Origin of the sequence: Winogradskyella sp., assembly GCF_025210595.1 — a bacterium.
Lineage (GTDB): Bacteria > Bacteroidota > Bacteroidia > Flavobacteriales > Flavobacteriaceae > Winogradskyella.
In genome coordinates this window covers 1-43,256 of sequence record NZ_JAOARH010000099.1, presented here as the reverse complement: position 1 = coordinate 43,256, position 43,256 = coordinate 1, and the positions used below count along the sequence as shown (strand labels likewise).

General features: G+C 31.0%; 41 protein-coding genes. 34 read left to right on the top strand and 7 right to left on the bottom strand.

Going from position 1 to position 43,256, the window contains the following annotated elements:
* From N4A42_RS10895 to N4A42_RS10885, 3 genes are all read right to left on the bottom strand, one after another.
* Positions 1-655: hypothetical protein (locus N4A42_RS10895; protein ID WP_294073861.1), on the bottom strand; the 655-nt coding region annotated here is incomplete at its 3' end.
* Between the two features lie 112 nt (positions 656-767).
* Positions 768-1,913 carry a glycosyltransferase gene (locus N4A42_RS10890; RefSeq protein ID WP_294073859.1) on the bottom strand — a complete coding sequence of 382 codons (1,146 nt, stop codon included), beginning with the start codon at positions 1,911-1,913 and terminating at the stop codon, positions 768-770.
* A complete protein-coding gene (locus N4A42_RS10885; RefSeq protein ID WP_294073857.1) occupies positions 1,910-2,878 on the bottom strand; it encodes a hypothetical protein in 969 nt (322 codons plus the stop codon). The genes N4A42_RS10890 and N4A42_RS10885 overlap by 4 nt, the downstream gene beginning before the upstream one ends.
* Positions 2,879-2,905: 27 nt before the next feature.
* On the opposite strand from N4A42_RS10885, the gene N4A42_RS10880 reads away from it, so the two are divergent.
* From N4A42_RS10880 to N4A42_RS10725, 32 genes are all read left to right on the top strand, one after another.
* A complete protein-coding gene (locus N4A42_RS10880) occupies positions 2,906-3,544 on the top strand; it encodes a cell envelope biogenesis protein OmpA (protein ID WP_294073855.1) in 639 nt (212 codons plus the stop codon).
* Positions 3,545-3,647: 103 nt separating this feature from the next.
* On the top strand, positions 3,648-4,190 hold the full coding sequence (locus tag N4A42_RS10875; protein ID WP_294073853.1) for an energy transducer TonB: 543 nt from the start codon (positions 3,648-3,650) through the stop codon (positions 4,188-4,190).
* Between the two features lie 14 nt (positions 4,191-4,204).
* Positions 4,205-4,759 carry a crossover junction endodeoxyribonuclease RuvC gene (gene ruvC, locus N4A42_RS10870; protein ID WP_294073851.1) on the top strand — a complete coding sequence of 185 codons (555 nt, stop codon included), beginning with the start codon at positions 4,205-4,207 and terminating at the stop codon, positions 4,757-4,759.
* A gap of 115 nt (positions 4,760-4,874) precedes the next feature.
* Complete coding sequence (gene hemW, locus N4A42_RS10865) at positions 4,875-6,044, top strand: radical SAM family heme chaperone HemW (RefSeq protein WP_294073863.1); 1,170 nt, start codon at positions 4,875-4,877, stop codon at positions 6,042-6,044.
* Entirely contained in the window at positions 6,041-6,790 is a 750-nt protein-coding gene (locus N4A42_RS10860) for a cyclase family protein (RefSeq protein ID WP_294073849.1), read from the top strand. Before hemW ends, N4A42_RS10860 begins: the two co-directional genes overlap by 4 nt.
* A gap of 43 nt (positions 6,791-6,833) precedes the next feature.
* Positions 6,834-7,445, top strand: a complete 612-nt coding sequence (locus tag N4A42_RS10855; RefSeq protein ID WP_294073847.1) for a DUF4230 domain-containing protein — start codon at positions 6,834-6,836, stop codon at positions 7,443-7,445.
* A gap of 119 nt (positions 7,446-7,564) precedes the next feature.
* Complete coding sequence (locus N4A42_RS10850) at positions 7,565-7,924, top strand: MmcQ/YjbR family DNA-binding protein (RefSeq protein WP_294073845.1); 360 nt, start codon at positions 7,565-7,567, stop codon at positions 7,922-7,924.
* Between the two features lie 522 nt (positions 7,925-8,446).
* Entirely contained in the window at positions 8,447-8,857 is a 411-nt protein-coding gene (locus N4A42_RS10845) for a response regulator (RefSeq protein ID WP_294073843.1), read from the top strand.
* Positions 8,857-9,396, top strand: a complete 540-nt coding sequence (locus tag N4A42_RS10840; RefSeq protein ID WP_294073841.1) for a heme NO-binding domain-containing protein — start codon at positions 8,857-8,859, stop codon at positions 9,394-9,396. Before N4A42_RS10845 ends, N4A42_RS10840 begins: the two co-directional genes overlap by 1 nt.
* Positions 9,396-10,985, top strand: coding sequence for a PAS domain S-box protein (locus tag N4A42_RS10835; protein WP_294073839.1), 1,590 nt, complete (start codon positions 9,396-9,398; stop codon positions 10,983-10,985). Before N4A42_RS10840 ends, N4A42_RS10835 begins: the two co-directional genes overlap by 1 nt.
* A 2-nt stretch (positions 10,986-10,987) precedes the next feature.
* Positions 10,988-12,118, top strand: a complete 1,131-nt coding sequence (locus N4A42_RS10830; protein WP_294073837.1) for an FIST N-terminal domain-containing protein — start codon at positions 10,988-10,990, stop codon at positions 12,116-12,118.
* Complete coding sequence (locus tag N4A42_RS10825; RefSeq protein WP_294073835.1) at positions 12,118-13,182, top strand: ATP-binding protein; 1,065 nt, start codon at positions 12,118-12,120, stop codon at positions 13,180-13,182. Before N4A42_RS10830 ends, N4A42_RS10825 begins: the two co-directional genes overlap by 1 nt.
* The gene (locus tag N4A42_RS10820) at positions 13,169-13,486 is read left to right on the top strand and encodes an Hpt domain-containing protein (protein ID WP_294073833.1); all 318 of its coding nucleotides are present in this window, start codon (positions 13,169-13,171) and stop codon (positions 13,484-13,486) included. Before N4A42_RS10825 ends, N4A42_RS10820 begins: the two co-directional genes overlap by 14 nt.
* Before the next feature lie 10 nt (positions 13,487-13,496).
* On the top strand, positions 13,497-14,210 hold the full coding sequence (locus N4A42_RS10815) for a LytTR family DNA-binding domain-containing protein (RefSeq protein ID WP_294073831.1): 714 nt from the start codon (positions 13,497-13,499) through the stop codon (positions 14,208-14,210).
* 359 nt (positions 14,211-14,569) lie between these two features.
* A complete protein-coding gene (locus N4A42_RS10810; protein WP_294073829.1) occupies positions 14,570-15,934 on the top strand; it encodes a UDP-glucose/GDP-mannose dehydrogenase family protein in 1,365 nt (454 codons plus the stop codon).
* Positions 15,935-15,973: 39 nt separating this feature from the next.
* Positions 15,974-16,915, top strand: coding sequence for a UDP-glucuronic acid decarboxylase family protein (locus tag N4A42_RS10805; protein ID WP_294073827.1), 942 nt, complete (start codon positions 15,974-15,976; stop codon positions 16,913-16,915).
* 22 nt (positions 16,916-16,937) lie between these two features.
* A complete protein-coding gene (locus N4A42_RS10800) occupies positions 16,938-17,324 on the top strand; it encodes a response regulator (protein WP_294073824.1) in 387 nt (128 codons plus the stop codon).
* Between the two features lie 40 nt (positions 17,325-17,364).
* Positions 17,365-18,552, top strand: a complete 1,188-nt coding sequence (locus N4A42_RS10795) for a sugar transferase (protein WP_294073822.1) — start codon at positions 17,365-17,367, stop codon at positions 18,550-18,552.
* Between the two features lie 213 nt (positions 18,553-18,765).
* On the top strand, positions 18,766-19,500 hold the full coding sequence (locus N4A42_RS10790; RefSeq protein ID WP_294073820.1) for a TolC family protein: 735 nt from the start codon (positions 18,766-18,768) through the stop codon (positions 19,498-19,500).
* 13 nt (positions 19,501-19,513) lie between these two features.
* The gene (locus tag N4A42_RS10785) at positions 19,514-21,889 is read left to right on the top strand and encodes a hypothetical protein (protein ID WP_294073818.1); all 2,376 of its coding nucleotides are present in this window, start codon (positions 19,514-19,516) and stop codon (positions 21,887-21,889) included.
* A 2-nt stretch (positions 21,890-21,891) separates the two neighbouring features.
* Positions 21,892-23,265 (top strand): hypothetical protein, encoded by a 1,374-nt coding sequence (locus tag N4A42_RS10780; RefSeq protein ID WP_294073817.1) that lies wholly within the window; start codon positions 21,892-21,894, stop codon positions 23,263-23,265.
* A 16-nt stretch (positions 23,266-23,281) separates the two neighbouring features.
* Positions 23,282-24,781, top strand: coding sequence for a hypothetical protein (locus N4A42_RS10775; RefSeq protein ID WP_294073815.1), 1,500 nt, complete (start codon positions 23,282-23,284; stop codon positions 24,779-24,781).
* 16 nt (positions 24,782-24,797) lie between these two features.
* Positions 24,798-25,730 carry a phosphoribosyltransferase family protein gene (locus tag N4A42_RS10770; RefSeq protein WP_294073813.1) on the top strand — a complete coding sequence of 311 codons (933 nt, stop codon included), beginning with the start codon at positions 24,798-24,800 and terminating at the stop codon, positions 25,728-25,730.
* A 23-nt stretch (positions 25,731-25,753) separates the two neighbouring features.
* Positions 25,754-26,959 carry a glycosyltransferase family 2 protein gene (locus N4A42_RS10765; RefSeq protein WP_294073811.1) on the top strand — a complete coding sequence of 402 codons (1,206 nt, stop codon included), beginning with the start codon at positions 25,754-25,756 and terminating at the stop codon, positions 26,957-26,959.
* A gap of 5 nt (positions 26,960-26,964) precedes the next feature.
* The gene (locus N4A42_RS10760) at positions 26,965-28,131 is read left to right on the top strand and encodes a glycosyltransferase family 1 protein (RefSeq protein WP_294073809.1); all 1,167 of its coding nucleotides are present in this window, start codon (positions 26,965-26,967) and stop codon (positions 28,129-28,131) included.
* Positions 28,128-29,345 carry a glycosyltransferase gene (locus N4A42_RS10755; protein ID WP_294073807.1) on the top strand — a complete coding sequence of 406 codons (1,218 nt, stop codon included), beginning with the start codon at positions 28,128-28,130 and terminating at the stop codon, positions 29,343-29,345. The genes N4A42_RS10760 and N4A42_RS10755 overlap by 4 nt, the downstream gene beginning before the upstream one ends.
* Positions 29,346-29,365: 20 nt before the next feature.
* On the top strand, positions 29,366-30,547 hold the full coding sequence (locus tag N4A42_RS10750; protein WP_294073805.1) for a glycosyltransferase: 1,182 nt from the start codon (positions 29,366-29,368) through the stop codon (positions 30,545-30,547).
* Between the two features lie 33 nt (positions 30,548-30,580).
* Positions 30,581-31,771, top strand: a complete 1,191-nt coding sequence (locus tag N4A42_RS10745; RefSeq protein ID WP_294073803.1) for a glycosyltransferase family 2 protein — start codon at positions 30,581-30,583, stop codon at positions 31,769-31,771.
* 37 nt (positions 31,772-31,808) lie between these two features.
* The gene (locus N4A42_RS10740) at positions 31,809-32,249 is read left to right on the top strand and encodes a hypothetical protein (protein ID WP_294073801.1); all 441 of its coding nucleotides are present in this window, start codon (positions 31,809-31,811) and stop codon (positions 32,247-32,249) included.
* A 207-nt stretch (positions 32,250-32,456) separates the two neighbouring features.
* Positions 32,457-34,433, top strand: a complete 1,977-nt coding sequence (locus N4A42_RS10735) for an LruC domain-containing protein (protein ID WP_294073799.1) — start codon at positions 32,457-32,459, stop codon at positions 34,431-34,433.
* A 29-nt stretch (positions 34,434-34,462) separates the two neighbouring features.
* Positions 34,463-34,741, top strand: coding sequence for an STAS domain-containing protein (locus N4A42_RS10730; protein ID WP_294073797.1), 279 nt, complete (start codon positions 34,463-34,465; stop codon positions 34,739-34,741).
* Between the two features lie 393 nt (positions 34,742-35,134).
* Positions 35,135-35,425 (top strand): hypothetical protein, encoded by a 291-nt coding sequence (locus N4A42_RS10725; RefSeq protein ID WP_294073795.1) that lies wholly within the window; start codon positions 35,135-35,137, stop codon positions 35,423-35,425.
* 107 nt (positions 35,426-35,532) lie between these two features.
* Here the strand turns inward: N4A42_RS10725 and N4A42_RS10720 are convergent, their stop codons facing one another.
* Both N4A42_RS10720 and N4A42_RS10715 read right to left on the bottom strand, forming a co-directional pair.
* A complete protein-coding gene (locus N4A42_RS10720; protein WP_294073793.1) occupies positions 35,533-36,000 on the bottom strand; it encodes a nuclear transport factor 2 family protein in 468 nt (155 codons plus the stop codon).
* A gap of 42 nt (positions 36,001-36,042) precedes the next feature.
* Entirely contained in the window at positions 36,043-37,143 is a 1,101-nt protein-coding gene (locus N4A42_RS10715; protein ID WP_294073791.1) for a DUF4407 domain-containing protein, read from the bottom strand.
* Positions 37,144-37,304: 161 nt separating this feature from the next.
* Between N4A42_RS10715 and N4A42_RS10710 the strand changes: the two genes are divergently transcribed.
* Positions 37,305-38,504 (top strand): FAD-dependent oxidoreductase, encoded by a 1,200-nt coding sequence (locus N4A42_RS10710; protein WP_294073789.1) that lies wholly within the window; start codon positions 37,305-37,307, stop codon positions 38,502-38,504.
* Between the two features lie 49 nt (positions 38,505-38,553).
* On the opposite strand, the gene N4A42_RS10705 is transcribed toward N4A42_RS10710, so the two are convergent.
* Positions 38,554-41,274: a M56 family metallopeptidase gene (locus N4A42_RS10705; RefSeq protein WP_294073787.1), complete on the bottom strand. Its 2,721-nt coding sequence runs from the start codon at positions 41,272-41,274 to the stop codon at positions 38,554-38,556.
* Between the two features lie 2 nt (positions 41,275-41,276).
* The gene (locus N4A42_RS10700; RefSeq protein ID WP_294073785.1) at positions 41,277-41,642 is read right to left on the bottom strand and encodes a BlaI/MecI/CopY family transcriptional regulator; all 366 of its coding nucleotides are present in this window, start codon (positions 41,640-41,642) and stop codon (positions 41,277-41,279) included.
* 235 nt (positions 41,643-41,877) lie between these two features.
* Between N4A42_RS10700 and N4A42_RS10695 the strand changes: the two genes are divergently transcribed.
* On the top strand, positions 41,878-43,256 hold a 1,379-nt coding region (locus N4A42_RS10695; protein WP_294073783.1), incomplete at its 3' end, for a M28 family peptidase.

Genomic DNA, 43,256 nt, shown 5'->3' with positions numbered 1-43,256 from the left:
TAGAAAAATTTAATGTCGCCAATTTCATTTGGCCATAAATAGAAAATGTTTCTTTATTGATAATTCTATAGCGATAACCTAAAGATAATTCTGTGGTACTATACGGAAAATCATTACTATCAAAAGCATGTCTTACTTGTAGAAAACCAGAATGTCTTGGTAGAGTATTAGCTTCGTAAAGTTCTAACTCAGCTCCAATTATAGGTGTTTTTTTGTTGTCTGGATTATCAACAAAAGGATTATTGGTAATTCCACCAGAAAACCCTAATCTAAACTCAACTTTACTTTCTGTAATGCTAGATGTGTAGTTAGAATCTACTGAAGCATTATAAGTGTCTATATAATGTTTAAGGCTGTATAAGGTTAGCTTTAGTTTGTCTGTAGATAAGCCATTAGTAAGCTGTCTTAAAGTAGATTTATATTCTTCTTGATAGTTGTTGTTTTCATTTTTAGTGTTCGTTAATTCTGTAATAGAACCTTCGTTAGTACGAACAAAATAGCGGTACTTACCATTAATAATATTCCATAGTAGATCTAAATTACCTTCAATTTCGGTTTTAAGTTCTATTGTTTCGTCATTTATAGTGTAGGTTTCCTGGCTAAAATTCAATTGAAAAGCTAGGCAAAATAAAAATGCTATTAGAATCTTTTTCATGAGTGTGTTTTTGCTGTTTTTAATAAGTTGTGGTCTAATAATTTGGGTAATGACCATTCTAAGATTTGGACTTTGGTTTCAGTAAAACTACCAAAAAATATCTGAAACAGAATTACTTTTTAAAAGTTCTGCCTTTCCATTGGTAAGATTTAAAAAGTGATAATATAACGATGTATACACAAAAAAAAGGATACATTAAACAAGAGCCTAAGTACGAAAATAGAAGACTTTCTTGTTTAAAAAAACGAGAAGTTTTAAACAATAGAAGAAAATCAATACTAAACTTTATAACTAATAGTGCAATAACGATTTTAGGCTTTATAAATTCAAATAACAACAAGGGAAGTATTGCAATGCATACTAAATTGCCTAAAAAAATTATTAAACCTAAAGCTTTTGAAAACCAATTTGGGTTATGACTTGTTTTAGAAGCCCAACGCAATCTTTGCTGTATCAATTCACTAAAACTAGATACTGGTTTTGTGGATAAGATGGCTTTATTAGATTTTAAATAAGATACTTTTTTATGGTCTAATTTTTTAAACTTTTCTAATAAAAAAATATCGTCACCACTGGCAATATTAGTATTGCCTTCAAACCCATTAATTTCTATAAACGCAGATTTGTTATATGCAAAATTAGCTCCATTACATAAAAAAGGAAGTTTTAATCCAAAACCACCAATGGTAGCGCCTTGAAGACTTAAAATATCTAAGGTTTGAAAACGGTTTAAAAAGGAATTACGACCATTATAGGTTACAGGAGCTGCAACACAGTTTGTGTCTGTAGTTTGTATATGCTCATCAAAAGAATCTAACCAGTATTTCGGCAAAACACAATCTGCATCTGTGGTTACAATCCATTCGTGTTTTGCAATTTTAATTGCAGTAGAAATAGCATCTTTTTTAGGTGAATTAGAAACTCTATTGTTCTTTAAAATTTGAAATTGAATCTTTTTTGTACGACTGAGCTTGTCGAAGTCTAATTTTGATTTTATTATTTCCACAGAGTTGTCCTTAGAATCATCATCAACAAAAATGACTTCAAATAAATCCTTAGGATAATTCAGGTTAGTGATGGAATTGAGAATTTGTGGCAAATTATTCGCTTCATTTCGAAATGGAATGATAATTGAAAATTTAGTTTTAGGCTTTAAATCTTTCAATTTAAAATCTTCAACCTTATCAAAGCCAAAAACAAGTGTACCTGTAAATATTAGGTAAATAATAAAGATTGCTGCAAGTATAAATGAGATCATTCTTCGATTTTTGGGAGTTTAAAGTTTAAGACAAAATAACTTCCAAAAAGACTCGGAATAGCAAAATTTAATAACCACATTAAAGTAGTTATAGATAATATTGTAAGTTCATTAACTTGTACATAACCAAATAAAAATACTGCAACACTTCCTTTTATAACCACATCAAAAATAGTTATGCTTGGTACAATAGAAGCTAATAAATACATGCTGGTAATAACAACCATAGCTTTAGAATAATCTACACCTACTCCAAAAATGGTGAGCAAATAATAAAACTGAAACGAGAAAATGAAATAGCGTATTAAGGAATACAGTAAGTTTTTGGTATGAATGTTAAAAGAAATGGTTTTTACATATTCTAAAATACGATTAAAAGTATAGCCTTTTATATTGAACTTTTTGTGTTTAATACCAAAAAAGGCAAACGTGCCTATTATAATAAGAAGTGCTCCAAACCTTGCGACTTTGTAATAATCAACCTCTATTTGGTAACGATTTATAAAGATGATTAGTCCAACAACTCCAAAAATAGTGGTTATGGTCATTTGAGCCATATTACCCAAAAGATTCATGAAAACAATCCTTTTTCTATAGGTTTTATTATAATAGATGGCTTTAGCTCCATAATCCCCAATACGGTTTGGTGTAATTAAAGAAGCAGTTAGTCCTCCTAAACTTTGCTCTAAAGCCTCTTTAAAAGAAATTTGTTTAATGAATTTCACCAAAGATTGCCATTTTAAAATTTCGAAAAACCAATTAAAAGCGCTTAAAACGAGTAATAAAACGATGTTTTTTACCGAAAATGTGTTGTTTTCTTTCAAAAAAGCCAAAAAATCACCTAAAGTCATTAGGTTGTTTTCGGCTAATTTTGAGTAAATAAAATAAAATGCACCAACAACAATACTTAACTTAATAAGCACTAAGAAGAATTGCTTAGTTTTGTATGGTACATCGTAAAGCATGCTGCAAATTAAATCAAAAACTTAAACATGAAGCTCCATTTAAAACAATACCTTTTTATTTTAGGCACTCTTTTTATTACATTTAATAGTAGTGCACAATTTAAAAAAACCAGTAAATGGAAAGCACTGATAGCTGTAGGGTTTAATTACCCAACAACAGATGGTTTTGTGGACGGAACTTATGCGCAATCAATCAATTTTCCTACAGTTAATTTGGGTGTTCAGCATATGTTTAAACGTACTTATGGTGTAAAGCTAGATTATGGATTTAATAGATTTAAGAATGGTAGTGATTCACCAGAATTTAAAGTAAATTATTCTCGTATAAATGCACAATTTGTTTTTGATCCAACAGAGTATATTCGGTTTTTACCATCACGATTTAGAACTATTTTGCATGCTGGTCCTGGATTTAGTTTTGTAAAACCCTTGGGTGATTTGGAAGATAATAAACAATCGTATTTAAATCTTTTAGGAGGTGTGGAGTTGCATTATGCTATTAATGAGAAAGTGTCTGTTTATACAGATGTGGCTTATGCTTATGGTTTAACATCTTTAGACGATTATGATCCTATAATAAGTGGACTCGGAGCTTTTAATGGCAGTGTATTTAATATGACTTTTGGTATAGCCATTTCTCTAAGTGGTTGTCAGTATTGCGATTAAAGTTTTACGATAAAGACTGAAAAGTATTTAACTGAAATTTGGAATAGAATTTGAAGCGAACTGAACATTAATAATCTATTAATTAAAAATTGAAACTATGTTGTTGAAAAATAAAATCGGTTTAGTAATTAGTATTGGTGTAATGTTGCTTATAGGTCATATAAGTAATGCACAAGAAAAAGAAAGCAAAACCCAATTAACAGAAGAAACGGTAGAAGAAATTGAAATTATAGAGATTGAATCAGATGAGAAACCAAGTAATGTTCCTATTCATGTTATAGAAAGTGTGCCTTACCCTTTAGAATGTAAGCATACAAAAGTAAATGAAGAAAGGAAAACTTGTGTCACTGGTTTTATTAAGAAGCATATAGTACGAAAGTTTAATACAGATTTGGCTGAAGAATTAAGTTTAGAGTCAGGAAGAAAGCGTATTTGGGTTCGTTTTAAGATTGACAAAACAGGAAAAGTTGTAGATGTTAGTGCTAGAGGGCCACATCCAAAATTAGAAGAAGAAGCTATACGTGTTGTTAAATTATTGCCAGAATTTACGCCTGGTAAGCATAATGGTGAAGCAGTAAGTATGCCTTATATGATGCCTATTGTTTTTTCTATACCAGAACCTATTAAAAAGGATGGTAAACAATAACTTTGTTAGAGTAAATGAGTAAAGAAAAAATTATATTAGGTATAGATCCAGGTACTACTATTATGGGTTTTGGTCTTATAAAAGTGGTAGGTAAATCTATGGTATTTATGCAACTCAATGAGTTACATTTACAAAAGTACAGTGATCATTATCTAAAACTAAAGCTCATTTTTGAACGTACTGTAGAGCTTATTGATACTTATCATCCAGATGAAATTGCAATTGAAGCTCCTTTTTTTGGGAAGAATGTACAAAGTATGTTAAAACTAGGAAGGGCTCAAGGTGTAGCTATGGCAGCAGGTTTGTCTAGAGAAGTGCCAATAACTGAGTATTCGCCCAAAAAGATTAAAATGGCTATTACAGGTAATGGTAATGCTAGTAAAGAACAAGTAGCAAAAATGCTTCAAAGTTTGTTGAATATAAAAGAATTGCCAAAAAATCTAGATTCTACTGACGGATTGGCCGCAGCTGTGTGTCACTATTACAATCAAGGTAGAGTTGAGGTTGGTAAAAGTTATTCTGGCTGGTCCGCGTTTGTAAAGCAGAATAAAGATAGAGTGAAAAAATAGTTTTTGTCATTCCTGCGTAGGCAGGAAACTTTTTAAACTTTAAGTTGAAAGGCGGTATGTTTTAGGCTTGTGTCAAGTGATAATAATGAAAAAAGAGATGTCCTTTAATATCAATATGAATTCTTATCCTTTTGGAAAATTGAAAGAGACTTTAGGTGGCATTTACATCCATATACCATTTTGTAAGCAAGCGTGTTATTATTGCGATTTTCATTTTTCAACATCATTAAAAAAGAAAAAAGAGCTCATTGAGGCATTAGTTAAAGAGTTACAGCTTCGTAAAAGCGAATTTAAAGATATAGCTGTTGCGACTATTTATTTTGGAGGTGGCACACCATCAATACTTACTGATGAGGAATTGCAATTGTTAATTGATGCAGTTTACGATAATTACAAGGTTGTAGATGATCCAGAAATTACTTTAGAAGCCAATCCAGATGATCTTTCAAAAGAACGAATCTATAAACTAGCAAAAACACCAATAAACAGGTTGTCTATTGGAATTCAATCTTTTTTTGAAGAAGATTTAAAACTAATGAATCGTGCGCACAATGCTCAAGAAGCAAAAGAATGCCTGTCAGTAGCAAGCCGCTATTTCGATAATATTTCGATCGATTTAATCTACGGAGTTCCAGGTGCAACAAATGAGCAATGGTTGCAAAATATTGAAACAGCTTTAAGCTATAACATACCACATGTTTCTAGCTATGCCTTAACAGTAGAGCCTAAAACAGCATTCGCTTCGTTTATAAAGAAAAAGATTATGAACGATGTTAACGATGAGCAAGCACATGAGCAATTTCATATTTTAAAGGACTATTTAGAAGGAAAAGAGTTTATTCATTATGAGCTTTCTAATTTTGGTAAAGAAAACTATTTTAGTAAAAACAATACTGCATACTGGCAAGGTAAACCGTATATAGGTATTGGTCCATCGGCACATTCATTCAACGGAAAACAACGTAGTTGGAATGTAAGAAACAATGCAAAGTATATAAAGTCTCTTCAAGAAAACAAATTGCCAATGGAGATAGAAACGCTAACTAAAGTAGATAGATATAACGAATATGTAATGACAGGTTTGCGTACAATTTGGGGAGTTTCGTTAGAAAAAGTAGAACAAGATTTTGATACAACTTTTAAAGATTATTTATTAGAGCAAGCCAATGTTTTTATTAATCGGCAAATGTTGTATATTGAAGCTGAGCATTTAAAAGTTACCAAAAAAGGACAGTTTTTAAGCGATGGTATTGCTAGTGAGCTGTTTAAATTAAATTTATCTTGAAAACAACAATAGAATACAAATCCAGAAAATTAAAAATAGACTTAACGCAACCTTTAGATCTATCTATATCTATAAAAGGAAGTGCGAACAATGTTAATGCGTGGTATATTGGACCTCCAAAAATAGAACCAGTGGTTTTTGAGGATAAGATTATTAATGTAGAGAATGGTGCTTCGGTTAATTTTAATACCATAACATTTAATCCGCATTCTCACGGAACACATACCGAAACAGTAGGTCATATTACAAAAGAAAAATATCCAATACATAAATGTTTAAAACAGTTTTTCTTTTTAGCAGAAGTCGTTACGGTTGCACCAGAAAAGCAAGGAGAGGATTATGTAATATCAGCAAAACAACTTCAGTTTTTGTTAGGTAATAAAAAGCGCGAAGCATTGGTTGTGAGAACTATTCCAAATACCAAGGACAAAAAATCAATGCAGTATTCAAATACCAACTGGACTTATTTTGAGGAAGAAGCTATTAAGTTATTGGTGAAAAAAGGTATAAAACATCTATTGGTAGATTTGCCAAGTATAGATAGAGAAGAAGATGGAGGCGAATTAAAAGGGCATAACGCCTTTTGGAATACAAAAGGAATCTTAAGAACAGATGCTACAATAACAGAGTTTATTTATGTCTCTAATAAAATAAAAGACGGAGCATATATGCTTAATCTTCAGGTAGCATCTTTTGAGAATGATGCCACACCAAGTAAACCTATTTTATATAAAATAATTGACTAAGGTATTGTGACAAAGTTACCATCTCAGTGTCCTAAAAATACATATGGAAACATTTTTTATAATTATTATAAGCATTTTGGTTACCTTGGGTTTGGTGACCCTTTATAAACAATGGGTTGCAAAAAAGAAAACCAATGAGCAATCTGTTATTTTGTTAGATAAAATAAAGCGAGTTTGTAAGTTTATCACAGTAGAAGGTGATTTTGCAGAGATATACCATTATGAAGATGTAAAAGAGAAATTTTTAAAACTAATTTCTAGCAAAAAGAAAGCATTGGTTGTTATTAATGCAAAGGCACATGTAGGTTTTGATTTAAGTAAAGTGAAAATGAAATCAAGCCCAAAATCTAAAACAGTGATACTTTCTCATTTTCCACAACCAGAAATATTGTCTATAGAAAGTGATATTAATTATTACGACAAGCAAGATGGTATGTTCAATAAGTTTGAAGCGTCTGATCTAACAGAGTTACATACCAAAGCAAAAATGCATATTATGGACAAAATTCCAGAAAGCGGATTGTATAATGTTGCAAAATTAGAAGCTTTAGAAGCAATACAACTTATAGAAAATTTGGTACAAACAATTGGTTGGACATTAGATTATACAGCATTAAAAATAGAAGAAGGAGACGATAAGAAACTGTTAGAGTAATGATTGTCGTTACTGTAAAATTAGGTAATACATACACTGATGAGGTTTCTGCTTTTGCAAGAAATAAAAGTGATCTACAATAAAAAGTCTTCTCTATAGTAAGATTTAGATAAGTTTATATGAACATAGAAGATTATAGAAATTACTGCATGAATAAAAAGGGAGTTACAGAACACTTTCCTTTTGATGATGATACACTTGTTTTTAAGGTTTGTAATAAAATGTTTGCACTTGCATCATTATCTAAATGGGAGCAAGGAGAAGGTTATGTTAATTTAAAATGCGATCCAGAATATGCAGAAGAATTAAGAGCAGATTACGATGGTGTAACTCCAGGATATCACATGCATAAAAGGTTATGGAATAGTGTAAAAATTCATAATACAGATTTAAAAGTAAAACTTATTTTAGAACTAATAGATCATTCTTATAATCAGGTTGTTATGGGTTTGTCTAAGAAAATCCGTGATAATTTATAGTTAACTAAAACTTAGTTATATTTAATCATCATCCATTCGTCGCTACCAAATGTTTATTCGTCTAAAAATATCACTCTAGATCAAGTTAGATTTTAAATTTGTTATATCAGATAAACCGAAATTTTCAAAATAAAAATAGCATAACAACTTGTTGTTTGTTGATATTGAATTGAATAGGTGGTTGGTTCTTTTTGAGGAAAACTTAAAATTATCTGAAGAAATAGTGCTTAAAACTCTTAAAATATTAACATGACTCATTAATGTTAAGAGTTTGAAAGGTAAAGCTTGAAAAAGTGTAGAACCAAAAATTTTAACGTATAAAGTTGAAATTTAAGCGTTAAATACGGTTGATGGCATAAAAAGTGACTAACAAATTAAGTTGTGTAGGATAAAAGCCTCATGGCTTAAAACCGTTCGTCGACACTTATGCGTCAATCAACGACGCCAAAGAAACCCCAATCTAAACAAAAAAATAATTAGTTGATGTTAGTGTAACTTGCAACCAATTAATTAATCTTACTTATGAATACTCTAAACGTTTTACTCATCGAAGATGATATGATAGAAGTGATGAAACTCAGTAGAGCTAAATCGTCACTAAACCTTAGTCATAATATTATAGAAGCTAATAATGGTGAAGAGGCTTTGAAATTGTTAGAGCAAAAAGATAAACTTCCAGATATCATTCTTTTAGATTTAAATATGCCAAAGATAAATGGCTTGGAGTTTCTTAAAATATTGAAAGCAGATGATAGGTTAAAATACATACCAACAATAATTTTAACAACTTCTAACAATCAACGCGATCTTTTAGAGTGCTATAAAATTGGTATAGCAGGTTATGTATTAAAGCCATTAAAATATGAAGAATATGTTTTCAAAATAGAAAAATTATTAGCATATTGGAGCATCAATGAGTTAATTAAAGCTTAATGAAAGGTATCATATTTACAGAATTCTTAGAATTTGTTGAAGATAAATATGGGTTGATAATGGTAAATAAAATCATTGGTCAATCTAATTTAGCTTCAAACGGTATTTATACCGCTGTAGGTACATATGATTTTTCAGAGATGTTGCAACTCATTTCACATTTAAGTCACAATACAGATATTAATGTGGATGATCTTTTAATGGCATATGCAGAACATTTATTTGCCGTATTGATTAAATCGTATCCCGATTTAGTTTATCATTATGATGATCCAATGGATTTATTAGTGTCAGTAGAAAACCATATTCATGTTGAGGTTCAGAAGATTTATCCTGATGCTCAATTACCTACTTTTGATTTGGAAGAACGTACAGATAATAAGATGGTTATGGTTTATAAATCACATAGAGCATTATATACACTTGGAAAAGGCTTAATACTAGAGATTTTTAAATTATTTAAAGTGCCTGCCAGTATCGAATTCGAAAAACTAAACGAAGAAGGTACTGAAGTACGATTTTTTATCAACAAGTTATAATGAGTCAAAAAGAAGTAAACGCCCTTAAAAGAGCGTTAGATCGCGAAAAAGCTTCTCGAAAAGCAGCTGAAGAAATCCTTGAGGCAAAATCTGCTCAACTATATGAAGTTAATCAAGAATTAGAAGCATCTCATAAAGAACTAGCGAGATTATATTCTAAAACAAACTCACAATTACAAGGTGTTTTTGAAAATATAGTTGATGCATATGTAATTATAGATTTATGGGGAAATGTTCTCAAAATGAACGAAGCTGCGATAGAATTACTAGGGTTTAATTACAAGGATGATGATATTAATCTTATGTCATTAGTAGTTGCAGAAGATTTACCTCGTATTACACCATATTTTAGAGAGCTTTTAGTAAAAGGTGCCATAACAGATTTTAAGATCACTATTAATACCAAAAAGAATCAAAAAAAGTTTGTACATGTTAATGCGAGTACAATTTATGAAGATGGAATTGCAGTAGCCGCTCAAGGTATTGTTAGAGACATTACTTTAGAAAATAAATACCAACAAGCATTAGTTGCCGAAAAGCAAAAATATGGCAGCATTATTGCAAACATGAATCTTGGTTTGGTAGAGGTGAATAATAATGACGAAATTTTGATGGTTAACCAACGCTTTCAAGAAATGTCAGAATATGACGAAGAAGAATTAATAGGCAAAGATGTTGGTATAGTTTTTAGAGCCGAAGAAAATAACGCTATCATAAAAAAAGAAAATGAGAAGCGTCAGAATGGAGAATTAAGCTCTTATGAGCTTAAAGTTAAAAGTAAAACAGGTGAGATAAAATACTGGTTAATCAGTGGTGCACCTAATTATGACTTACAAGGTAATATTGTTGGTTCAATAGGAATTCATTTAGATATTACTGAACTTAAAAATTTAGAATTACAGAAAGAAAAATTACTACAAAAATTAGAAAAAAGTAACGAAGAGCTCAACGAGTATGCACATGTTGTTTCTCATGATTTAAAATCTCCATTAAGAAGTATAGATGCATTAGTTTCTTGGTTAAAAGAAGATAATAAAGATAAACTAGATGAAGTTAGTCTTCAAAATATAGGTCTTATAGAGACAACCTTGGAGAAAATGGAGCAACTAATTTCAGATATTTTAGATTATTCTAGCGCTTCATCTAGTAACCAAGAGTTAGTACAGGTAGATACACAAGCTTTAGTAGATGATTTGCTACAAACAATGTATGTGCCTAAGAATATAGAGGTAATCACTCATAATGCTTTACCTACAGTTAAAGGTGATAAGACTAAGTTACAGCAAGTGTTTCTAAATCTAATTAGTAACGCTGTAAAATTTAATGATAAAGAAAAAGGGTTAATAGAAATTAATGTTGAAGATGAAGACCGATACTATAAATTTTCTATAAAAGACAATGGCATTGGAATAGAGCCTAAGTTTCATGAAAAAATATTTAAAATATTTCATTCATTAAACAAGCGAAAAGACTCTACAGGTATAGGATTATCTTTAGTTAAGAAAATTGTTAATATGCACAATGGCAAAATATGGTTAGATAGTACTCCAGGTGAGACAACAACATTTTACTTTACTCTAAAAAAATAATAATGAAAACAGTACAGCTAACAAAAAATAATGCAAAATGGAAATATCTATCTAGAGATATAGTTTTAAAGCAACCATTAGTATTAGTGTTTGGTAATAGGTACCTTCTAGAGAATGGTGTTATATATGATGAGATAAGAGAGAAATTTCCAGATGGTCATATCGTTTTTGGTTCTACAAGTGGGGACATTACTGCAGGTTATGTTGATGATGAGTGTATAACTGTAACTGCTATAGAGTTTGAGAGAAGTTCTTTTGAAATAAAAACAAGCAACGTATTAAATAAAGACTTAGATAGTTTCCAGACAGGTAAAGATTTAGTAAATCAATTCTCTAAAAAAGGTTTAAAGCATATTTTTGTTATATCTGAAGGTAGCTTTATTAATGGAAGTGAGTTAACAAAAGGAATGAACAATGCAATAGATCAAGAGTTGTTAATAACAGGAGGTCTTTGTGGTGATGCAGCACGTTTTGAAAAAACAGTAGCCGCATATAATGAAAATCCAAAACCAGGTGAGATTGTAGCTATAGGTTTTTATGGAGACACATTTGAAGCATCTTTTGCTATACATGGTGGTTGGACACCTTTTGGGCCAGAACGTATTGTTACTAAATCTGAGGGGAATATTCTACATGAGTTAGATGGTAAGCCTGCGTTAGATTTATATAAATCTTATTTGGGTGAAAAAGCAAAAGACCTTCCTAGTGCAGCTTTACTATATCCTTTAGATGTAAAGTCAGAAGGTGAAGAACAATCCTATGTTCGTACTATACTAAACATAGATGATGATAACAATACCATGATTTTAGCTGGTGATATTCCAGAAAAATCTAGAGTTCAGTTAATGATGACAAATGTAGATAATATTGCAAATGCATCAGAGTTGGCTGCCAAACAAGCTCTTGAAAAAAGAAAAACCAAACCTCAATTAGCTTTATTGGTTAGTTGTATAGGTAGAAAACTAGTCTTAGATCAACGTGTAGAAGAAGAGATAGAGGAAGTTGTGTCTATAGTAGGTGAAGATACAACAGTGTGTGGGTTTTACTCTTATGGTGAGATAGCGCCATTTAATTTAGAAATAAATTGTCAACTTCATAATCAGACAATGACTATAACTTTAATTAGTGAATAATGAATTCTCTCTTAAAGCGTCAAATACGAAAACATCTTACAGAAGATTTAAAAACTAATAAAGATTTAGTACCTTTTTTAGATGCGGTTGCTTGGTCTTATACAAATTATGACGAACAGTTAGTAATGTTACAAAGAGCAATGACTATTAGTTCAGAAGAATTGTTTAATGCAAATCAACAATTAAGGAGTGAAGCAAAAGCACAAAAAGAGGTTATCAATAAATTAAAGCATGTAATAGAAACTCTTAAGTTTTATAACTTACCACAGCATCAAGATACTAGTGTTATTGATTTAGATGGTTTAAAATTGGTAGATTTTATAGACAACCAAACCAAAGAAATTTTAGAAATAAATAAGCAAAGAGAAGCTCTTTTAGAAGAGCTAGCTTATCAAAACCAAGAATTGAGTGATTATGCGCACATGGTCTCGCACGATTTAAAATCGCCATTACGTAATATAGATACATTAACGACTTGGTTGGTAGAAGATAATAGAGAAAGATTGGATAAACAAAGTAATAAACAGTTAGATTTATTGCGAGCAAATGTAGAAAAGATGGACGCTCTTATCAATGGAATACTTCAATATTCTACCATAGCAAAAAGTGAGATTGAGCTCTATGAAGTAGATTTAAATAATCTTATTGATGAAATAAAAACAGCAATACAATTAACAGGGAAAAATAAGATTATAGTAGACGATTTACCTAATATTTATGGAGATAAAAGCCGTTTAACACAGTTGTTTCAAAATTTAATCGTTAATGCAATAAAGTATAATGATAAAGAACAAGCTCTAGTAGAAATAGGTGTTAAAGATAAAAACAAGTTTTGGGAGTTCTATGTAAGGGATAATGGAATAGGTATTGAAGAAAAATATCATAATAAAATATTCAACACCTTCGAAAAGCTAGAGAATAGTGTGGATTCTACAGGTATTGGTCTAGCAATAGTAAAAAAAATAGTAGAAGTTTATGGTGGAGAAATTTGGATAACTTCAAAGGCTAATGAAGGTACTACTTTTTTCTTCACATTATTAAAAAAACAAGATGGATCAGCCTAATTTATCATACATAGAGAGTATGTCTGGAGGTGATAAAGCCTTTGAGAAAAAACTTATAGACATTATTAAACAAGAATTTCCTGAAGAGAAAGCAGTTTATTTTAATAATATAAATGCAAAAAATTTTAAGAAAGCAGCTGAAAACGTACATAAAATTAAACATAAAATTAGTATTTTAGGGCTCACAAAAAGTTATGATGCTGCTGCATATTATGAGAATAACCTCACGGAAAACAGCACAGAGGGTAAAGTAGATTTTGAAAACACTCTGCAAATCATGACAGATTTTTTAGAGACCATTTAATCCTACATCTATGAATTGTATTATTATTGATGATGAAGCTACTGCAAGAGCTATAATTAGCCAGTTATGTAGTAATATTGATAGTGTAAATGTTTTGGAAGAATTTCCTAATGCAATTCAAGCGATTAAGTATTTAAATCAAAATGAGGTAGATCTTATCTTTCTAGATATTCACATGCCAGATTTTACAGGTTTCGACTTTATAGAAACCATAAAAAACCCTCCTAAAATAGTCTTAACAACATCAGATGCTAATTTTGCTATTCAAGCTTTTGAATATGATTGTATTGTAGATTACCTAGTAAAACCAATTGTATTAGAGCGTTTTCAAAAAGCAATTCATAAAGCAGAATTATCACCTGTATCTGCTCCTGCTAATATGACCTCGTCAGAAAATGTGGAAACTATTTCTGGTAATGATTTATATGTAAATATAGATAGACGGTTAATAAAAATTGATATCTCAAGTGTTTATTTAGTAGAAGCAAAAGGAGACTACATTCTTATTAAAACCGAAGATAAAAACTACACCGTACACTCTACACTTAAAAAAATAGAAGAAAAATTACCAGACAGTCTGTTCTTAAAAATCCATCGCTCTTATATTATCAATGTAGATAAAATTATTGATATTGAAGATAATAGTGTATTGATAAAGAAAGATGTTGTTCCTGTAAGTCGCTCTAATCGACCTGAATTAATGAAGCGATTAAACTTGCTTTAAAAGTCTTCTTGTTCGTGGTTTCTAGTTGAAATTAAATAAGTTTCCGTTAACCAAAATAACATCATATAACTTGTAATTATTCCTTTTGTTGTATGCTCAGAATAGAATAATACAGCCTTATTTTTTTTTCATTTATTTAAGGTTAATATTTTAAGTGGTTTAAAACGATAAAATCTATAAATGTGTGAGCAGTAGTTTGTTGAATTTTTTACTGTAACTTGGTTTCTCATAAAGCAAAAGACAATTACCATTTGTTATCGCCCATTAGTCTACACTTATCGTTTATTCGTCGAAATTTATCGATGAAATACGTTTTTCAACGTTAAGTTTGTAAGAAACAAACCCCAAATCTTTTAATTATGAAAATAGCAATAGTAGGAAGTGGTTACGTAGGTTTAGTAACAGGTGCGTGTTTTTCCGAAGTAGGAATCGATGTTGTTTGTGTAGACATTGACGAGCAAAAAATCGAAAATTTAAAAAACGGTATCATACCAATTTACGAACCAGGATTGGAAAGCATGATTAAGCGTAATATGTTTAAAGGACGTTTAAGTTTTTCAACTAGCCTTGCTGATACATTATCAGAATCAGAAGCTGTTTTCATAAGTGTAGGAACTCCGCCAGATGAAGATGGTAGTGCAGATCTTAAGCATGTGCTTGCGGTAGCAAGAGAGTGTGGTAAGCATATGAACGATTACAAGCTAATCGTTACAAAGAGTACGGTTCCTGTTGGGACTTCAGAAAAAGTAAGAAACGCCGTAAAAGAAGAGTTAAGAAAAAGAAAATTAGATATACCTTTCGATGTAGCTTCAAACCCAGAGTTTTTAAAAGAAGGAGCTGCAATTGATGATTTTATGAAACCAGATCGTATTGTTGTTGGTGCAGAAGGCGAGAGAGCAGAAAATCTGCTTAAAAAGTTGTACAAGCCATTTACGCTAAATGGGCATCCAATTATTTTTATGGATATTGTTTCTGCTGAAATGACTAAGTATGCTGCAAATTCAATGCTAGCAACTAAGATTAGCTTTATTAACGATATTGCAAACCTCTGTGAAATAGTTGGTGCAAATATTAATAATGTTAGAAAAGGGATAGGTTCAGATTCTAGAATAGGACAAAAATTTATTTATCCAGGTATAGGATATGGAGGGTCTTGTTTTCCAAAAGATGTACAAGCTTTAATAAAAACAGCTGATGAAAATAAGTACGAACTTAAAGTACTTAAAGCAGTTGAGTCTGTAAACAAAGTTCAAAAATTAGTGCTGTTTAATAAAATCAACTCCTATTTTAAAGGGGATTTAAAAGATAAAACCATAGCAATTTGGGGATTATCTTTTAAGCCACAAACAGATGATATGAGAGAAGCACCATCTTTACAAATCATTAAAGAGTTGTTAGATGCTGGTGCAAAAGTTAAATCTTATGATCCTGTGGCTATTGAAGAAGCAAAGCATCATTTTGGTGATACAATTACTTATTGTGAAGATCAGTATGAAGCATTGATAGAAGCAGATTGTTTGGCTGTATTAACAGAATGGTCAGAATTTAAAGTGCCAAACTTTAAAATAATGAAGCGTTTATTGAATAGTCCTGTTGTTTTTGATGGAAGAAATATTTATGAAAAAGATGAAATGCTTGCAATGGGATATGAATATGATTGTATAGGTATTGGTACTAAAAAACGAGACCTAGATAAGGTCGATTTAAAAACTCAATTGGTATAAAACATAAAAGTATACGCAACTTAATAGCCCCTAACAACCATGAACAAAAAAAGAATACTTGTAACAGGTGGAGCAGGATTTGTAGGCTCGCATCTTTGTGAAAGATTATTATCTGAAGGACATGAAGTATATTGTTTAGATAATTATTTTACTGGACAAAAAGAGAATATACTTCACTTAACTGAGAACCCATTTTTTGAAATTATTCGTCACGATGTTATTAACCCTTTCTTAATAGAGGTAGATGAAATTTACAATTTGGCATGTCCTGCATCACCAGTTCATTATCAGTATAATCCAATAAAAACTATTAAGACCTCAGTAATGGGTGCTGTAAACATGCTTGGATTAGCAAAGCGAGTAAACGCTAAAATTTTACAAGCATCTACAAGTGAAGTGTATGGCAATCCAATGGTGCATCCACAACCAGAATCTTATTGGGGAAATGTAAACCCTATTGGTGAAAGATCTTGTTACGATGAAGGTAAACGTGCTGCGGAAACTTTATTTAGAGATTATCATGCTCAAAATAATGTAAGCATCAAAATTGTAAGAATTTTTAATACTTATGGTCCAAGAATGCATCCGAACGATGGTAGAGTTGTTTCTAACTTTATTGTTCAGGCATTACAGAATAAAGATATTACAGTCTATGGCAAAGGCGAGCAAACAAGAAGTTTTCAGTATGTAGATGATTTGGTTGAAGGGATGATAAGAACTATGGGATCTGATGATTCATTCACTGGTCCTGTAAATATAGGAAACCCAGGTGAATTTAAGATTATAGAACTAGCGGAGAAAGTTATTGAATTAACTGGCTCTAAATCTAAAATTGTGTATCAACCATTACCATCAGATGACCCTTTAATGAGGAAGCCAGATATTTCTTTAGCTAAGAAGGAATTAGATTGGGAGCCAAAAATTAAGTTAGAGGAAGGTTTGGAAAAAACAATTGCCTTTTTTAAAGAAATAGTAAAGTAGTATAAGTTTAAAATTCACAGTTATGAAAAAAAAGATATTAGTAATTGATGACGAGTTAACAATGACAACTCTTCTGGAGTTTTTCTTATCAAACAAATATGATGTAACGGCTGTTAACTCAGGAGTAGAAGCAGAAGCTTGGCTCGATAGTAATTTGCCAGATTTAATAATCAGTGATATACAAATGGATAATATGAATGGCTTTACGCTTTTGCAAAACATTAGGCAAAGAGGTTATACAAAGCATACTCCAATTATAATGTTATCTGGTAATGCAGAAAGTAAAGAGCGTATAAAATCGTATAAACTAGGTGCTCAAGATTACTTAACTAAGCCGTTTAATCCAGAAGAATTAGATGAAGTAGTGAAGAAAAACTTATACCCAATTCATTACGCAAATGTTTGGTAGGTACATAGTTTTTTTATAACAAATTAATATCTATTTACTAATGAAATTATTATACATTGGAAAGCATACCGACGATATAGAGTGGAGTATTGAGGATACTGAAATAACTGCTGTATTTTGTGAAAATAGTGTTGAGGCTTTAAATGCTTTAAAGGCTCAAGATGATATAGATATTATTCTATGCGAATATAATCTGCCTGGTAATAATGGGTTGTTTTTTTACGATAATTTAAAAGAGAACAAAAATATAGCTGATTTACCATTTATATTACTCATGCAAGAGCATAGTGGTAAAGTTTATAAAGAGGCTTTTGATAAAGGTGTAGGTGATTATTTTGTAATTGACTCAACAGATGCTGAGCAAATTATTTTAAGAGCAACAAAACTTTGTAAAAATCAAAAAAGTAAAAATTCAAATAACATAACTGGTCCAAAGTCGGCAGCTTATAAATTTCCTTTATCAAAAAGAATTTTTGATGTTGTTGTGGCATCATCAATTTTATTAGTGTTATCTCCATTATTATTAATAATTATTCTTGCGATAAGACTAGAGTCAAAAGGAAAGGTGTATTATATAGCAAAACGTGTTGGCCGTAAAACATTCGACTTTTATAAACTTCGATCAATGCGTACAGGTTCAGATAAGATGTTAAAGCAATTGGCTAAAGAAAAAAACCAGTACAATAATTCTCAAGAAGAAACTCAAGTAAATGAGAATGAAAGTTGTCCTAGGTGTGCCAAGATATATGCTGGTGAATATTGTTCTCCTGTAAAATACACGGAGCAAGGAAAAATTTGCGACTATTGGTATAATAAGCAAAAACAAAGAGCTTTAGATAGCAATTCTAGTTTTATTAAAATTGTAGATGATCCTAGGATTACAAGAGTTGGTAAATTTATAAGAAACACTAGTATAGACGAGTTGCCTCAACTTATCAATGTTATAAAAGGTGATATGTCATTGGTAGGAAACCGTCCATTACCAGTATATGAAGCAGAATTGTTAACAAAAGATCAATTATCAAAACGATTCTTGGCTCCTGCAGGTATAACAGGATTATGGCAAGTAGAGCTAAGAGGAAAAGGCGGAGAAATGTCTGAAGAAGAGCGCGTAGCTTTAGATAATAAATATGCTAATTACTTTGTTGATAATAATTATTCGTTTTGGTTTGATATAAATATTTTGCTCAGAACTATTCCTGCGTTATTTCAAAAAAGTACAGTTTAAAAAAAAATAGGTTAAGTTTTTTTTAGGCTGCCATCTCTTTATTTGAGTAGGCAGCCTTTAATGTTTATAATAGGTATATTATACTGATTTTCTTTAACTGTAAATAACATCTATTCGTCTACAGTTATTGGTTGTCCGTCGAAATATATAAGAATTCGCTCTAATGTAGTTGTAATTTAGTAATAAGAATTGTTATTCAATAGCCCCCAAGTCATGAAAAACTCTCTCAAAACATTAGCGCTGCTACTTGTTGCCTTATTTGTAAATACTATTGTAAATGCTCAAGATTCAATAGTGAGCTCTAAAGAACCTGAATCTTTCAGGTTGATAATTCCTAAACTAGAGGTTTTAATTGATTCTGCATGGGCCAATAATGGTTTGCTAGGGTATAGAAAAGATCAAATTGAAGTTAAGAAATCAAATCTTAAGTCAAAAAGACGTAATTGGACAAGAAACTTTGGAATTGCTGCAGATTCACGTTATGGTACTTTTAATAACGTTTCAACTAATGATACAGGCGGCAATACTGTAAATTTAGCTAGTACAACAACGCAGTTAAATTATAGTGTTGGGTTTTTCTTAAAAATACCAGTATTCGATATTCTCCATCGTAAAGCAGATGTTAAGCAGGCTCAAGCAGAGATTTCACAAGCCGAAAATTATGTTAAGTTTCAAAAAAATGAGATAAAAGAAACTGTTATAAAATACTATGAAGATTTACTTCTAAAACAAAACTTGCTAGAGCTAAAAGCCAAAAATTTTGGTAATGCAAAAGTTAGTATGGAAATGGCAGAAAAAGAATATAAAAATGGATTAATTCCTATTTATGAATATGTGAGACTTTTTGATATCACAGCAAGGATTGAGGCAGAGTACGAACAAGCCAAATCTGCATTTATGTTGTCTAAACAACTGCTTGAAAATTTAACAGGTATAACTATAAAATAGATAATAAGTCTGTATGAAACTAATCGACTTCATAAGAATTTTATTAAAGCATAAAACGCTTCTTATGGTAGTGCCAATAATTATGGCCTCATTAGTTGTTGTTTTAACAATGAACCCAAAATACGATTATGCTTCAGAAGCTTCGCTTTATACAGGTATAGCTTCAGGAACATCAATTGAAATGGAAAAGCGATCAGATTATTTTGCTTCAAATATAGCTTTTGATAATCTTATAAATATTATTAAATCTAGAGAAACACAAGAAGAGGTTGCAGTTAGATTGTTAAGTCAACATTTACTTTTGGACCAACCTAACGAAAAATTTATTTCAGCAGAGAACTATGAAGAACTAAAGAAATTAGTGCCAGAAGAGATTTATGATTATGTTGTAACATCGTCAGTGGCACCTTCACGCAGCGCAGTAGAAAATACAGATTCCTTTTCGCAGATTTTACCTGAAGGTATAAGTAAAGATGATTACGAACAAACGGTTGCAAATCTTTTAGCCTTAAAGAATAGTAGCAATGATAATTTTATATACGCATTATTAAATTATGAAGATCCATTTTATTCTTTAGATGCACTTTCAAAACTTTCAGCAGTACGTATCGGATCTAGTGATATTATAAAATTGAGCTACGAGACAGGTGATCCAGGTATATGTCAACAAACATTATTAATGTTAAGCCAAGTATGTATAAGGCAATATAAAGATGTGAAGGAAAATGGCTCTGATGAGGTTGTGAAATATTTTTTAAAACAGCTTAGCCAAGCAGAAGCAAAATTAAAAGTGGTTGAAGATGAGTTGTTACAGTTTCAACAAGATAATAATATCATCAACTTATATGAGCAAAGTAAAGCTGTAGCTAATGTAAAAGAAAATATGCAGGTCGCATATAAAAATAAAAAAGCAGAGCTTGCAGGTTCCATTGCATCAAAGCAAAAGCTTGAAGAAAAACTAGAAATTCAAGCAAAAATTCAAAAAAAGAATGATGAAGTCCTAGCTGATAAAGAACAGTTGGGAGATCTTAATTACAAAATTGTTTTGGCAGAGGCTAAATCTGATGGTTCTGAATCAAGCATTAAAAATATTGAAGCATTAAAAAACCATTCTAAGAGATTAAAAGAACAAATTGAAACCAAAGTTGGTGAGTTATACATTATGAATAACTCAGAAGAAGGTGTTCCAATGAGTAAAATGATGCCTCAATGGTTAGATAAAATTGTAGAAAGTGAAGACTTAGAAGCTGAGGTAGATTTAATGACTAAACAGAGTGAAGAGTTTCAAAAAGAAGTTGAACGTTATGCGCCAGCTGGAGCAAACATTAAAAGAATTGAACGTAAAATAGATGTTATTGAAGAGGAATATCTTGAAATTCTTAGAGGTTTAAACTTAGCTAAACTTAAGTTTCAAGACACCCAATTGTCAGCTAACCTTAAAATGGTAGCTCCTCCTTTTTTTCCTTTAAAGCCTATTCCTTCTAAACGAAAAATAGTAATAATAGCTGCTGGGTTTATGAGTTTTGTGCTATTGTTAGGTGTTATTCTTTTAATGGATTTCTTTGATAATACATTAAAAAATATAAAAAACACCGAAGAAATAATTGGTATTCCTGCAATTGGTGTTATGCCAAAAATATTTAAGAACAATGGGAGAATTAATTTATTAAGAATTCAAGAACGATTAACAGAGTTCTTAATGCAAAATATTGGTTTTGCAGTAGATGAACAGAACAATACTAAAAAACCAAAGGTTATTACAGTAATAAGTACAAAACCTCATGAAGGTAAAACAACTGTTAGCGGAAATACAGCGGCTCAATTAAAAGAAGCAGGATATTCCGTAACTGTTTTAAGTGATTCTTTTAAAAAGAAGGAATTAGGGAAGTCGACCAGGTTTCATTGGTTATATAGAATTTTAGGATATCAAGACCCAAGAAATGATTATAAGCAACCATTTTTACAGCATATAACTAACGAGCTTGATGAGTCAGAATATATGACTTATAAAATAGATAAGTCATTTATTCATACAAAAGATTATACAGATCTTAAGCTAACTGATAATAAAAAAATAGATGAGTCTGTAGATTATGTGATAGTTGAATTACCAAACATATTAGATGTTACCTATCCTAACAAACTCATAGAAAGCTCAGATTTAGTCATTTTAGTATGTCGTTCAAATAGATTATGGTCACAAGCTGATCAGAATGTATTTAACAATGTAAAAGAGTTAGCAGGATCTAAGGTGCAATTTTTTATAAATGGAGTAGAACTTAGAGAGATAGAATCTGTATTAGGTGAATTACCTAGAAAACGCTCACGTTCTAGAAGAAAAATAAAAAATATTCTTCAATTCCAGTTTTATTCAAAAGGCAATATTTAATTATGATACAGATAATAAAAAAAATAGTAAAAGAAGATAACTTCCTGTCATTAGGAGGAAATCTTACTATTGCTGTATTTGGATTTGCAGGATTTGCGCTTTTAGCAAGAAGTTTAGATACGGATTCATTTGCGCAGTGGGTGTTGTTTATCTCGGGAGGCTCATTTATAGAAATGTTGAGATTTGGTTTAACCAATAATGGGCTTGTGCGTTTTTTATCTGGAGCTTCTGAAGAAGAAAGTAAATCTCTTGTTGGATCTAACGCCATAATTAGTTTATTGGTTACTGCTGTTATCGCTCTAATTTTACTTGGAGTAAAATTTATTTTTAGTGATACTATAAACAATTCAGCATATGTTTTGTTTTTTACTTGGTATCCCTTAATGGCTCTTGTTAATTTACCATGGAATAATGCACTAGTAGTTCTTCAGGCTAAAATGTCTTATGGAAAAATGCTGTTTATTAAGGCGTTGAATAGCGGCCTGTTTTTTTCATTCCTAGTAGTTAATATAATGGCTTTAAATTTGTCTGTTAGCGAATTGGTTTTAGTCTTATTAACCGTTAATGCAATTACATCTTTAGTTTGTGTTTTATCTGGATGGGATGGTGTAATGTTAATATCTAAAGCGAAGAAGCGTACCAATAAGCAATTGCTTAATTTTGGTAAGTTTAGTGTATTTACACTTATAGGTTCAAATCTTCTTAAAAATGCCGATATTCTAATTATTAGTATTAGCCCACTGGGTAATGCAGCAGTAGCTTTGTATAGTATACCTTTAAAGTTATTAGAAATAATTCAAATACCATTACGAAGCTTTACAGCTACGGCATTTCCAAAAATGTCTAAAGCAAGTCTTAAAAATGATAAAAAAGAATTGCAGTTTTTATTTAGTACTTATTCTGGAGCTCTATCATATTTATTTATAGGTATATCATTAACCTTTTTTGTGTTTGCAGAATTGTTTGTAGTACTAATTTCAGGTGAACAATATTTAAATGCAGAAGTTATAGGCTATGATATTGTAAGTATTGTGAAAATATTAGCTGTTTATGGATTGTTATTACCGTTAGATCGTATGACAGGTATAGGTTTAGATAGTGTTAACAAACCCAATGTTAATGCTTTTAAAGTAGCTGTTATGTTAGCAACTAACATTATTGGAGATATAATAGCGGTTTATGTATTTAAATCATTAGAGATGGTAGCCTTATTTACCTTGGTTTTTACTGGAGTAGGTATTGTATTAGGAGTGATTTTTTTAAATAAGGAAATTAAGATTTCTGGTAAAGATTTAATTAAGTATGCCAATATGTTTTATCGTGATATTTGGCAAAAACTAAGAAGTAAAAACGGACAACTCTTATCTAAATTGTAAGAAAAATTATAAGAAATTGAATTCTTTAAAAGAACATATAAACCCATTTGAAATGAGTACAGGCTCATCAAAACTTGGTCAATTCAAAGTTTTGATACCAGTAATTCTAGGTTTATTACTTGTTACTCTTATGATTGCAAAGACAGGCATAATGGCTGCAATATTTTGCTTAGGTCTTGTTTTTGTTGCTGTTTTACTTTATAGGTTGTTCACTATACCAAGGTTAGGAATTATTTTATTAGTAATTCAAGGTTTTACAGTTATTGGTATTTCTAGATATGTACCAGCACCTCTTGGTTTGAGCATAGATGGAGTGTTAATATTGTTGTATTTAGCATTGTTTTTTAAAGCATTTTCTGAAAAGGTTAAGTGGGATAAAGCTAAATCTCATCTAACCCTTTTGGTAGGTATGTGGATGGGATACATTTTTTTGCAAATTGTTAATCCTGAAGCTAGGAGTATTGAAGCTTGGTTTTATGCAATGAGAGGGTTAGGATTATATCAGTTTTTAGTAATCCCATTGGCGTTTATTTTATTTAATAAACCAAAAGATCTGCAATTATTCTTTATAATTTGGGGAGTAATGTCAATTTTAGGAACCCTTAAAGGGCTTATGCAATATACAATTGGTGTAGATCCATATGAACAAGCATGGCTAAATGCAGGGTCTTATAAAACACATATACTTTTTGGTAAGTTGAGAGTGTTTTCTTTTTATTCAGATGCAGGGCAGTTTGGTGCTGCTCAAGGACACGCAGGTGTGGTATTTTGTATTCTTGCAATATTTAGAAAAGCAGCAAGTAAAAAAGTAAGAGCTTTCTATTTAGTTGTAGGTGTAATGGGATTATTTGGAATGCTTATTTCAGGAACAAGAGGTGCGATTTCTGTGCCAGGAATGGGAGGGATTATGTATTTGATTTTAAGTAAAAACATTAAAATGTTAACCTTAGGTGCTGTTTTTGGAATAGGTGTTTATGTCTTTTTTGCTCATACAACTCTTATGCATTCAAACCCTGAAATAAGGAGAATGCGTACCGCATTTGATCCTAATGATGCATCACTTCAAGTACGCTTAGCTAATCAAAGAAAATTGAAATCATATTTAGCTTCAAGACCAATTGGTGGAGGTGTAGGAGCAACTGGTAATTGGGGGCAGCGTTTTACACCACATACTTTTTTAGCAAATACAGCAACAGATAGTTGGTATGTAATGATATGGGCAGATACAGGTGTTGTTGGGTTGTGGTATTACTTATTTATGGTGTTTTTTATACTCATTACTGGAGCTTATAATGTCATGTTCCGGATAAAGAATGAAGATCAAAAGGTTATGATGACAGCAATAACTTGCGGATTTGCAGGAATTATGATGGCATCCTATGGAAATGGTGTATTTGGTCAAATGCCAACGGGAATAGTAATGTATTTGAGCATGGTATTCATGTTTTCATCTAAGAGTTGGAGTGAAGAAACAGAAGAAAAAGAATTAAAAGAACCTTTAAAATCTATACAATAATTAAAAACCTACAGTTATGAATTTTAGAAATTTAAGTGATTTAAACCAAACAATTCTGAAGGGTATCCATATGATTCCTAGGGATTTTGATTTAATAGTAGGTGTGCCTAGAAGTGGAATGCTACCTGCAAATTTATTAGCGTTGTATTTAAACCTACCTTATACAGATTTACACTCATTTATTAATGGGCATATATACAAAGCAGGTGAGCGCGGACAATACTTCGATATTAAACAATTTAAAAAAGTATTAGTTGTTGATGACAGTGTGTCTTCAGGATCTGCCATGAAAAAATGTAAAGCTAGTTTAGTTGATTTAGAGTCGCAATTCAATCTAGAATACGCTGCAATTTATGTTTTACCTGGTAAACAAAATACAGTAGATTATTCTTTTGAAACTGTTGGTATACCAAGATATTTTCAGTGGAATATCTTTAATCATTCAACTTTAGATAAAGCTTGTTTTGATATTGATGGTGTGCTATGTGTAGATCCAACACCAGAACAAAACGATGATGGACCAAAATACCGCGAATTTCTTCTAAATGCTACTCCGTTATATATACCAAAGGCTAAAATAGGTGCTTTGGTAACTTCGAGATTAGAGAAATATAGAGAAGAGACCGAAATATGGTTGAAAAATAATGGTGTAAAATATGATAAACTTGTAATGCTAGATTTGCCAAATGCAAAAGCAAGACAAAGAGCAAATAACCATGGCGGACATAAAGCCAAAGAGTATAAAGATACTTATTACAATCTCTTCTTTGAGAGTGAATTGCATCAGGCAATAGAAATTAATAGAATTACACAAAAACCAGTGTTTTGTACACAAAATTTTCAAATGATTTTCGATTCTCAATCACTAGCGTATAACATTAAATCAGGAAAATACTTCCCATTTTTAAGAAAGATAGCTCTTAAAGTGAGAGACAAAATTCGAGGTTAAAACAAACGATTAAAAGTTACATTATGGAAGCCCTAAATATTATCCTACTTATTATAGAATATGCCTTATTCATATTCTTTGGTTTTGCGAGTTTGTATGTTTTTATTTTCGCATTAGCTGGACGGTTCTATAAAGATCCATCATTTAAGAATTCAGGTGAATTAAAAAAAATTGCAGTATTAATTCCTGGATATAAAGAAGACGAGGTAATTGTTAATGTTGCAAAATCTGCATTACAACAAGATTATCCATCAGATAGATATGATGTTGTGGTGATAGCTGATTCTTTTCAGGAGTCTACACTGCAAGAACTAAAAGCGCTGCCTATTAAATTAATAGAGGTAAGTTTTGAAAAAAGTACAAAGTCTAAGGCCTTAAATAAAGCAATGGCTCAACTAGGTGATGCTTATGATGTTGCTTTAATTTTAGATGCAGACAACATCATGGAATCTGATTTTGTTTCTAAAATAGATCAAGCATTTGCTAATGGATGTACTGTTGTTCAAGGGCATAGAGTGGCTAAAAATTTAAATACTTCTTTTGCAATTTTAGATGCTATTAGCGAAGAGGTTAATAATCATATTTTTAGAAAAGGCCATCGTAAACTTGGGTTGTCAGCTAGTTTAATTGGCTCAGCCATGGCATTTGACTATAGTTTTTTTAAGTCAGTAATGGCAAATGTAAATGCTATTGGAGGATTTGATAAAGAACTTGAGTTTAAATTAATAAAGGATAAAATAATTCTTGAATATTTAAATGATGCCTATGTGTATGATGAAAAAATACAAAGATCAAAAGATTTTCAAAATCAAAGAAGGCGTTGGCTTTCGGCTCAGTTTGTGTATTTACGTCAGTACTTTGTACCTGGGCTAAAAGGCTTCTTTTTACAAGGTAATGTAGATTTTATTGATAAGGTTTATCAAATGATTACACCACCTAGAATTTTGTTATTAGGTGTTGTAAGTATTGTAACATTGGTATATACTTTAATACCATTTTTATTTCCCGATATAGCTACTAATATTAATCCAGTCTATTGGTATGTTACATTTGGTTTAACTGTATTAGCTTTTTTCTTAGCCATTCCAAGAAAATTCTATAATACCAATACATTAAAAGCAGCGATTACATTACCAAAAGCTTTTTTCTTAATGTTCTTAATGTTATTTAAACTAAAAGGTGCAAATAAGAAATTTATTCATACAAAACACGGGACTTTAAATAACTAGAAATTATGAAAATTGGTATAGAAGGACAGCGTTTATTTAGAGTAAAAAAGCACGGTATGGATATGGTGGCTTTAGAACTTATCAAAAACTTACAACAGATTGATAAGGTAAATGAATATGTAATATTTGTAAAGCCAGATGAAGACTCTTCAGTATTAGAGGAAACAGACAATTTTAAGATAGTAGAGCTCGAAGGAGGATTATATCCTTTATGGGAACAAATAGCATTGCCAAAAGCAGCTAAAGCACACGGTTGTGATGTTTTGCATTGTACAAGTAATACAGCACCAATTTTTAGTGATATTCCTATTGTAACTACTTTGCATGACATCATTTATATGGAGAAATCGTATTTGCAGATTTTAAAGAGTAGTGCAACACCGTATCAAAAATTTGGAAACATTTATCGTAAAATGATAGTTCCTAAAGTAATGAAGAAAAGTAGAATGGTGATAACAGTATCTAATTATGAAAAGGAAAGAATCTCTGAGTTTTTTAGATTAGAAGATGATCATAAATTATCTGCTGTTTATAATGGAGTTGGAAACCATTTTAGACCTGTAACTGATAAAACCGAATTAAACCGAATAAAAGAAAAGTATAATTTACCTGAAAAATTCTTCTTTTTCTTAGGAAATACTGATCCTAAAAAAAATACCAAAGGCACATTAAAAGGTGTTTCTGATTTTTTAAAAAAATCAAGCTCAGATTACAAATTAGTAATGCTAGATTATGATAAAGCAGAGTTAAATAAAATTTTAGAGGATATTGGAGATCCAAAAATGATGGATAAGATTGTCTTAACAGGCTATGTTAAAAATACAGATTTGCCAGCAATTTATTCATTATGTGAGATTTTCTTATACCCATCTTTAAGAGAGAGCTTTGGGATTCCGATCCTAGAAGCGATGGCTTGTGGTGTGCCAGTGATTACATCTAATACATCATCTATGCCAGAAGTTTCTGGAGGTGCATCTTATTTAGTAAACCCTTTTAAGTCAGAAGAAATTACAACTGCAATAGAAACTGTTTTACAGAATGCAGAATTAAAAAATGATTTAGTAGAAAAAGGACTTTCTCAACACAAGAAATTCTCTTGGGCTAATTCTGCACAAGAAGTTTTAAATCTATACAACCAGCTTCAACTGGAGCGAAAATTAATAAACCCATGATACAAAATAGAGACATCATCATTGTAGGTATTCAAGCTTGGGACATCGAAATTGGTAGTAATTGTAAAAATATAGCCCAAGAATTTGCAAAACATAATAGGGTGCTATATGTAAACCCACCTTTAAATTGGGTAACACGATTAAAGCAAAAGCACAAGGAAAGTGTACAAAAGCGTATTCAAATTGCTAAAGGAAAACGAGAAGATATAGAGATTATAGAGGATAATCTTTGGAATTTATTTCCTAAAACAACTATTGATTCTATTAATTGGATAAAATCTCATTCGCTTTTCAAATTGATGAATAAACGTAATTCTAGAAAGTTTGCAATGGATATTAAATCAGCTGCAGATAGGCTAGGGTTTAAAGACTATATATTGTTTAATGATAGTTCAATGTTTCTAGGGCTTCACTTAAAAGAGTATTTAAAGCCTGAGGTGTATACATATTATGTAAGAGATAATTTGGTAAAAGACCCTTATTGGAAAAAACACGGAGCTCGTATGGAACCAGAAGTTATTAAAGAAGCTGATGTGGTTGTAAATAATTCTGAGTATTACGTAGACTATAGCTCAAAATTTAATAGCAATAGTTTTATGGTAGGTCAAGGCTGTGATGTTTCCATGTTTAATGATGAAAAAGGAGATATCAAGGAGGCTGTAGAGCTAAAGGAAATACCTAAGCCTATTATTGGTTATGTTGGTACATTAACAACTTTGCGACTAGATGTAGATTTATTAGAGTTTATTGCTAAGCAAAGAGAAGATTGGAATATAGTATTAGTTGGGCCAGAAGATGAAACATTTAAAAAATCAAATCTTCATAATTTATCAAATGTTCATTTTTTAGGTAATAAACCTATGGATTCTCTTCCTACATATATTAAAGGCTTTGATGTTACTATGAATCCGCAGGTATTAAATGAAATTACTATTGGTAATTATCCAAGAAAGATAGACGAGTATTTAGCAATGGGTAAACCTATAGTAGCTACATATACAAAAGCCATGGAGATGTTTAATGATTATGTATATCTCGGGAAAACTAAAGAAGATTATATCGATTTAATTAGCCAAGCATTAGAGGAAGATTCTAATCAAGTAGTAAAAGAACGAATTGAGTATGCTAACTCACATACTTGGCCTAATAGTGTAAAGGATATATACAAGGCTATGAAGTCTGTTGTAACAATTGAAGAAGAAATTAAAGGATAATATTAAACTAGATAATTATTATGATTAAAGGAAGAAACATAATCTGTATTTCGTATACCACTTGGGAGGGTGAGTATACAAAAAGTACGGTTAAGTTATTGTCCTTACTAGCATTAAATAATAATGTTGTGTTTATAGAATATCCAAGAACAATCAAAGATTTGTCTAAAGGGATTTTTGGTAATGAAAAAATTCCTGTATCAAGAATGCTTGGGTTTGAAAAACGTGTTAAGACTATTGTGGCTGATACTGGTGCTAAAATAAAGCATGTGGTAATGCCAGCAGTATTGCCAACAGCTTCGATAAAGAATGAGAGTTTATTAACCAGATTATATAATTGGAATACAAATATTTATAAAAAAGAACTGTTAAAAATTCAAAAGCAATATAACCTTCAAAACCCTATAGTTATTACTGCTTTTAACCCTGTGTATGGTTTAGCTCTAATAGGAGAATTAAATGAAGATAAAAATATTTATTACTGTTACGATGGTATGGATTTAAACCGTAATAATCAAGAAACAATTAATAGAGAAAAAGAATTTTGTAAGTTGGTAGATGGTATTATTACTACATCAGACTATTTAAATGATGAAAAAAAACAACTTAATTCTAAGTCTTATGTTGTAAAAAATGGTGTGGATTATGAGTTGTTTAAGCCATTCTCAAGAACTACAGTTAATCAAAATAAAGTTAAGAAAGTTGGTTACACAGGCTCTCTAGATTATCGTTTTGATATAGAGCTTGTAGAATATGCAGTACAAGAATTACCAGACGTGATATTCGAATTCACAGGAGGAGTACTTAATCAAAAGGTAGTAGACAGTTTGTCTAAGTATAAAAATGTTGTGTTTAATTCTGCAGTCCATGCTTCTATAGTACCTCAAATAGTGTCGAAGTTTGATGTTGGTATAATTCCTTATGTAAAATCAGAAATAAATAAAAACATTTACCCTCTTAAGATTAATGAATACTTAGCTATAGGAGTGCCAGTAATAATGACTCAATTCGCAGTTTTAAATGATTTTAAAAATATAGCAAGTGTTACAAATACCAAAGAAGAATTTGTAAAACAGATTAAATACCAGATAAACAATGACTCAGAAAATTTAATAAAAGAACGAATTGATTTTGCCAAGTCTAATTCTTGGGATAAAAGAGCCGAATTATTTAGTTCATATTTAAATCAATTTGTTCAATAATTAAAAATAACTGCCCCTAAAAAAAGAATACTTATGACAACATTAGAATTAACCTTTTGGATCCTACTTTTCATCATATTTTATACCTATATAGGTTATGGTATTGTATTGTATGCAATGGTGAAAATAAAGCGTTTTTTAAAGAAAAAACCTAAAGCAATAAGTAATGATACAGAATTGCCAGAGGTTACATTATTAATTCCTGCTTATAATGAAAAAGAATTTGTAAAACAAAAAATCGAAAATTCTTTGAGTTTAAATTATCCAAAGGATAAATTAAAGATTGCTTGGGTTACTGATGGATCTAATGATGGTACCAATAAATTAATCGAACAATTTGAAGGTGTTGGTGTTTATCATAAAGATGAACGTAAGGGGAAAATTAATGCCATGAATAGAGTTATGCCATTTGTAGATACACCTATAGTTGTTTTTAGTGATGCTAATACAAATTTAGGAGAAGATTCTATAATGCATATTGTTAATTGTTTTATGGATCCAAAAGTTGGATGCGTTTCTGGTGAAAAACGTATAATTAATAAAGAAGCAGATGCAGCTGCTGGTGCTGGGGAAGGTTTGTATTGGAGATATGAATCTACATTAAAAAAATGGGACGCAGAGTTGTATTCGGCAGTTGGTGCAGCAGGTGAACTATTTGCAATAAGAACTGAGTTGTATAATGAAGTAGAGCCAGATACGTTATTAGATGACTTTATTATCTCACTTAGAGTTGCTAAAAAAGGGTATACAATACAGTATAATCCAGAGGCTTACGCCATAGAGACTGCTTCAGCAAATGTTGGAGAAGAATTAAAGCGTAAGATTAGAATATCGGCAGGAGGAATTCAATCTGTTGTCCGTATGAGATCTTTAATGAACATCTTTAAGTATGGTGTATTATCTTTTCAATATATCTCACATCGTGTATTAAGATGGACATTAACACCTTTATGTTTAATATTATTAATACCTGTCTCAGGAATTTTAGCCTATAATGAAGGGTTTTTTGAATTTGGTTTGTATTCAACGTTATTCTGGCTACAAGTTCTGTTTTACGTTGCTGCAGGCTTAGGTTGGATATTAGAAAATAAATCACTCAAGGTGAAAGTGCTTTTTGTACCCTACTATTTTTTCATTATGAACCTGTCAGTGGTACTCGGATTTTTTAGATATATAAACAATAGCCAATCGGTTAATTGGGAACGCGCAAAAAGAGCTGTTTAGTTATAAAATCTTAAACCCCTAGAAAATAACTTAAATTATGTACAGAGGTCTTATTATAGTATTTAATAGTTTTGAAAACGAAGCACTCAAAGACTTTTTTGTAGCATCTATTAATGCAATTGCAGATGTTGAAATCTGTTTAGTATGCAATAGCAGTAGTGATAAGGATTTTGAAATTCTTACAGAAATTGCAGAACAATGCAATAATGCAAATGTTGTAAATACAAAAAGAAAAAAATCTAACACATCTTCTGTTAGAGCTGGTGCAAGATTTATGCAAAATAAATTTAATCTAAAGCATTTAGGGTTTATTGTTGGTCTAGATGATTTAAAAATATTAGAAGTTTTAAAAGATTACATGCAACATCAAGAAACAATAGTTTCCTTAATTAAAGTAGAGAAAGAAAATAAAGTCGTTAAATCAGCTTTTTTGAAGAATCTTTTTTCAGTTCAAGAATACTTGGAAAAAATAGCATAGGTAATGATTTTAAAAGTTAGTCTTTAATCTGTTTTTCAGTGATTTAGCTTGTTTTTCTTTGGGTTGTTTTACAGTTTGTCGACAGTAAATGGTCGTTTGACTGAGGAGGAAGACTTCAGAAAGAATTTTTAATATGCCTCTAATCAAACGTGTTAATTTTACTACACTTAATCAAAGAGTCTTTTAGCGGATAACAAATCAAAATAAATGAAACATATTTTAACATACACAAATTTAATTTTATTATTAATAGTGAGTTCCTGTGCAAAACCTGAAGTAGATAATGGTTCCACTAATGGCGACTCTGTTGATACTATAAACATCCCAGAAGGTTTTGATTATAGTACTTACAAAACAGTTAAAATTAAAATTAATGACAACTCTTCTGTTAAATATGATGTTTATGCCTATACTTCACAACCTTATTTAGTTGGTACAGAAACATATGAGAATCAAGAAGGAGAGATAGAAACAGAGGAGGTTTACAGAAATGATGTTGTCAATAAGTTATTGTTTTCTGGTGTTACTAAAAATGGTGTTTTAGAACAGTCAGTTAATATTCCTAAGTTTTACAATCAAGTATATATCCGTAGAAATGATAACCGCAATTATTCTGCTTCCATAGAAGACATATCTAATGATCAAGTTATTTATACTAACACTTCGGGTAGATTAGCAAATCGTACCGAAATGGTGAATGATTATTTGTATTGTGTTAATGGTTCAGGTGAATTGTTTCAAGTAGATCCTTTAGATGGAGCGTTAACCTATTTGTCTGATATGCCAATGGGAAGTTATACTTGTGCTATAGATCAAGAAAATAGAATGTTATATTCTATAGGAAGAACTAGCCCTCATCCTTTAATGAAATACTCTATAGATAATGATACTTGGGAGACAGTTGCTAACTTAGGTATTGGAGGTCCAAGACTAGATTTTAATACAAATGATGGATTACTATACTTTTCTAAAAATAGTAAGCTTTATACTTTCGATCCAAACACTGGGAATCAGTTAAATGTTTGGGATATTAATGGTTTACACAATAAAAGTGGTGGAGATTTAGCATTTGCAGAAGATGGTACTCTATTCTTATGTTCATTTTCAGGGTTGTATAGATTAGAATTAAATAGCAATGGTGATTATGATAGCATTCGTATAAGTGCAGATAATTTACCCTTTCAGCCTACATCTATGACATTTGACTCAAACCAAGATTTATGGCTGGCAAATAACGGAAGTAGTTCAAATTTAATTATCATGGATACTCAAACAGGTGGATGGCAGTATGAATATGGTATTAATGCTGGTAATAATACAGACTTTGGAAGAACAATTAACGATTTAACTACGTTTAGAATTTTTACAGAAGATACAGAAGAAATTGATACAGATGGTGATGGTATTTTAGATCGCGATGATTCTTTTCCTGAAGAAGCAGATAAAGCATTTGAGATGTTTACACCTAGTAAATATGGAACAGGAACTATAGCTTTTGAAGATTTATGGCCTTCTTACGGAGATTATGATTTCAATGATGTTGCTTTAAACTATCAGGCAATAGCAATTCTTAATTCTGATAATAAAGCTGTTCAGTTAGATTTTATAATTAAGGTTAAGTCAAACGGAGCTGGTTTTACAAATGGATTTGGAATTGAGATAGAAGGCGTTCCAAGCTCTTTAGTAGAAAGTGTTACAGGTCCAGTCTATACACAAGATTATATTAATCTTAATTCTAATGGTACAGAAGCAAACCAACAGAATGCTGTAATCATATTTACAGATAATCAAGATAACTTTTTGAATGAAACTACTGTCTCAGTTGTGTTTACGCAGCCAGTTACTACAGAGCAATTGGGTACTGCCCCATTTAATCCATTTTTAATAAGAAATATGGAGCGAAGCAATGAGATTCATTTACCATACAGAAATACTACAGACCTAGGTGAAAACATACAAGGTTTTGATGGACAAAACAGAGATGTAGACGGAAACTATATTTCAGATACAGGTTTTCCGTGGGCAATTAGTATTATTCATGATTTTAAAGTTCCAAAAGAGTCTGTAAAGATTTATGATGCGTATAATTATTTTAATGATTGGGCAATATCTGGTGGTGATAATTACAAAGATTGGTACAAGGATAATCCAGGAAATAGAAACCAAAATTTGTTGAATGATTAGAAGTTTAACCTACAAATTATATATGAGTTATGGCGTTAAAAATTACAGAAAACAAAAACGTGTTTGATATTGAGGGTGTTCTCAACACTAGTACTACTCAATTATTTGAAAAACATATGGATGCTTTATTTAGAACTAATGGAGACATAACAATAAATATTGAAAAAGTTAACGAGATTGATATTGCAGGACTTGCCGCATTGAGACAATTTTATAAAAACTCAATTAAGTATAATATATCATTCACTATCATTGGTTATGGCTGTAAAGAAATTTATCATGATTTTAAGAATGAAAATGCAGCATAATTTATTAACTCTATAGTTTTTTAGTTAGGAATAAGATAGAAAACTACTAAGAATAATCCACAATGTTATATTGTGGATTATTTTTTTAAACTCATTAATTCAAGATCTGGCTTTTCAATTGTATAAATTAGAGCAACTTTTATAAAAGTATGCATTAATAAAATAAAGACAACTTTTTAGTCTATTTTCTTACATTCTATTTGTTTGCTAATGTGTTGTTTATCGAAAAAATAAACAACAAGCCTCAAATTAGCTTATCAAAATTACCATTTATCGATTTTCTAATAAATATCGGTTTAATAGTCAGATATTTAAGCATCCCTTAGAATTAATAGCACCGAATTTACTGATTAATAGCCCTAAATTATTATTAATGATTTAACAACATTTATTATGGATTTAAAGATTACTAATTACAACAATCGTTTTCAGATTAAAGGGACTTTAAATAAGCTCAATTTAAAAACATTCAACGCGCATTTTGCAAACATTTTCGATAAGATAGATGAATTATTATTAGATATAGAAAGTGTAGATAGCATTGATAGAGCTGGTGTTATGGCATTAGCTAAATTGCACAACGAATCTATTACAAAATCTAAAAGAATGTCTATAATAGGTTTGGGTTGTAAGGATCTTTATGACCATTTTAAAACGCAAGACAATACTTCAGCAGCTGCCTAATTGCAGATTAAGTAAAGATTAAAAGTGTTTCCGACTAGTGTTTTTCTTGACAGATTAATACTCTTGGAAACACTTTTATTTTTTAGGCTTCTATTTCAAGTTCAAATTCAGCAAGACACGTCTGCTATAATTTTCCATTCGCCATGTATCTTTTTAAAAATAATTATAAAGACTCCGTTGGCATCTCCAATTGCTCTTTTTAAATGATACTCTCCCATAACCCAATAATTATCACCTTCAATTTTAGAAATATCATTAATTACAAAATTTAAAGTACCAGTTTCAGCTTTTGTAGGGTAACTTTTTTTATAGTTGGCAAGTGTCTTATCCCAACCTAATGTTAAGCCATTACTGCCGTAAAATTTTAGAGAATCGCTTTTCCAATAGCCTTTCATAAAGCCTTCTAAATCATGATTTTTCCAAGCCGTTTCTTGTTGCTGAAGCACAAGCCTTATTGCAGCTTCTGCCATGTCTGTATTTGTGCGTTTCTCTATTGATTCAGTAGTAATGTCTGCCTTTACAGAAATGCAACTTGTAACATTAAAAGCTATAATAAATAAAAAAAGATACCTCATAAGATTCAATTTTGTTTCAATCTTAAAAGTAACAACTATTATTTAAAGTACACCTTTCTGCTTCTTTAAAAAGGCATCTGCCTGATGTTGCATAAGCTCTCGTGCTTTTTTACGCTTGTAGGTCATTATTTCTTCTTCATCAGCAATTTCGGTATAGACTTTATTGTTAATGTCGTTATCAGTTTTTACCAATAGTTTACGTTCGGCTACTTGCTGGTTTACCCATGCTTTTATAGTGGTTTCTTCATCTTCTAATTTGTAATCATAGACTCCTTTTGGTGATAATAACTTAGCGATAATCGGTGAAGTTTCTATAGCTAAAAACAATAAAAAAATAAAGAAGGAAGGTAACCAAGGTAATTTTCCTAAAGCCGTAACACGTGCCATTAAACCATCAAAATTATCAATTATAGGCTGCGATTGGGTAACATTAGCTTTATAGTCTCCTTGTAACGTACTAATCTCGTTTTCTAGTGTTGCTATTTTGACTTTATTATCGGCTTTTAATTGTTGTAATTCGGCTAAAGCAGCATCGTGTTTTTCTCGTTTTTCTTTATAAACAGGGCCTTTGCCAAGTTTTAATGTTCCAGATGTGCCTTCAGCTTCGGTAATGTAAGTGTTGTAAAGCGTATTGACTTCGGTTTCTTTGGTGTCTATTTGAGATTGTAAACCTAAAATTTGATCTTCTAAATCTGTGATTTTTGGATTGAATTGTTCAGCAATTTGATTTTGATTAGCAAGTGTTAAATCATTCTTTTGCTCTAAAAGCACCTGATTAATTTCCTTTTCGAAAATCTTTAATTCTAAGGGTTTAGAAATAACTACAGCAATAATAACCGCAAGGAATATTCTTGGTGTAGCTTGCAAAATTTCGTCTAAAACATTATCACGTTTTTTTATAGTAGAAACAATATAACGATCCAAATTAAAAATAAGCAAGCCCCAAATAATTCCAAAGAAAATAGAACTGTAAAGGTTGTCAAAAACGGTATAGAGAGCATAACTACCAGCAATTGTAGCCATTAATGCAGTAAAGAAAACGGTAGCGCCAATACCAGCATATTTGTTTTGTTCTCCGATAGAACAGTCGTTTAAAATGTCTGTATCTGCACCAGAACATAGGATAAAAAATTGTTTTAACATGATTGAGGTTTTTTTGATTGATTGACTATTAGAACGTAAAATGGTAACAAATGTTACATAAATAGCCTATAAATGTGGTATTTGAGCCCTACATGATTTTTGTCATACTCCTATTAAAGCTTAAAAACTAACTTTGAGTATAACCATAAATTCATAGTGCCATGAAAACAACGGTAGTAATTGGAGGTAATTTTGCAGGAATGACTGCTGCTTTAGAGTTAAAACGGAAAGATCCTAAGAATCAAAAAGTAATTCTTATAGATAAATCTCCTTTGTTTTTATTTATACCTTCTTTGATTTGGGTGCCCTTTGGAAGAAGAGATATAAAAGATATTTCATTTAGAAAAGATGATGTTTTAAAGAAAAAAGGAGTAGAGTTTGTACATGCAGAAGCCTTAAAAGTACTACCAGAAGAGAATAAAGTTGAAACTACAGAAGGTGATTTTAAATATGATGATTTGGTTGTAGCAACAGGCCCAAAAGTAGCGTTTGATGTTGCTAAGGGTGTTAAAGAGAACTCCTATTACATTGGTACACCAGATGGCGCAATGAAAACCCGAAAGGCATTGAATGCATTTAAAGAAAATCCAGGCCCAATAGTTATTGGTGCTACTCAAAATGCTGGTTGTATGGGAGCAGCTTATGAATTCTTGTTTAATGTTGAAAAGTGGTTAAGAGAACAGAAAATTCGTAAAAAAGTAGATTTGTATTGGGTTACTCCTGAAACGTACCTAGGCCATTTTGGTATAGATGGTATGCCAATGGGCGAAACTATGCTAAAGACTTTTATGAAGATGTTTAATATAAAATACAGAACAGAAGTTGGTGTAGATGAGGTTACAAAAAACGGAGTAAAATTAACCAATGGGGAATTTATAGAAAGTAATTTTACCATGCTTATGCCTCCTTTTATTGGTGTAGATTTTGTGATTAATTCTAAAGGATTAGAGGCTAATGCTGCGGGTTACATACCAGTGAATGATACCTATCAGCACGTTACACATAAAAATATTTGGGCAGCAGGTATTGCAGTAGATGTAAAGCTACCTTTCAAACCAGGAAAGATTCCGTTTTCTGGACCAAAAACAGGTTATCCATCTGATGAAACAGGAAAAGTAGTTGCTGAGAATATACTTAGAGCAGAAAAAGGAAAAAAGCTTAAAGAAAGACCTTGGGGAAAAATCCCTGGCTTATGTATTATGGATGCTGGTAAAAAAGAGGTTTTAATTGTGAGCAACCATTTATTTAAACCAAGAACTTTTGCTATAATGATACCCAATGTTATTTATGATTTTGGTAAAATCTTATTTGAAAAATATTTCCTTTGGAAAACACGAAAAGGCTTGTCTTATCTTCCATAGATAAGCATAGAGAAGCCTCAAAAAAACTGAGGCTTCTCTATGTTTGAATTTATTTTACAACCTTAATAACAACTGGGTCTATTTTAGAATCAGACTTGGTTTTAATATCAAATAAAGTAATAGTATCACCTGTTCTTATAGATTCAAGATTTTTTAAGGTTATAGTAGTGATTGTATTGCCTTTAATAAGTTCTGTTTTTATTCCAGGAATTTTTAATTTAAAAGTCGATATTTCATCTTTTTTTAATGATAAGGTTAACTTTTTAATATCATCAATTGTCATCTCAAGTTTATGAGATACAATCTTTTTATTATTTATTAATAGCTTGTGTTTTGGTGGAGGTGGAAAATCTGGAAACGGTTGTGCGCTTTTTCTTTGTGCTTTTGACATAAGGCTATATATATATTTTAAGCGTTTAACATCTTTAAGCTTTACTATCATATCTGCTTTAGAAACATTATTATAAGTTTTAGCAATTTTGTTGTACTCTTCAATTTGTTGCTTGGTAGCTTTTTTATCATATACTTCATCATTGGCTATAAAACTAACATGCTCACCAGATTTATCAAGTTTTGCTGTATGTACTTTTCTTTTATATTTTTTTTCATAGTTATCAATGGCTTTTTGCATTTTTAGACGTTTTTCTGGACTTGCGTTTTCTGGTATAGCTGGAGGTGGAGGCGGAATTTGTTTTACTTCAATAGAAACTGGTTTTGGTGGAGGTGGAATATTTGGGAAAGCCTCAGCATTTTTCCGTTGCGCTTTAGTCATTATACTGTATATATATTTATACCTTTCAACCTCTTTTAATTTTATTATTGGGTATTCATAAGACTTATTCTTTTTTGCTCTATTTATTTCAGTATTTATTTTTTTAGCCCAAATATTATATTCTTCTATTTGTTTTTTTGTAGCTGCTTCTTGATACGTTTTAGAAACAGTAGCATTAGGTAATACGTTGTTGACATTAGTTTGTTGTTCTGGTACTATTTTATTACCATTTTTATCGGTTTTAACTCCATAACGGTTATAATATGTAATATCATTATTAAGCTTTGTGTAGTAAAGTGTCTGTCCATTAATATTGATAAAACCAGTTTCAGTTTTTGGTGTTTGTTGCTCTATTATATCGTTAAGCTTATAACTGTTGGCATTTGGGCCACCTTTAGACGATTTGTTACTTTTAGTAGAGTTATTTTGGTTTCTTGGTGTGCTATATTGTGCTGGTACAGGAGGAGGAGGTAACAATTTATGTTTTGCAATTTCTTCTTTAGAAAATGATTTATACATATTTTCAGCCTGAATACTTAATAGACGCAATTCAGTGTTATCTGTTTGAGGTCCTTTTAAATATGCTTTTATGGCTTTAGCATAGGTTTTAGAAAGCTTATTGTACTTATTTATTGCAGATTCTTGATATGTGGTTTTAAAACCTTCTTTAGTATATAAACTGAATTGAAACGGTTGCGGAAATTTTTGACTACGTGCATTTTTATAAACTTTTGAGCCTACAAAATGAATAATATCTTCAGCATTGTAATTATTTAATGCTGAATTAGGCACATGCTTACCGTTAATCCAAATTGCATATTCTTTATCGTTTTTCCAAGATTCAAATTCAGCTTTGGTTGGCGATTTAGGTGTTACTTCCGATAGATTCATGCTAGGAATAACTGGATATCGTTCAACAGATTTTCGCTGTGTTTCAGACATTATCTCATAAATAGCAACAATACGTTGATACGCTTTGTAATCAACCTTATGAGAGGTGTTAAAGGCAATAATCCAATCGTTATATTCTTTCATCATAGATTCGGTTGCGCCATCAGTATATGTTATGTTAAGCTTTTCGGCTTCATTCAGTTCATTAGTAATAGCATCTACAACTTCAGTGTTGTCTTTTGGGATATATTCTTTTTCAGCAAAGCTGTAAAAAAGAATAGCAATAATTGGTAATAGTAGTAAGCTACTTAACCAAATTCTGGTTTTTGAGGTTTGTGTTTTCATAACTGTAAATCGTTTTTTGAATGATGAATAATTAATGGCACTCGAAAGTTGGTATTCCTGAGTGTTTGATGAAAATTGTAATAAAATGTTTTGATAAGTTTTGGTCTCTGTGCCTTGATTTAAAACAGCTTCGTCTGCTAAAAACTCATGGTTGAGTTTAATATGATGCTTTAAAATGTAAACCAATGGGTGAAACCAGAATATAATTTGCAAAAGCTCTAAAAGAATGATGTCTAAACTATGCAGCTGCTTAGCATGGGTTTCTTCGTGTAATAAAACTTCTTTTGGGATGGTGTTATCTTCAAACTTTTTTTTATTTAAAAAGACATATTTAAAGAATGAGTGTGGTATGCTGCATGTGTTTAATAATACATATACAAAAGAATGTTTAGCTACTTTTTCATTGCTTAAAATTCTATGAAAGAGCTGAGTTAGATTAATGATAAAACGTATGCTAAATAATACCACTCCCAATCCGTATAAATACCAAAGAATTGTTTCGATATTTAATGAAGTTTCTTCTATTGAGTTATCTATTATTTCGGGTTCGATAGGGAAATAAATTGGTGTAGTTTCATAAGTTCTAACTACAGGTTCTATGTAGTAGGTTATCGTTAGTAAAGGGATGATTATGGCTGCAGCAAATGATCCTAAAAGATAAAATCGTTTAACCTGATGCATTTTTTGACGTTCTAGCAACAGTACATACACCAGCCAAAAAACAAGCAAACAAGCTGAAAATTTTAATAGATACATTTCCATAGTTACTTGTTTTTAATTTCTTGATCTATTATAGATTTTAGCTCTTCTAACTCTTCTTTGGTTAAGTCCGTTTTACGGGTAAAGAATGATGCAAATTGAGAAGCACTATCGTTAAAAAAAGTTTTAATTAAACCATTAACATGCTTAGAAAAATAATCTTCTTTCTTTACCAAAGGATAGTACTCTCTAGACTTGCCATAAGTTTTATAAGCCACAAAGCCTTTACCAATCATACGCTTAAGTAAAGTTGCAACAGTTGTATTTGCAGGTTTAGGATCTGGATAAATGTCTAATAAATCTTTCATGAAAGCTTTTTCAAGTTTCCAGAGATATTGCATAAGTTGTTCTTCGGTTTTAGAAAGCTGCATGTTCTACAATTTTAGAGTTAGCTCTACAAATGTAGAATAAAAAATTTATTAATCAAAATTAAAACTCAAAGCAAGTGCTAAATCCTTATATTTGTTAGGGTTGAAAAAGAAAACATATAACAGTATTTAGCTTTTGTTTATCGAAAAGACTTCATGAAAAAGATACAAACAAAAATTTTTACCCTATAGAATAATTAAATAACCGAACCATAGGTTCTTGAAAGAATTTAAATAGATGAAAAAGGTATCTATTTCCTTTATATTAGTGTTTTTAGCAATTACTTTTTCGCATTCGCAATCTATTGAAGATTTAATGAATGAAATTAGTAATTCTAATCTGCAACAAATCGTAGCACAGCTTTCCGGCGAGCAGTCTGCCATAATAAATGGAAGTGAGCAAACGATTGCTACTCGTGTTTTTGATGCTAATGATTTAGCAGCCGATTATATTAAAGAACGCTTAGAAGCATTACCAAATCTTACTGTGGAATTTCAAGATTTTAATACAACAGGTAAGAATGTTATAGCAACACAAATAGGGCAAACAAACCCTGAAGATATTTACATAGTTTGCGCACATTACGACTCGGTAACCACTTTTTGCGCAGATGATAATGCTACAGGAGTTGCTGCTGTTATGGAAATTGCTAGAGTTTTATCTGCTCAATGTACCGATAATACAATTATTTACGCACTTTGGGACGAAGAAGAAATAGGCTTGAGAGGTGCAAATTATTACGCACAACAAGCAGCTGACGAAACTAATGGTAACACTAGAGATAATATCCTTGCAGTTATAAATATGGATATGATTGGTTATGATGGTGACGCACCTGGAACTCCTGGTGATAACGATTTTGATATAGATGTAAGAGATATTGCCAACTCTTTAGAGATTAAAGATGATTTACTTAGTGTTTTAAATACATACACTTTAGATTTAAATGAAATTGTTGTTAATCCAGGAACTTCAGCTAGTGATCATTCTCGTTTTTGGAATGAAGGCTATTCTGCCGTTTTGGTTGGTGAATCTTGGGAAACAAATGACGAAACGCCAGATTATCATACATCTAATGATAGAGTAGAAGATATTGATTTTCATTATATGACTGAGTTAACTAAAATGGTTATAGCTTATTTGGCAACCAAAGCAAGTTTGGTTAGTATAGATAACACCATTACACAATCAGCAACACAGTTAATATCTAATCAACCTTTTGGCACATATCAGTGGTTTAATTGTGATACTAACGCTATAATTTCTGGTGCAACTAATCAATCTTTTACACCTGCAATTAGTGGAAATTATGCTGTTGAGGTTGCAAATAGTGGTTGTACGGAACTAAGTCTTTGTGTGAATTTTACGGTACTTTCTACTGAAGAATTTTCACCAAATGAAATAAAGGTATTTCCCAACCCTGTGAGTTCAGTTTTAAAGATTAATAATTTCACTGAATCTGAAATTGATATCATCATCAATAATATTTCAGGAAAAGTAATTGAAAAAATAAACTCCCAAAAAGCATATCTAGAAATAGAATTTGATGATGCCGCTTCAGGAGTTTATTTTGTAAACATTAAGTCAAAAAATAAAGCTTCAACTTATAAGATTGT

Bases quoted from the DNA above. Each gene is read 5' to 3' on its own strand.
- ruvC (WP_294073851.1), top strand. From the start codon at position 4,205: ATGAGTAAAGAAAAAATTATATTAGGTATAGATCCAGGTACTACTATT.
- N4A42_RS10890 (WP_294073859.1), bottom strand. From the start codon at position 1,913: ATGATCTCATTTATACTTGCAGCAATCTTTATTATTTACCTAATATTT.
- N4A42_RS10770 (WP_294073813.1), top strand. From the start codon at position 24,798: ATGAATTTTAGAAATTTAAGTGATTTAAACCAAACAATTCTGAAGGGT.
- N4A42_RS10780 (WP_294073817.1), top strand. From the start codon at position 21,892: ATGATACAGATAATAAAAAAAATAGTAAAAGAAGATAACTTCCTGTCA.
- N4A42_RS10750 (WP_294073805.1), top strand. From the start codon at position 29,366: ATGATTAAAGGAAGAAACATAATCTGTATTTCGTATACCACTTGGGAG.
- N4A42_RS10810 (WP_294073829.1), top strand. From the start codon at position 14,570: ATGAAAATAGCAATAGTAGGAAGTGGTTACGTAGGTTTAGTAACAGGT.
- N4A42_RS10835 (WP_294073839.1), top strand. From the start codon at position 9,396: ATGAGTCAAAAAGAAGTAAACGCCCTTAAAAGAGCGTTAGATCGCGAA.
- N4A42_RS10795 (WP_294073822.1), top strand. From the start codon at position 17,365: ATGAAATTATTATACATTGGAAAGCATACCGACGATATAGAGTGGAGT.
- N4A42_RS10745 (WP_294073803.1), top strand. From the start codon at position 30,581: ATGACAACATTAGAATTAACCTTTTGGATCCTACTTTTCATCATATTT.
- N4A42_RS10840 (WP_294073841.1), top strand. From the start codon at position 8,857: ATGAAAGGTATCATATTTACAGAATTCTTAGAATTTGTTGAAGATAAA.
- N4A42_RS10700 (WP_294073785.1), bottom strand. From the start codon at position 41,642: ATGCAGCTTTCTAAAACCGAAGAACAACTTATGCAATATCTCTGGAAA.
- N4A42_RS10760 (WP_294073809.1), top strand. From the start codon at position 26,965: ATGAAAATTGGTATAGAAGGACAGCGTTTATTTAGAGTAAAAAAGCAC.
- N4A42_RS10735 (WP_294073799.1), top strand. From the start codon at position 32,457: ATGAAACATATTTTAACATACACAAATTTAATTTTATTATTAATAGTG.
- N4A42_RS10785 (WP_294073818.1), top strand. From the start codon at position 19,514: ATGAAACTAATCGACTTCATAAGAATTTTATTAAAGCATAAAACGCTT.
- N4A42_RS10830 (WP_294073837.1), top strand. From the start codon at position 10,988: ATGAAAACAGTACAGCTAACAAAAAATAATGCAAAATGGAAATATCTA.
- N4A42_RS10755 (WP_294073807.1), top strand. From the start codon at position 28,128: ATGATACAAAATAGAGACATCATCATTGTAGGTATTCAAGCTTGGGAC.
- N4A42_RS10720 (WP_294073793.1), bottom strand. From the start codon at position 36,000: ATGAGGTATCTTTTTTTATTTATTATAGCTTTTAATGTTACAAGTTGC.
- N4A42_RS10725 (WP_294073795.1), top strand. From the start codon at position 35,135: ATGGATTTAAAGATTACTAATTACAACAATCGTTTTCAGATTAAAGGG.
- N4A42_RS10820 (WP_294073833.1), top strand. From the start codon at position 13,169: ATGGATCAGCCTAATTTATCATACATAGAGAGTATGTCTGGAGGTGAT.
- N4A42_RS10710 (WP_294073789.1), top strand. From the start codon at position 37,305: ATGAAAACAACGGTAGTAATTGGAGGTAATTTTGCAGGAATGACTGCT.
- N4A42_RS10730 (WP_294073797.1), top strand. From the start codon at position 34,463: ATGGCGTTAAAAATTACAGAAAACAAAAACGTGTTTGATATTGAGGGT.
- N4A42_RS10740 (WP_294073801.1), top strand. From the start codon at position 31,809: ATGTACAGAGGTCTTATTATAGTATTTAATAGTTTTGAAAACGAAGCA.
- N4A42_RS10800 (WP_294073824.1), top strand. From the start codon at position 16,938: ATGAAAAAAAAGATATTAGTAATTGATGACGAGTTAACAATGACAACT.
- N4A42_RS10880 (WP_294073855.1), top strand. From the start codon at position 2,906: ATGAAGCTCCATTTAAAACAATACCTTTTTATTTTAGGCACTCTTTTT.
- N4A42_RS10790 (WP_294073820.1), top strand. From the start codon at position 18,766: ATGAAAAACTCTCTCAAAACATTAGCGCTGCTACTTGTTGCCTTATTT.
- N4A42_RS10855 (WP_294073847.1), top strand. From the start codon at position 6,834: ATGGAAACATTTTTTATAATTATTATAAGCATTTTGGTTACCTTGGGT.
- N4A42_RS10805 (WP_294073827.1), top strand. From the start codon at position 15,974: ATGAACAAAAAAAGAATACTTGTAACAGGTGGAGCAGGATTTGTAGGC.
- N4A42_RS10850 (WP_294073845.1), top strand. From the start codon at position 7,565: ATGAACATAGAAGATTATAGAAATTACTGCATGAATAAAAAGGGAGTT.
- N4A42_RS10765 (WP_294073811.1), top strand. From the start codon at position 25,754: ATGGAAGCCCTAAATATTATCCTACTTATTATAGAATATGCCTTATTC.
- N4A42_RS10705 (WP_294073787.1), bottom strand. From the start codon at position 41,274: ATGGAAATGTATCTATTAAAATTTTCAGCTTGTTTGCTTGTTTTTTGG.
- N4A42_RS10715 (WP_294073791.1), bottom strand. From the start codon at position 37,143: ATGTTAAAACAATTTTTTATCCTATGTTCTGGTGCAGATACAGACATT.
- N4A42_RS10885 (WP_294073857.1), bottom strand. From the start codon at position 2,878: ATGCTTTACGATGTACCATACAAAACTAAGCAATTCTTCTTAGTGCTT.
- N4A42_RS10845 (WP_294073843.1), top strand. From the start codon at position 8,447: ATGAATACTCTAAACGTTTTACTCATCGAAGATGATATGATAGAAGTG.
- N4A42_RS10825 (WP_294073835.1), top strand. From the start codon at position 12,118: ATGAATTCTCTCTTAAAGCGTCAAATACGAAAACATCTTACAGAAGAT.
- N4A42_RS10815 (WP_294073831.1), top strand. From the start codon at position 13,497: ATGAATTGTATTATTATTGATGATGAAGCTACTGCAAGAGCTATAATT.
- hemW (WP_294073863.1), top strand. From the start codon at position 4,875: ATGAATTCTTATCCTTTTGGAAAATTGAAAGAGACTTTAGGTGGCATT.